Consider the following 57,671-nt stretch of genomic DNA (forward strand, 5'->3'; position numbering starts at 1 on the left):
AAGTGAAACGCCGTAGCGCCGATGGTAGTGTGGGGTCTCCCCATGCGAGAGTAGGGAACTGCCAGGCATCAAATAAAAGCCAAGGCCCCGTACGCAAGTACGGGGCTTTTGCTTTTTTGCCTTCTGGCGGTTCTATGCTGGATAATAAAGTAGGACAAGAGGCTTTTTCTTTTGAGTTCCCCCCAATAACGGCAAGTCTCCCTGTCCTCTCATCCCAATAGAACAAAATTAGCTAAACATATTACTTAAAGCTGAAGATTTCTCACCTTGAACATACCTCACTCGACTTTATTAGTGAAAACCGCTATTGTCGGGCATCTAGAAGTCTAAACGTATATACGGATGCAGTGGGGAAGTTGCTATGCCAATTCGGGTTCCTGATGAGTTACCAGCAGTGAATTTTTTACGAAATGAGAACGTCTTTGTTATGACCTCATCTCGTGCAAAAACTCAGGAGATTCGACCGCTTAAGGTTTTGATCTTGAACCTAATGCCGAAGAAAATTGAGACTGAAAATCAATTTTTGCGCCTCCTTTCTAACTCACCCCTACAAATCGACGTTCAGCTTCTGCGCATTGATAGCCGCGAGTCAAAAAACACGCCTGCTGAGCATTTGAATAATTTCTACTGCGATTTTGAGGATATTCAGCACGAAAATTACGATGGTTTGATTGTCACTGGAGCGCCACTTGGATTGGTGGATTTCTGCGATGTTGCCTATTGGCCGCAGATTGAACGAGTGGTTCACTGGGCGAAAGAACATGTGACTTCCACGCTGTTCGTGTGCTGGGCGGTGCAGGCCGCTTTGAATGTGCTCTATGGCACGCCGAAAATGACGCGTGAAACCAAATTATCTGGCGTTTACCATCATCAAACCTTACAGCCGCTGGCTTTACTCACGCGCGGGTTTGATGAGAGCTTTTTAGCGCCGCATTCTCGCTATGCGGACTTCCCAACGCACGAGCTGCGCCAATACACCGATCTCGATATCCTAGCCGAATCCGAAGAGGCCGGTGCTTATCTCTTTGCGACTAAAGATAAGCGTATGGCTTTTGTGACTGGCCACCCTGAATACGATGCGGGCACGTTAGCCGGTGAATACCTGCGAGACAGAGATGCAGGTTTATCTCCTGATATGCCATTTAACTACTTCCCGCAGGATAATCCTGCTTTATCGCCAAAGGCGACCTGGCGCAGTCATGGACATCTGTTGTTCACCAACTGGTTGAATTATTACGTTTACCAGATCACTCCGTTTGATCTTCGCCAGATGAATCCTACCCTCGAATAGTCACAGGCTTTCATAGGCGAGCGTCTTGCTCGCCTCAATTCTTAGTCTTCACTCCTCTTCCAGCTATCTTCCTATTAAATTCCAATCCTCTTTTTTGTGAAAGTTAATTCCTTTTTAGAGAAAATATTTTCTCTCATAACCTAATGATTAATGGCAATAAAAAATAAAAAGAAAAATAAAATGGAAATCGTTTTTGATTTTATGGATTTCCTGATTACGCTTAGATCTTACTGAGGCTGCGTTTCGGTTGAGATTGTTGAGGTCAAATGATCCTGATGTCCGAGCCCTAGATCCTCTGAAATTAACCGGCCGGACCTTACTATTCCTGGCTGAAAGATAAGAGATAAGTCAGGAGAATGCCGATGAATCAGCAGATAACCCATGCCCCTTTGCAATTTACTCGCAATTTAAACAGTAACGACGCATTAATCCTGACAGACGAAGCGATCGACTTTCTGACAGAGCTGGTGACGCGCTTTAGCGCCTCCCGTCACCATCTTTTGCAGAGTCGGATTGAGCAGCAGCGCAAAATCGATCAGGGCCAGCTTCCGGATTTCATTTCGGAAACAAATTCCATTCGTGAAGGTATTTGGCAGATTAAAGGTATTCCCGTTGATTTGCAGGATAGAAGAGTGGAGATCACCGGGCCAGTTGAACGGAAAATGGTCATTAACGCCCTGAATGCTAATGTAAAAGTCTTCATGGCAGACTTTGAGGATTCGTTAGCTCCTGACTGGAATAAAGTGATCGAAGGTCAGATCAATTTGCGCGATGCCGTCAACGGGACCATCAGCTACACCAATGAAGTAGGAAAGATTTATCAGTTAAAACCCGATCCGGCGGTATTAGTATGCCGCGTACGCGGGTTGCATCTGCCAGAAAAACACATTCATTGGGAAGGAGAGCCAATCCCCGGCGGCTTGTTTGATTTCGCCATGTACTTTTTCCATAACTATCGCGCATTGCTGGCTAAAGGCAGCGGCCCGTACTTTTACCTGCCTAAAACCCAGTCTTATCAAGAAGCTGCTTGGTGGAGCGACATCTTTAGTTTTGCGGAAGATTACGTCGACTTGCCGCGCGGAACCATTAAGGCGACCGTGCTGATTGAGACACTGCCCGCGGTCTTCCAAATGGATGAAATCCTCTACCACTTGCGCAGTCATATTGTGGGTCTTAACTGCGGGCGCTGGGACTATATCTTCAGCTATATCAAAACATTGAAAAATTATCCGGATCGCGTTTTGCCCGATCGTCAGGCTGTCACCATGACTCAGCCATTCCTCAGTGCCTATTCACGGCTGTTGATCAAAACCTGTCATCGTCGCGGTGCCTTTGCTATGGGGGGCATGGCCGCCTTCATTCCCAGCAAAGATACCCAGCGCAACGAGTGGGTGCTGAATAAAGTGAAGAGTGACAAAGAGTTAGAAGCCAAAAATGGCCATGACGGTACCTGGATTGCTCACCCTGGCCTGGCCGACACGGTCATGGCTATTTTTGACCGGGCACTGGGCGAACGTAAAAACCAGTTGGATATCTCTCGTGAAGAAGATGCCGCGATTTTAGCAAGTGAGTTGCTAGAACCTTGCGTGGGAGATCGAACCGAAGAGGGGATGCGCGCCAATATTCGCGTCGCCGTGCAATACATTGAAGCTTGGATCTCGGGCAACGGCTGCGTGCCGATTTACGGGCTGATGGAAGATGCCGCGACTGCCGAGATCTCCCGCACCTCCATTTGGCAGTGGATACATCATGGCAAAACCCTGAGTGACGGACAGCCTGTGACCAAGGCGCTGTTCCGCAAAATGCTTTGCGAAGAAATGCAGGTCATCCAGCAAGAGTTAGGTGAGCAGCGTTTCAGCGCCGGGCGATTTAGCGAGGCGGCGGCGCTGATGGAGCGCATCACAACTCAAGAAGAGCTGGTCGACTTCCTCACCTTGCCGGGCTATGCCCTGCTCGCTTAACGCACTTATCCCCTACATACCCATAAAACAAAGAACAGGAAACTTGCCATGAAAAACTCACGTACTCAGCAAATTCAGCAGCTTGAAGAAAATTGGTCACAACCGCGTTGGGAGGGGATCACCCGCCCGTACAGTGCTGCTGAGGTGATAAGCCTGCGTGGTTCGGTGAATCCAGAATGCACACTGGCGCAAAATGGCGCGAAACGCCTGTGGGGTTTATTGCACGGCGAGTCTCGTAAAGGCTATGTCAATTGCCTTGGGGCATTGACCGGCGGGCAGGCGTTGCAACAAGCGAAAGCCGGTCTGGAAGCGATTTATCTTTCCGGTTGGCAGGTCGCGGCTGACGCCAATACCGCGTCGAGCATGTACCCGGACCAGTCGCTCTATCCGGTGAACTCTGTCCCTGAAGTGGTTAATCGCATTAACAATACTTTCCGCCGGGCTGATCAAATCCAGTGGGCGAATAATATTGAGCCAGGGCAGGCGGGCTACACCGATTACTTCTTACCTATTGTTGCCGATGCTGAGGCCGGTTTTGGCGGCGTGCTCAACGCGTTTGAGCTGATGAAAGCGATGATTGAGGCGGGTGCGGCGGCCGTTCACTTTGAAGACCAACTTGCTGCGGTGAAGAAATGCGGCCACATGGGCGGAAAAGTCTTGGTGCCGACTCAAGAAGCCGTGCAGAAGCTGGTTTCCGCCCGTTTAGCGGCCGATGTCCTCGGCGTACCTACGCTGCTGGTTGCGCGAACCGACGCGGACGCGGCTGACTTATTAACCTCAGATTGCGACCCTTACGACAGCGAATTTATCACCGGTGAACGCACGCCGGAAGGCTTTTACCGCACCCACGCGGGGATTGAGCAGGCCATCAGCCGTGGCTTGGCCTATGCGCCTTATGCCGACATTGTTTGGTGTGAGACTTCCACCCCAGATTTGGAGCTGGCTCAGCGTTTTGCCGATGCTATCCATGCTCGTTTCCCAGGCAAGTTATTGGCCTACAACTGCTCGCCTTCTTTCAACTGGAAGAAGAATCTGGATGACAAAACCATCGCCAGCTTCCAGCAGCGGCTTGCCGACATGGGCTACCAGTACCAGTTCATCACGCTGGCGGGCATCCACAGCATGTGGTTCAACATGTTCGATTTAGCCCATGCCTACGCGCAGGGAGAGGGCATGAAACACTATGTGGAAAAAGTTCAGGAGCCAGAATTTGCTGCTGTGAATCGCGGTTACACCTTTGCCTCCCACCAGCAAGAGGTTGGCACCGGCTATTTCGACAAGGTGACCACCATCATTCAGGGCGGCCGCTCGTCAGTCACGGCGCTCACCGGCTCGACCGAAGAACAACAGTTCGGTACCTGATTTTATCGGCCCGGCTTGTCCGGGCCTGCTGACGTATGGCGGCAGGGGAGCAGATTATGCGGATAGAGTTGCTGATAGCACAGACGATATTGCAGGGTTTTGATGCTCAATATGGCCGATTTCTTGAGGTGACTGCTGGCGCCCAGCAGCGATTTGAACAGGCTGATTGGAAAGCCGTACAGGCGGCAATGAAGCAGCGTATTCATCTCTATGACCATCACGTTGGGCTGGTGGTGGCTCAGCTTAAATGCATCACCGGCGCTCATTTCTACGATGCCTCTTTCCTGAAAACCGTAAAGCAGTTTTATAGCCAGCTCTTACCGGAATACCCCCGCGCTGAGATCGCGGAGAGCTTCTTTAATTCAGTTTATTGCCGGATTTTCAAACACCGCGATTTAACCGAAGAAAGGCTGTTTGTGTTCACTGAGCAGCCTGATGCTCACCTGCGTAATGGTACTCGCCCGCTGTTTCGCCGCTATGAGTCGCAAAGCCATGTTCGCCAGATGCTGCTGTCGATACTGGCTGACTTACCCTTGCGTTTGGAATGGGAAGAGAGAGAGCGGGATGTCGATTATATCTTGGCAAGTTTGCAGAAAACCTATTCTCAACAGACATTGTCTACGGTTGTTATCGATGTCGCCACTGAGCTGTTCTATCGCAATAAAGCCGCATGGCTGATTGGCAAAATGCACATAGCCAGCCAGACTCTACCTTTTCTACTGCCGATTCACCGAAGTCTGAATGGCCAACTCTTTGTTGATACCTGCCTGACCAAAAATGACGATGCCAGTATTGTCTTTGGGTTCGCCCGCTCCTATTTCATGGTGTATGCCCCTCAGCCCGCTGCGCTGGTGGAATGGCTGCGTGAAATTTTACCCGGCAAAACCACCGCCGAGCTGTATAGCGCCATCGGCTGTCAGAAGCATGCCAAAACCGAATGCTATCGCGAACATTTGCGCTTCATGGCAAATACTCAGCAGCCGTTTATTATCGCGCCGGGCGTCAAAGGCATGGTGATGCTGGTCTTCACTTTGGCGGACAGTGACCGCGTTTTCAAAGTGATTAAAGATAATTTTGCTCCGCAAAAAGAGGTGACCGAGACGCAGGTGAAAGCCTGTTATCAATTGGTCAAAGAGCATGATCGCGTGGGGCGTATGGCGGATACGCAGGAGTTTGAGCATTTCGCCTTAGCCAAGAAAGATATCAGTCCTGAACTAATGGATGAGCTATTGCGCGAGGTGCCGAGCAAAATCGAGGATCTTGGCGACAGCATTCTGATACGCCATTTGTATATTGAACGGCGCATGACGCCGCTGAATATCTACCTCGAAACTGCCACTGACCCGCAATTGCACGATGTAATTGAAGAGTATGGCAACGCCATTAAGCAGCTGGCCGCGGCGAATATCTTCCCTGGCGATATGCTGTTTAAAAACTTCGGCGTCACCCGGCACGGTCGGGTGGTGTTTTATGATTACGATGAAATCTGTTACATGACGGACGTTAATTTCCGCGCCATTCCCGCCGCGCGCTACCCCGAAGATGAGCTAGCAAGTGAACCTTGGTACAGCACCTCGCCGCAAGACGTGTTTCCCGAAGAATTCCGCCATTTCCTGTGCAGCGACAAAAGAATAAAGCCGCTGTTTGAGATGTTACATGGCGACCTTTTTGACGTGGAGTATTGGCAGAAAGTGCAGCACCGCATCCTTGCTGGCGAAGTTGACGACGTCTACGCCTATCGCCGCCAACAACGCTTTAGTCAACGCCGAGATGAAAAAGTCTGGGCTGAGATACCGGCTATCACTTCCCTGTCATAGCCCGATAAGAATTAATGCTTACCGCCGCCGTAAGCCTGAGTGATCTCTTTGGCCGCGTGAATCACCAGCGCGCCCAGCTCCGTCACGCGGTCGTCAGTAATACGCGATATCGGCCCTGAAATCGAAATAGCCGCATAGGCGTCGTTATGCTCGTCGTAAATGCAGGTCGCCACACAACGCAGCCCCAGCGCATGTTCTTCATCATCAAAGGCATAGCCTCGTTTACGGGTATCCGCCAACTCCTGTTTTAAGTTGGCAGGAGAGGTGCGAGTCAGCGGCGTATAGCTGTGCAGTCCGATTTTATGCAGCAGCTTCACCAGCCTGTCTTCAGGCAAGGTGGAGAGGAAAGCTTTCCCCGCTCCCGAGGCGTGCATCGGCAGTTTGCCACCGATAGGCGCCGACATTCTCATCAGCGCGTTGCACTGCACCTGATCGATAATAATCGCCTGATAGTCGCTGTGATCCAGCACGGCCAGATTGACCGTCTCGCCCGATTCCTCCATTAATCGACGCAGCATTGGATGCACCATTGCCAGCAAATTACGGCTTTGCAGGAAGCTGCTGCCGACCACAAACGCGTGGGAGCCGATAGTCCACAGCCCTAAATCACCCACCTGACGAACAAAGCCCTGTTGTTGCATGGTGGTTAGCAACCGGTGGGTGGTTGAGTTCGGCAGACCGGCCTGCTGGGCTAAATCTGTGAGCGCCACGCTGCCCTGAGCTTCCGCGATATATTCTAATAATTTTAGGCCACGGGTTAATGACTGCACTTGTCCGGTGGCGGCGCTGCCCGATGCGGCAGCGGCTTTGGTTTTTTTCACTCGTTTGGCCGAGGTGGTCACTGGCGTTGCCATGGGCCTTTTCCTTGTAAGATGCGCTAATTAGCGAGGAATAAAAGTTATTTTGGAATTCATTTTCGTTTTTACAGTATGGATCGCAACCTGCATTTCCGCTCATCCGATGTGTTGCATTCGCCCTGCGAGATGCATTCCTAAATTGAAAAAGTCTCACCAAGTCCTGAGCTTTGGCCCTTGGAAGATATGCTAGGATGCTTTTCATGGTTTCCGGCGATTGCTAAGGGTTTGGCCGGTGGTGAACGACAGGTGATTGAGGTGAAAGTGACAAATCAAGTTGAGGCACTACGCAACCAGTTAGCGCAGCGCATTATGGTATTGGACGGCGGCATGGGGACGATGATCCAAAGTTATCGTCTGGAAGAAGCGGATTATCGCGGCGAGCGTTTTGCCAATTGGGAAAGCGATCTCAAAGGGAATAACGATCTTCTGGTGCTGACCAAACCAGAGGTGATCACCGCTATTCATTATGCCTATCTTGAGGCTGGCGCTGACATTCTCGAAACCAACACCTTCAACTCAACCACCATCGCCATGGCTGACTACCATATGGAGTCACTTTCAGCCGAAATTAACTACGAGGCCGCCCGCCTGGCGAGGATTTGTGCCGATGAATGGACGGCGCGCACTCCTGAAAAGCCGCGTTACGTCGCGGGCGTGCTTGGCCCGACTAACCGCACTGCGTCAATTTCACCTGATGTTAACGATCCGGCATTCCGTAATGTCACCTTTGATCAGCTGGTAGCGGCTTACCGAGAGTCGACTCGCGCCCTGATCGAAGGCGGTGCGGATCTGATCATGATTGAAACCGTGTTCGATACCTTGAATGCCAAAGCCGCTACCTTCGCCGTGGAAACGGAGTTCGAAGCGATGGGCGTCATTCTTCCCGTTATGATCTCAGGCACCATCACCGATGCCTCGGGGCGCACGCTCTCCGGGCAAACCACCGAAGCTTTCTATAACTCCCTGCGCCACGTTAAACCGCTAACCTTTGGCCTGAACTGCGCCCTTGGCCCTGACGAGTTGCGCCAATACGTGGCCGAGCTGTCCCGAATTTCAGAATGTTATGTCACAGCTCACCCCAACGCCGGTTTGCCGAATGCTTTTGGTGAATACGATCTTGGCGCAAAAGAGATGGCGGAGCATATCGGCGAATGGGCGCGCTCTGGCTTCTTGAATATCGTCGGCGGTTGCTGTGGCACCACCCCTGAGCACATTGCGGCGATAGCTAAAGTGGTTGAGGGCGTGCCGCCACGCCAACTGCCGGAGATCCCGGTGGCTTGCCGTCTGGCTGGGCTGGAGCCGTTAACCATTGATGCTCAAACCCTGTTTGTGAACGTCGGGGAGAGGACTAACGTTACCGGCTCGGCGCGTTTTAAACGTCTTATTAAAGAAGAAAAATATAATGAAGCCCTGGAAGTGGCTCTCCAGCAGGTGGAAAGCGGCGCGCAGATCATTGATATCAATATGGACGAAGGCATGTTGGATGCCGAAGCCGCTATGGTGCGTTTTCTGAATCTGATTGCCGGTGAGCCTGACATTGCCCGCGTGCCTATCATGATTGACTCATCCAAGTGGGACGTCATCGAAAAGGGGCTGAAGTGTATTCAGGGCAAAGGCATCGTGAACTCCATTTCGATGAAAGAGGGCGAAGAAGCCTTCCTGAATCATGCGCGTAAAGTGCGCCGCTATGGTGCCGCGATGGTGGTGATGGCATTTGACGAAGTGGGGCAGGCTGATACTCGCGCGCGCAAAATCGAGATCTGTCGCCGCGCCTATAAACTGTTGACCGAAGAGGTGGGTTTCCCACCGGAAGACATTATTTTCGACCCGAATATCTTCGCTGTGGCGACGGGTATTGAAGAGCATAACAACTACGCCGTGGACTTCATTGAGGCCTGCGCGGACATCAAAGAACAGCTGCCTCACGCGATGATCTCCGGCGGCGTGTCTAACGTCTCCTTCTCATTTCGTGGCAATGAGCCTGTGCGTGAAGCGATCCACGCCGTATTCCTATATCACGCCATCCGCAACGGCATGGACATGGGGATCGTCAACGCCGGCCAGCTGGCGATCTACGATGATCTCTCCACCGAATTACGCGATGCCGTTGAAGATGTGATCCTTAACCGTCGTGATGACGGCACTGAACGCTTGTTGGATCTGGCGGAAAAATATCGCGGCAATAAAGACGATGGCGAAGCCAATAAACAACAGGCTGAGTGGCGCAGTTGGGAAGTGCGTAAACGTCTGGAATATTCGCTGGTTAAAGGCATTACGGAGTTTATCGAAGTCGATACCGAAGAGGCGCGACAGCTGTCGGCTCGCCCAATAGAGGTGATTGAAGGGCCGCTGATGGACGGCATGAACGTGGTCGGGGACTTGTTTGGCGAAGGCAAAATGTTCCTGCCACAAGTGGTGAAATCGGCCCGCGTCATGAAACAGGCGGTGGCCTACCTCGAGCCTTATATTGAGGCCAGCAAAGAGAAGGGCCAGACCAACGGAAAAATCCTGCTGGCGACGGTGAAGGGCGATGTCCATGACATTGGTAAAAATATCGTCGGCGTGGTTTTACAGTGTAATAACTATGAAATCATAGACTTGGGTGTGATGGTGCCGACTGATAAAATCCTCAAAACGGCGATTGAAGAGAATGTCGATATCATCGGGCTGTCAGGGCTAATCACCCCATCGCTGGATGAAATGGTTAACGTTGCCAAAGAGATGGAGCGCCGTGGCTTCACCATTCCTCTGCTGATTGGCGGTGCAACGACCTCGAAAGCCCATACCGCCGTGAAAATTGAGCAGAACTACAGCGGCCCGACGACTTATGTACAGAATGCCTCGCGCTCGGTGGGGGTAGTCTCAGCGCTGCTTTCAAGCACCCAGCGCGATGATTTTGTTGCCCGTACTCGTAAAGAATACGAAACCGTGCGTATTCAGCACGGCCGCAAAAAGCCGCGTACGCCGCCAGTCAGTCTTGAAACCGCGCGCGACAACGCCACGGTGATCGATTGGGAAAGTTATACCCCACCGGTGGCCCATCGCCTTGGCGTGCAGAAGGTGGAAGCTAGCATAGAGACATTGAGAAACTACATCGACTGGACGCCTTTCTTTATGACCTGGGCGCTGGCGGGTAAATATCCGCGCATTCTGGAAGATGAAGTGGTGGGCGAAGAAGCCAAACGCTTATTCAAAGATGCCAATGACCTGCTCGATAAGCTCTCGAACGAGAAGTTACTGAATCCGCGTGGCGTGGTGGGGCTGTTCCCGGCTAACCGCGTAGGCGATGATATTGAAATTTATAGCGATGAGCGTCGCCAAGAGGTGCTGGTGGTCAGCCACCATCTGCGTCAGCAAACGGAGAAAACCGATTTCGCCAACTACTGCTTGGCCGACTTTGTGGCACCGAAATCCAGTGGCAAAAAAGACTATATGGGCGCCTTTGCGGTGACCGGCGGGCTGGAAGAAGATGCCTTGGCCGAGGCCTATGACAACCAGCACGACGACTACAACAAAATTATGGTCAAAGCTCTGGCAGACCGTCTGGCGGAGGCCTTTGCCGAATATCTGCATGAGCGCGTTCGTAAAGTCTATTGGGGGTTCGCGCCGAGCGAGAGCCTGAGCAACGAAGAGCTGATCCGTGAAAACTACCAAGGTATTCGCCCTGCGCCGGGCTATCCGGCTTGCCCTGAGCACACCGAGAAAGGTGAGATCTGGAAACTGCTGGATGTGGAAACTAACACCGGCATGCGGCTGACAGAATCCTTCGCCATGTGGCCTGGAGCGGCGGTATCAGGCTGGTACTTCAGCCACCCTGAAAGTAAGTATTTCGCCGTGGCCCAGATACAGCGCGATCAGGTGGAAGATTACGCGGCACGCAAAAATATGCCGATTGCCGAAGTCGAGCGTTGGCTGGCACCAAACCTTGGCTACGACGCCGACTAGTTAACCTTTACCCGTTATCCTTCGAACTGACTCTGCGTTAGCTGCCGAAATCCGTCCTGGTCACTTACTGGTGTAAGCCACTGGGGCGGATTTCGTTGCCGTATCAATTCACTTCCACATCAATATGTAATGCGTCATACCGCCAATACTCCAAGTCACAGTCAATCACCCGGTCGTGCTGATCGCGGTTGGTTCGGGTGATAAACAGCGCTGGGCTGCCGGGGGCGACTTTTAAGGCCGAAGAAGCATCTTCTGGCAGCCGAGTGGGGAGCATATCGAAACGCACTCGCCCATAGCTCATCCCATACTTTGATGCATAAAGGTCAGTCAGCGACTGGGTTAAGTCGACATTTAAAATCTGCGGGAAATACTTAGGATTGAGGTAGTGCTCGACATACAGCACCGGGCGGCCATCAATGTAGCGCAGGCGACGAATGCAATATACCGCGCTTTTCGCCGGTAACGACAGCTTTGAACATACCGCGTCACTGGCAATTAACTCTTTAGCATCAATCACTTCTGTTTTTGCACTGCGCCCTTGTTCTCTTGCCATGGCGTGGAAGTGGCTGCGCTGTAGCGGGTTATAAACAATCCGCGGCGGAGAAACAAACCAACCCCGCCGTACCTGACGGTAGATCAAACCCTGACCTTCAAGCTGGCTCAATGCTTCACGCAGGGTGATGCGGGTCGTTGCAAATTGTTCACTAAGCTGGCGTTCCGAAGGCAGGCGCCCCTCCGCCGCAAATAGGCCAGATGCGATGTTTTCACTCAGTCTCAGACAGATCGCAGCCACGGTGGTAAGCGATTCACTCATTGCAACAGGCCTCATTTAAGTGCGTTTTTGCACCAGCACGGCGAATTCGTGCTGAATTAATGTGCGCTCGATAACAGCCTGCGCCCTAAAAATGCTGGTTTTTCGCACTGTAATATAATTATCACAATTGATCGTTAGATTGGCTTGGTTCTTGCTGGACTAGACCAGCACTCACACACTACCATCCGGAGCATCCGTTATGAAACAGTTGTTCGCTTCAGTGTTAACCAGCGCCTTGGTTCTTTCCACTTCATCGGCCTTTGCCGCTGAGCCTCCAGCAGAACTGCTTAAAGCCGCGCAGGCCGAAGGGACTGTCAACAGCGTCGGGATGCCTGACTCTTGGGCAAACTGGAAAGACACGTGGGCCGCGTTGAGCAGCCAATATGGGTTGAAGCATAGCGATACCGATATGAGCTCGGCACAAGAAATCGCGAAATTCGCTGCTGAAAAAGATAACGCCAGCGCGGACATCGGCGACGTGGGTGCCGCATTCGGCCCGATTGCAGTGCAAAAGGGCGTGACTCAGCCATACAAACCGACAACCTGGAATGATGTTCCGGCGTGGGCGAAAGACAAAGATGGTATGTGGGCACTCGCTTACACTGGCACCATCGCTTTTATTATCGATAAGTCGCAGGTGAAAGATGAGCCGCACAGCTGGGCTGACCTGCTGAAAGGCAACTACAAAGTGACTATCGGTGACGTCGGTACCGCCGCTCAGGCAGCCAACGGCGTGCTGGCAGCGACTTACGCCATGGGCGGCAACGAGAAAAACCTCAAACCGGGTCTGGAATTCTTCGGCAAATTGGCCAAAGCGGGCCGTCTGGGCCTGAGCGACCCGAGCATCGCGTCATTGGAAAAAGGCGAAGTGCAGGTTGGCATTGTGTGGGACTTCAACGGCCTGAACTACCGCGACCAGATCGACAAAACGCGCTTCGACGTGCTGATCCCCTCTGACGGCACCATCACTTCCGGCTACACCACCATCATCAACAAATTCGCTAAACACCCGAACGCCGCAAAATTGGCGCGCGAATACATCTTCTCTGATGCTGGCCAAATCAACCTGGCTCGCGGTTATGCGCGTCCAATCCGTGCTGACAAAATCACTTTGCCAGACGACGTGAAGGCCAAACTGTTACCTGCCAGCGAATACAAAAATGCTCACCCAATTGCTGATCCAGAAGCTTGGGATAAGAGCGCGAAAACTCTGCCGCGCCTGTGGCAAGAGAACGTGATGATCAACATGCAGCAATAATAAAAACTCATCACTTCAAACGGTTAACTTTTTAAAACATCAGCAACAAGGCAACGATTCAATGAAAAGCATTCTGGTGGTACTTGACGGTCTGAATTATCAGGTCGCTCGTGATGCAATGGGATATTTACAGGCACAGTGCGCTGCTGGACGCGGCCGCTTGTATCAACTGGAATGCGAATTGCCTTCATTGTCACGGCCTTTGTACGAGTGCATTCTCACCGGCGTGACGCCGGTTGAGAGCGGCATCGTGCACAACCATGTTGATAGACTTTCGACACAGCGCAGTATTTTCCATTATGCCCGTGACGCCGGTTTAACCACCGCGGCGGCGGCCTACCACTGGGTGAGCGAGCTGTATAACCAGACGCCGTTTGACCCACCGCGTGACCGCCATACTAGCGACGAAAAACTGACTATCCAGCACGGGCATTTTTATTACGACGATGCTTACCCAGACTCCCATCTTTTCGACGACGCAGAAAGCCTGCGCCGCCGCTATGATCCTGATTTCCTGCTGATTCATCCGATGAATATCGACGATGCGGGGCACAAATTTGGCCTCTCCACGCCGCAATATCGCAACAAGGCGCGCAACGCTGACGGCATTCTCTCCCGCTTCTTGGGTGACTGGCTGGCCGCCGGGTATCAGGTGCTTGTCACCGCCGACCACGGTATGAATGACGACCGCAGCCACGGCGGTATCTTGCCGGAAGAGCGTCAGGTGCCGCTGTTTGTCTTCGGCTCAGCCTTTAGCTTGCAGGATGCCGCGCCGCTGCAAACTGAACTCTGTGGAACGGTGTGCCAGCTATTGAATATTGCCCACGACAAACCGCATTGCGCGGACTTGTTGGCTTAAACCCGTCACTGCTTGAGGAGTGCCGATGAAAGCCAAGTGGATAGCTGCGTTATTCATGTTGCCGTTTGCCGTGTTTTTTATCGCGTTTCAGCTGGCACCGCTGGTTTGGGTGGCGGTCAGTAGTTTTTACAGCGACACCTACGAGTCGTGGGGGTTTGGCAATTACTCCGATATCCTGACCTCGCCTTTCTACTTGCAGGCCATGCGCTTCTCGCTGGATATCTCAATCTGGTCCAGCGTGTTCGGTTTGTTGATTGCGTTGGTGAGTAGTTACTCACTTCGCCAGCTAGGCCGCACCAAGCTGCATGACTTTGTCATGTCGTTTACCAATATGACCAGCAACTTTGCCGGCGTGCCGCTAGCCTTTGCCTTTGTCATTTTGCTGGGTCTGAACGGCTGCCTGACTTTGCTGCTGAAGAAATACGGTCTGATGGAGAGCTTCAATCTCTATTCGCGCGACGGCCTGATTGTTCTTTATACCTATTTCCAAATCCCGCTCGGCGTTCTGCTGCTCTATCCGGCCTTTGACGCCCTGCGCGAAGACTGGCGCGAGTCCGCCGCGCTGCTCGGCGCGGGGCGCTGGCGCTATTGGCGTCATATCGGCTTGCCGGTGATGTTCCCTGCGCTGATGGGCACTTTCGTCATTCTGCTGGCCAACGCGCTGGGGGCTTATGCCACGGTCTACGCGCTGACTAACGGCAACTTCAACGTGGTGCCGGTACGCATTGCCGCGCTGGTGTCAGGTGATATCTCCCTCGACCCGAATATGGGCAGTGCTCTGGCGATGTTGCTGGTGGTGCTGATGGTGTTTATCACCTTGATTCATCAATGGTTATTGCGCAGGGGCTATCTGAATGTGCGCTAAAAATGGGGTTGATTGCCGGGAGGAATGCCATGTCTCGCATTGAAGGGGCTTACCACCGCCTGATTGTTTGGATTTTGATGGTGATCCTGCTGTTGCCGCTGGCCGCGACGCTGATTTATGCCTTAGTCAGCGAGTGGGGCGCGACCATCTTACCGAGCGGTTTCACCTTGAAATGGATGGTGGCGCTGTGGAGCGATCCGCGTTTCCTGATAGCGCTAGGGCATTCGCTGCTGATCTGTTTTGGCACGCTGCTGCTATCGCTGGTGCTCATCTTGCCGCTGATGTTTGTAATTGCTTACTATTTCCCTAAGCTCGACACGCTAATGAACATCTTGATTCTGCTGCCGTTTGCGGTGCCGCCGGTGGTCTCCTCGGTTGGGCTGATGTCGCTCTACTCGTCTGGGCCTTTTGCCATGACCGGCACGCCGTGGATCCTGATTGGCTGCTACTTCACTATCGCCTTGCCATTTATCTATCGGGCGATTTCCAACAACATGCAGGCGATAAACCTGCGTGACCTGATGGACGCCGCGCACCTGCTGGGCGCCAGCACCTGGAAAGCCGCGCTGCTGGTTATTCTGCCCAACCTGCGCAAAGGCGGCATGATCGCCGTGCTGCTGTCGTTCTCCTTCTTAATCGGCGAGTTCGTCTTCGCCAACCTGTTGGCCGGAAGCCGCTACGAAACGCTACAGGTTTATTTGTTCAACATGCGCAATGGCAGCGGCCACTTCACCAGCGCATTGGTTATCTCCTATTTCGTGGTAGTCCTGATTTTCACCTGGATTGCTAACGTGCTGAACAAGGAAAAGAGCTGAAAATGTCATATTTACAGGTCACTAAACTCAATAAGCATTACGGCCAGACGCAGATTTTCAACGACATTGATTTCAGTGCGAAAGAGGGCGAATTCGTCACCTTACTGGGGCCGAGCGGCTGCGGGAAATCCACGCTGCTGCGCTGCCTCGCGGGGCTGACCTCGGTAGACAGCGGGCAGATTATTTTGCAGGGACAGGACATTGTGCCCCTCAGCCCGCAAGAGCGCGGCATCGGCATGGTTTTCCAGAGCTACGCGCTGTTCCCGAATATGACTGTCGAAGGCAACGTGGCTTTTGGCCTCAAGATGCAGAAATTGTCTGCCAATGAAATTCATCGCCGGGTGGGTGAGGTGCTGGCACTGGTGGAAATGAACGATTACGCCAAGCGTTACCCGCACCAGCTGTCGGGCGGCCAGTGCCAGCGCGTGGCGTTGGCGCGCTCTTTGGTGACGCAGCCGCGCCTGCTGCTGCTCGACGAACCTCTCTCCGCGCTGGATGCCCGTATTCGCAAACACCTGCGCGAGCAGATCCGCCGCATTCAGCGCGAATTGAACCTGACGGCCATTTTCGTCACTCACGATCAGGAAGAAGCCCTGACCATGTCCGACCGAATCGTGCTGATGAACAAAGGTCAGATTGTGCAAAACGCCGATGCTGAAACCCTATATACCGAGCCGGTGAATGCCTTTGCCGCCGGGTTTATCGGCAGTTATAACTTACTGACTGCGCAACAGGCGCAGGCGCTGACCGGCCAGCAGTATGGCGGTCAGGTGGCAATTCGCCCTGAATCGATTGTATTATGTGCACCTGAACAGGGCATTTCAGCCCGAATTTTGAATCATAGCCTGTTGGGAAGCGTGGTGCGTTATCGCGTTTTGGCGAACAATGTCGAGCTTTCCGTGGATGTGTTGAACCGTTCTGTGGCCTCTCTCCTCGCCGATGGCATTGAAATTGGTCTACAGTTAGATCTTGTTACGTTACGGGAAGTTGCATGAGTCTGGCGCTGTTTGATCTCGATGAAACCCTGATTAGCGGCGACTGTTCCAGCCTGTGGTCAGCCTTTATGGTGCAGCAGGGATGGGTGGAAAATGAGCAGGCATTCCTGCAACGCGATGCCTACCTGATGCAGCAATACGCCGTGGGTCAGATGGATATGCAGGAGTACATGAATTGTACCCTTGAGCCACTGCAAGGTCGCACTCAGCAAGATGTTGCGCAGATGGTACAACGTTATATTCATGAAGTGATTGCTCCACGCGTATACAATGATGCTCGTGAATGTTTGGCCCGTCACCGTGCGAACGGTGATCGCACGGTGGTGATTTCCGCCTCGGGCGAACATTTGGTTGCGCCAATAGCCCGCTTCCTTGGCGTTGACGAAACATTGGCGATTGGTGTCGGCATCGAAAATGGGATTTTCACCGGCACGACGCAAGGCGTGATGACCTACCGCGAAGGTAAGGTGACGCGGCTGATGGCGCTGATTAATCAGGATGCTGCCCAGCTGCAACATGCCAGTTTTTACTCGGACTCACATAATGACTTGCCGCTGCTTACCAGGGTGGGTCATCCGAATGTGGTGAATCCGGACGCTATCCTGCACCAACACGCCCGGCAGGCAGGATGGCCTGTTTTTGCCTGGCGTTAACGGAGCTGTTCTTTAGTGTTAACTCTTCTGCATTTGTTGTCTGCTGTTTCACTTTTAGTTTGGGGTACGCACATTGTGCGTACTGGCATCATGCGCGTTTTTGGTGCCAATCTGCGGCGAGTCCTCAGCAATAGCGTGGAGAAAAAACCTCTGGCCTTTGTGGCGGGGATTGGTGTTACCGCGCTGGTACAGAGCAGTAATGCCACGGCATTGCTGGTGACCTCCTTCGTTTCACAGGGGCTGGTGGCCCTTTCCCCTGCGCTGGTGATTATCCTCGGCGCGGACGTCGGCACTGCGCTGATGGCGCGCGTACTGACCTTTGACCTGTCGTGGCTCTCGCCGCTGCTGATTTTTGTCGGCGTCTCCTTCTTCCTCAGCCGTAAACAGACCCGCGCCGGGCAGATGGGCCGCGTGGGGATTGGCCTTGGGCTGATCCTGCTGGCACTGGAGCTGATTGTCTCGGCCGCGACGCCGATCACCCAAGCGTCCGGCGTCAAAGTGCTGTTCTCGTCGTTGACCGGCGATGTGATTCTTGATGCCCTGACCGGCGCGGTTTTCGCCATTGTCAGCTACTCCAGTCTGGCGGCGGTGCTGCTGACGGCCACGCTGGCGGCCACCGGCGTGATTTCGCTGAAAGTCGCACTCTGTCTGGTGATTGGCGCCAACCTCGGCAGTGGGTTGCTGGCGATGATTAACGCCAGCAAGCAGAATGCCGCCGGTCGCCGCGTGGCGCTCGGCAGCGTGCTGTTTAAGCTGATTGGCTGCGTCATTGTGCTGCCCTTTATTGGCCCGCTCTCGCAACAGCTGGCGCGTTTGGGTATTCCTGACGAAGAGCTGGTGATCTATTTCCACATGTTCTACAACCTGATCCGCTGTCTGGCGATGGTGCCGCTTTCCAGCCCCATGGCCCGGGTGTGCGAACTGATGATTGCCGACGTGCCGGAAGACGATCCGCGCCTGCGCCCGCGCCACTTGGATGTCAGTGCGCTGGATACTCCGGCACTGGCGCTGGCCAATGCCGCCCGCGAGACGTTGCGTATGGGCGACGTGGTGGAGCATATGCTGATCCTCAACCATGAAGTGATGCACGGCAAACTGGCGCAAGACCGCGAAGTGCGCCGTTTGGATGATGACGTGGATGTACTTTACACCGCCATCAAGCTCTATCTGGCGCAGATCCACAAAGAGGATTTGGGCGAAGATGACTCGCGCCGCTGGGCGGAAATCATCGAAATGGCGATGAACCTCGAACAGGCTGGCGACATCATTGAGCGCATGACGGCGGACATTGCGGCGAAATCCCATGCGGCGCGCCGGGCCTTCTCGCCGGAAGGGCTGACCGAGCTGGATTCCCTGCACGAAAAGCTAGTGGATAACCTCCGTTTGAGCCTGTCGGTGTTCCTGTCGAATGATTTGACCAGCGCCCGCCGCCTGCGCCGTTCCAAGCATCGCTTCCGCCTGCTGGACCGCCGCTACGCCCACGCGCACGTTGACCGTCTGCATCAGCATAATGTGCAGAGCATCGAAACCAGCTCGCTCCACTTGGGCCTGCTAGGCGACATGAAGCGTCTTAACTCGCTGTTCTGCGCCGTGGCCTATAACGTGCTGGACAAAGACGCGCAGGAAGACGATGAGCGCGACTCCGATGACGCCGTAACTCTGATGAAATAAGCCTCTTCAAGCCGCGCGAAGCTCAGCTTTCGCGTGGCTTTCTTCCCACTTCCCCCTGTATTTCCTCTCAAACCTTAAGCTGCTTTTTATCCTATTGCGCAATAAATGTGCGAATGATCGCTGTTATGGAAAATATTTCCAATAATATGTTTAAGCACACTCACGCGCGGTGAAGCGCAGGTTTTGGCCCGTGGAAAGTCCCGATGGATGGACCCCCTCTCGCAAAAGGAAATGTATGGAACTGAAAGTCAGCAGGCTCACAAGCGAAGCGTTTTCGCCCTACGGTGAGGTTATCAAAGTGGAGGGAAATGATTTCTTCCACATCAATGATGGCCAGACCGAGCGATATCACGACCTGATTGATATTGAAATTATTGACGGCAAGCCGGTACTGATGAGTATTAATCGCTCTCAGCCCGCGCCGCTGCCGATCCAGATTTCCGTGCTGGAGAAGCACCCGCTGGGCAGTCAGGCCTTTATGCCGCTGAAGGGGGAACCTTTTGTGGTGATTGTGGCGGAGGCGGGGGAACATGTGCGGCTCGAAACGCTGAAAGCCTTTATTACCAATGGCTCAGAGGGGGTGAACTATCGCCGGGGGGTTTGGCATCACCCGCTGTTTGCTTATCAAACCGTGACTGATTTCCTGACCATAGATCGCGGCGGTACGGACAATTGTTTAGTGGAGGAGTTACCGGAGCTTTGTACGTTAGTTTTTGAATAGCTTTTCATACTGACCAGCAGCCCGCCTGACTATTAGCGGCGGGCTGCTCGCTCTTACTTGCTCACTTTGTGAGTGCGCTTCGCGTCATCCACCGGTTTTCCGGACCAGTAGCCCGCCAGCAGGGAACCCGACAGATTGTGCCAAACCGAGAACAGTGCGCCCGGCAAGGCGGCCAGCGGGGTGAAGTAGATTTTACCCAGCGTGGCGGCCAGGCCTGAGTTCTGCATGCCGACTTCCATCGCCAGAGTGCGGCAGGTGGTTTCGTCAAAGCCAAACAGCTTGCCGCCCCAGTAGCCGCTCAACAGGCCGATGGCGTTATGCAGGATAACCGCCACGATAACCACCAGACCGACCGAGCCGATAAAGCCCTGACTGCCCGCCACCACGGCGCTGATGATGGCGACGATGCACACCATCGAGAAGACCGGCAGCAGCGGTTCGATGCGTTTGACGGTTTTGGTAAACAAGTGATGAATAACTAAACCGGCGAAAATAGGGATAACCACAATCTGCAAGATGCTCAACAACATGCCGACCACGTCCACTTTGATATGGGTATCGACATACAGGCGGGTGAGCAGCGGGGTGGCAAACACGCCAATCAGCGTCGAGACGGCGGAAATGGTCACTGACAGCGCGACATCACCTTTCGCCAGATAAATCATCACGTTGGATGCGGTGCCCGAAGCAACACTCCCTACCAAAATCATCCCTGCCGACAGGTCAGCGGGCATATGGAACAGCTTCGCCAGAACCCACGCCGCCAGAGGCATGATCAGATAGTGCAGGAAAGTCGCGGCGGCCACCGGCGCCGGGCGAGACAGCACGCGCTTAAAGTCGCCGAATTCCAGCGTTACGCCCATAGCAAACATAATCAGCATCAGGAGGGTGGTGACGTGCGGCCCGATGGGCGTGAAAGTGCTGGGAGAGTAGTAGGCAGCGACGGACAGCAGCACTGCCCACAGCGGGAACAGGCGAGTTATTTTGGCTAACATGTGGAGGATCCTTGTTTTCTAGTTATGTGATGTTGTGGGTCAAAATTTGCCATAGCGTTTTGGTTGTAGCACAGAACGATGTGCATAAAAAAGCCGGGCGCAGGGCCCGGCTGATCAGCACACCGCGCCGAAGATTATTCGAATAGGTTGCGGTGTAGAGTAGTAATGACTTGGTCGGCGTCGTTGCCCGGCACCAGGAAGCACAGGTTGTAGCTGCTTGCGCCGTAGCAAATCATGCGGATGTTGAACGGATCGAGCACCCCAAACACCTCTTTGCCAACGCCGCTTGCCTGAGACAATTTATTGCCAATCAGGGCGATCAGCGCCAGATTTTCTTCTACTTCCACGCGGCACAGTGAAGACAGCTCGGTCAGCAGCGAGGTGGTCAGCAGGCTGGCACCGGATGACGTTGAACCCGTGGTGTCCAACGTCAAGGCCACGCTAACTTCAGAGGTGGTGATCAGGTCAACCGACACATTGTGGCGCGCCAGAATGCCAAACACTTCGGCGAGGAAACCGTGTGAATGCAGCATGCTCAGGCTGTGCAGAGTGACCAGCGTCTGTTTGCGGCGCAGGGCCAGCGCGCGGAACAGCGGCGGATTCACCGTGGTGTTACACACCAATGTGCCGCCCGCAGCCGGGTCTTTGCTCGAACCAACAAATACCGGAATACCGCGACGCACCGCTGGAAGCAGCGTTGCCGGGTGTAAGACTTTCGCGCCGAAGGTCGCCATTTCAGCGGCTTCTTCGAAAGTAATGCGATCAATGCGTTTAGCCGCCGGAACCACGCGGGGGTCAGTGGTGTAGATGCCCGGCACGTCTGTCCAGATATCCACGCGAGCGACGCTCAAAGCCTCACCCAACAGAGCTGCCGTATAGTCGCTGCCGCCGCGGCCTAGCGTAGTGGTGCGGCCTTTGGCTTCCGCGCCGATAAAGCCCTGAGTTACCACTAAGGCTTCCTGAATGCGCGGTTGCAGTTGTTGCAACGCCAGCTCAGACAGGGCGTCAGTATCCGGCTCGGCTTTGCCGAAATGCTCATTGGTTCGCATGACTTTACGCACGTCGAACCATTCTGCGGCGACATTGCGCTCACGCAGAATTTCCACAAACAGCAGGGTGGACATCAGTTCGCCGTGGCTAACCAGTTCATCGGTCAGTGCCGTCGAGGTCGCAAGGCTTGTCGCTTCTGACAGCATGCTGATGTTTTCCAGCATGCGGCCAATCTCTTCGCGGATCACGTCAGGTTTATTCAGGCGATCGATGATGGCGGACTGAATCCGGCGAATTTCATCCAGCAGAAATACCCGGCGTTCGGCGTCTTTACCCTGCGCGAGTTCAACCAACAGGTTAGTGATCCCCGCCGAGGCTGATAGGACGACCAGACGGACATTTGGGTTGGAGAGAACCACATCGGCGCTGCGATTCATGGCGTCGTAATCCGCTACGCTGGTGCCGCCGAATTTGGCGACAACGGTGTTGCCCAAGGGCTGGGGATTCGCGTTGCGGGATACTGCGTAATTCATGGTAAACCTCGTGTCACGGACGTTGGACCTTCAACATCCACTTAATTCCATAAGAATTGGCACAAGAGGGAGAGCGGGAGAGGGGGCAGACGTAGAAATGCTACGATACACCCAGAAGCGCCCCACCTTGCCAATACCCTTGTTACGGGTATATCTCGGTGACAACCCAGAGGATTCAGCCCCTGTGGTCGATCCGCAGCTTGCCGTAAGCTTTAGACCTCGGCGTCGCACCCCCTGATGTACCCTCGTTGGATTTCGGCTCCTCCGATACACTTCCTGGGCGACGCGCCTCTTCTGGCTCAAATGGCGCATTTAACGCGCGCATAGGAGTTAGGCGCTTAGGAATAACGGGTTATTGCCTCCCTGTCAACGGTAAGCAGCCTTACATCGGTACATTTTGAGCAATTGCCATCTAATATTGTTTTCTGTCATGGTTAAACGACAGTTATGACCTATCGCAAGAAAAGGCATCTCATCTCAGGTATAACGGGATACAATCATGTTAGTTACGTCACATTTATTCTCAGCCTAAGAGCATTGCTATGAAAAATATCAATCCAACTCAAACCGCTGCCTGGCAAGCGCTGCAGCAGCATTTCGATACGATGAAAGATGTGCAGATTAGTCATCTGTTTGCTGAAGATGGCGACCGTTTCACCAAGTTCTCTGCGACCTTCGAAGACCAAATGCTGGTCGACTTCTCTAAAAACCGCATTACCGCCGAGACGTTGGACAAGCTGCAAGCCCTGGCCAAAGAGACCCAGCTGCAAGATGCAATCAAATCGATGTTCTCCGGTGAGAAGATCAACCGTACTGAAGACCGCGCCGTGCTGCACGTCGCTCTGCGTAACCGCAGCAACACCCCAATCGTGGTGGATGGCAAAGACGTCATGCCTGAAGTCAACGCGGTGCTGGCGAAAATCAAAGGCTTCACCGAGCGCGTGATTGGCGGCGAGTGGAAGGGTTACACCGGTAAAGCCATTACTGACGTGGTCAACATCGGTATCGGTGGTTCTGACCTCGGCCCGTTCATGGTGACCGAAGCGCTGCGCCCGTACAAAAACCACCTGAACATGCATTTCGTCTCCAACGTTGACGGCACCCACATCGCCGAAGCGCTGAAAGACCTCTCCCCAGAAACCACCCTGTTCCTGGTCGCTTCAAAAACCTTCACCACGCAAGAAACCATGACCAACGCCCACAGCGCGCGCGACTGGTTCCTGAAAACTGCCGGTGATGACAAGCACGTAGCGAAACACTTCGCCGCCCTGTCTACCAATGGCAAAGCGGTGAGCGAGTTTGGTATCGACACTGACAACATGTTCGAGTTCTGGGACTGGGTTGGCGGTCGTTACTCACTGTGGTCTGCTATCGGCCTGTCGATTGCCCTGTCCGTTGGTTTCGAAAACTTCGAACAACTGCTCAGCGGCGCACACGCTATGGACAAACACTTTGCAGAAACCCCAGCAGAGAAAAACCTGCCGATTCTGCTGGCGCTGATTGGTATTTGGTACAACGATTTCTATGGCACCGAAACCGAAGCTATCCTGCCATACGACCAGTACATGCATCGCTTTGCGGCTTACTTCCAGCAGGGCAACATGGAGTCCAACGGTAAGTATGTTGACCGTAATGGCAACCCAGTGGATTACCAGACTGGCCCAATCATCTGGGGTGAGCCAGGTACCAACGGCCAGCATGCCTTCTACCAACTGATTCACCAAGGCACCAAAATTGTTCCTTGTGACTTCATCGCGCCAGCCATCAGCCATAACCCGCTGAGTGACCACCATGCCAAACTGCTGTCTAACTTCTTTGCACAGACTGAAGCACTGGCATTTGGTAAATCACTGGACGTGGTAGAGCAAGAGTTCGCGGAACAAGGCAAAAAGCCGGAAGACGTGAAACACGTTGCGCCATTCAAAGTATTTGAAGGTAACCGCCCAACGAACTCAATCCTGTTACGCGAAATTACGCCATACAGCCTGGGTGCGTTGATCGCGATGTATGAGCACAAAATCTTCACTCAGGGCGCAATCCTCAATATCTACACCTTCGACCAATGGGGCGTGGAATTGGGCAAACAGCTGGCAAACCGTATCCTGCCAGAACTGAGCGGCAATGAAGAAGTTAAGGGCCACGATAGCTCGACTAATGGTCTGATTAATCGCTTCAAAAACTGGCGTTAATATTTAGCCATCTTTCGCATTTTCTTGGCGGAAGTTGCATTAAATTGAAAGGGTCGGCCATGAGTGGCTGGCCCTTTTTTTATCGCGCTTTGCTATGGCTGGCGCTGTGGTATTCTGCTCGGACAATTAACAAAAGTGGGACATAGATCACATGGCTGGCTCAAAACGCGCGATGATGATATCCGTCATTATGCAACGAATTATGAACGTCTTTTTATTGGGGCTGGCAGCGATTTTGACGCTGTTCCTTGGCCGTGAAACCTATCATTTGGCGCTGGTGTTGTTCGTCAATAATGACGAATCCTCCTCCTATTTGCTGATTGAAGGTATCGTCATTTACTTCCTGTACTTCGAGTTTATCGCTTTGATTGTGAAGTACTTCTCCTCGGGATATCACTTCCCGCTGCGCTATTTTATCTACATCGGCATCACGGCCATTATTCGTCTGATTATTGTGGATCACAAAAGTCCGTACGATACGCTGGTCTACGCCTGTGCGATCTTGGTGCTGGTTGTCACGCTGTTCCTGGCTAACAGCGAGCGGCTGCGTCGCGAGTAGTCGAGAGCAAAGGATTCGTCCGCAAGTCGATTACTGCTGGAACATTCTGCGTTAGAATGCGAGGCTGATGATTAATAGGGGCGCGTAATGCGTCCCTGCTACGGAGTCCATTCATGTCTGAGTCCCATTCCCCTGCACAACCCCCAATTCACTGGTTTGACGACACGCAAGATGTCCCCGCCGACGTTGCCGACTGGCTGATGGAAATGGGCTCGATGACCCGTCGCTTTGAGCAGCAGGGCGTTACCGTGACGGTACAGCCAAAACGCGAATGCTTTGTCACGCGTGAAGAGCTGGGCGAAAGCGAAGCCGACCAACTGCCGGTGAGCGCGCGATATTGGATCCGCGAGGTTGTACTGTTTGGTGATGACGAGGCGTGGCTGCTCGGGCGCACCGTGATCCCTGAAGAAACCCTGACCGGCCCTGATTTAGCGCTGGTGGACTTAGGCACCGTGCCGCTGGGCCGCTATCTGTTCGGCGGCAACAATATGACGCGCGATTATATTCATCTCGGCCAATTGCCGCTGGAAGAGGGTGACCTGTGGGCTCGGCGTTCTCGCCTGCGTCTCTCGGATAAGCCGCTGTTGCTGACCGAAATTTTCCTGCCGAACTCTCCTGTTCACCGTCCTGAAAACAAGGTGCAGGGCTAATGGCTCAGTTAAATCAACAAGAGGGAACCAAGGTGTCTGCTAGCCTGCCACAGGGCACTTGGCGCGATTATTGCCGCCTGATGCGCATTGATAAACCTATTGGCTCGCTGCTGCTGCTCTGGCCAACGCTGTGGGCGTTATGGCTGGCCGGCGGCGGCATGCCGTCGATGAAGATCTTGCTGGTCTTCGTGCTGGGCGTGTTCTTCATGCGCGCTGCGGGTTGCGTTGTAAATGACTACGCCGACCGTAAGTTCGACGGCCACGTGAAACGCACGGCTAACCGCCCGCTGCCAAGTGGCGTCATTAGCGGCAAACAGGCCAAGATGCTGTTTGTTGGGCTGGTGCTGGCGTCCTTTCTGCTGGTGCTTACCCTTAATCGCATGACGATTTTGCTGTCCTTGGCCGGGCTGGCGCTGGCGTGGATCTACCCCTTTGTTAAGCGCGTCAGCAATTTGCCGCAGGTGGTATTGGGCGCAGCGTTCGGCTGGTCCATCCCGATGGCCTATGCCGCAGTGAGTGAAGCCGTTCCGCTGAGCTGCTGGCTGCTGTTCGCCGCCAATATTTGTTGGACGGTGGCTTACGACACCCAATACGCGATGGTCGATAGAGACGATGATTTGAAGATTGGCGTGAAGTCCACGGCGATACTTTTTGGCCGTTTCGACAACCTGATCAACGGCATTTTGCAGCTCGTCATGCTGGCACTGCTGGCGGTAGTCGGGCATTTAACCCAGCTGGGCGCGCCATTCTATTGGTCTTTGCTGCTTGCTGCGGCGTTGTTTGCCCATCAGCACAAACTGACCGCAAAACGCGACCGCGACGCCTGCTTCTTGGCTTTCCGCCAAAACAACTATGTCGGTTTGGTGCTGTTCCTCGGCATTCTGATGAGCTTATCCCAGTTTAGCTTCTAAGCCTTCGCGCTTCGGAAAGTGCCATAAAAAACGCCCGGTTCTTGTTAAGAGAACCGGGCGTTTTGTTTGTGATTTACTGCACTTAGCGAGGCTTAGTGGTCGGTGTCGCGCACGTCGACCTTCGGCTCCGCCGGTGGCTCGGAAGGCTGCGGAAGCTCGGACGGCATGCCCGCGCTTTCGATAGTCAGCTTGATTTCCGGTGTCATTAAATCACTCAGAATGGTGTAAATCTCACGCGTGTGTTCCGGGATAGCATCGCCGATGTCGTTGATGAAGCCCTCGGCACGCAGAGTGCCAACCAGCGTGGTAAAGACGGCTTTATCGAAGAACTCCGGCGCATTGATACCGTGCAGAACCGACAGGCGCTGAGCCATAATCCGACTCTCTTTTTCCAAGGCTCCACGGCTGATGCTCGGGTTATTGGTCAACAGAGAGAGGGTGATGGCGTAGCGTTGCAGCGTTTCACGCACACCGGCGGCAAGCAGTTGCAGCGGGCGAATGCGCGCCGGGTTCAGCGATAGCGTTTCGCCATCGAGCTTAATCAAGCCCTGACGGGCCAGTTCGGCGCTGAGCACTTCCAGCAGTGCTGGCAACTGTTCTTTGCTGTAGTGCATGAACAGTTCGGCTTTCATCATTGGGAAAATCAATTCAACCTGACGCAGAAGTTCTTGGCTGCTCACCGAACGGTGATGCATGACAATGCTGGCAATCAGCGACGGCAACACCAGCATGTGGTGAATGTTGTTGCGGTAGTAAGTCATCAGCACGGCCTGCTCGCGCGGCAGTACAATGATGTCGCCAATGTTGTCTTTCTCGACTTCGAACTTGTTCATGTTCAAGGCGTGATCGAGCAGCTGGGCAGCCGTCAAATCTGGCACGGTAGAATCTTCAGCATAAGGCACGTTGCGCAGCAATTGCAGGTAGCAATCGAGTTGCTCGGTTAACTGCTCACGGGTGAGTGAACGTTGACGCGACGCCAGCAGCGCGGTACAGCACAAGTTCATCGCGTTAGCTGCCGCGGAATTGTTGATCCGTACCATGATTTTGTCAGCCAGATCCTGCACCGTCGGGGTCAGCCAGCTTGGGCGCTGCGCTTCGATTGGGTCGATAGCATCACGCCAGGTTGGGACATTCTGGTTCAGGTAAGTGGTGAGATGCAGCGGCTCGCCGAAGTTAACGTAGCCCTGACCCAGGTTACGCAGTTTACGTAACCCGTTGATCATCTGCATAAAGCTTTCTTTCTCTTTGGTCGCGCCGCGCAGCTCTTTGGCGTAAGTCCCCACTTCCATCACGTGCTCATAACCGATGTAAATCGGTACCAGCGTGATAGGGCGAGATCCGCCGCGCAGCATGGCCTGAATGGTCATCGCCAGCGTACCAGTCTTAGGCTCAAGCAGGCGCCCGGTGCGCGAACGGCCACCTTCGACAAAGTATTCAACCGAATAGCCACGGGTAAACAGCTCGCCGAGATATTCGCGGAATACCGTGGAGTAGAGCTTGTTACCTTTGAAGGTACGGCGAATAAAGAAGGCACCCAAACGGCGGAAAATCGGGCCAGCGGGCCAGAAATTCAGGTTGATCCCGGCAGCGATGTGCGGCGGCACCAGACCTTGATGGTAAAGCACGTAAGAGAGCAGCAGGTAGTCCATGTGGCTGCGGTGGCAGGGAACATACACAATCTCCTGACCATCGAGTGCCAACTGGCGAACGCGCTCGGCGTTATGCACGTTGATGCCTTTATAGAGGCGGTTCCACGTCCAGCTCAGCACGCGGTCAGACAGGCGCACGGCTTCATATGAGAAGTTCGCCGCAATCTCTTCCATCAGCTCAATGGCGTTCTGCTGGGCTTTCTCGTGAGAAATCTTCTTGCTACGCGCTTCGTCTTCCACCGCTTTTTCGATGGCTTTCGAGGCTAATAGCTTGTTGAACAACTCCTGACGCACGGGCAGACGCGGGCCGACGGCGGCCAGACGCTGACGTGAGAAGTGCATACGCGCCACGCGAGCCAGCTTCTGTGCGATGGTTTTGTCCGTGCCGTGTTCAGTGGCCATGTAGCGCAGAGAAACGGTATTGGAGAAACGCACAAAGCTATCGCGGCCCAGCCACAGCACGGCGAAGAACTTCTGTATGCCGTTCAACACGCGCAGGTGCGGAGTCTGCTGTCCTTCACGCCCCGGCGCACGGCCAAACATCACCGATACTGGCAACATTTGGATGTCGAGATCGGGATTATTGCGATGCAAATCGAGATAGTCGTGGAACAGTTTTATCGACTCAATTTTCGGCGTGTAATAAGTGAAAACGCGAGGGCCTTCAGCGATAAAAACGTGGCTCGGCAGTTGAACGCCGTCGATTTCCAAAGGAATAAGGGGATCAGGCAGATTCTGCGCCAGGCACTGGGTGCGTAACGTCAGTAAATCCGCTTTCGAATGGTAAGGTAAAACATACAAGATCGGGCGCGTCGGATCTAAGCGCAACTCGGTAACCGGATCTGTAGGGATAACCTTGCTCTTTACCAGCAATTTTAGTGGTAAATTCAATAAGGTATAATAAAGTCTACGCCAACCTGACATAAAAAATGTGAAGCCTCTTGTTAGCAAATCGCCGCAAGGATACCAGAAACCAGAATCGAGTTCTGTTTGTTGCGTTAACGGCGATATTTGTCACCCTGAATGGTTTTGAGTATAAAATGCTGCCAATACTCTGTCCGCCAAAACTCTGTTAAGACGCATAACACATGAAAAATGAATCAACGGGCCTAATTCGTATCGTTAAGGCCGCCGGCTATTCCCTCAAGGGATTGAGTGCTGCCTGGAAAAACGAGGCGGCCTTCCGTCAGGAAGTGATAGCCGTTCTGCCCTTCATCATACTGTCATTTTTCCTCGATGTGACTAGCGTCGAGCGTATTTTATTAGTGGGCGTCTTGGTACTGGTGGTGATTGTCGAATTATTAAATAGCGCCGTCGAAAGCGCGATTGACCGCATCGGCCCTGAATTCCATGTCCTGTCCGGGCGCGCCAAAGATTTTGGATCGGCCGCGGTACTTTTGAGCATCATACTGGCGATTTTCACCTGGGTCAGCGTCTTTTGGCCGCGCTGGTTCTAAAGCGGAATACAGATTCCAGATTTCACTTTAGCACTGGTTTTTATGCACTCTTAGGTTTTCATTCCCTAGTTACCTGTATATACTCACAGCAATACTGTATAAACAATCAGGGGGCGGAATGAAAGCTTTAACAGCCAGACAACAAGAGGTTTACGACCTCATTCGCGAACATATATCCACCACGGGTATGCCGCCGACTCGTGCAGAAATTGCCACTCGTCTGGGGTTCCGCTCGCCAAATGCCGCGGAAGAACACCTCAAAGCCCTGCAGCGCAAAGGCGTGATTGAAATCGTCTCTGGCGCGTCGCGCGGCATTCGCTTGCTAATGGAAGAAGAGGAAGGTTTACCACTGATTGGCCGCGTCGCCGCCGGTGAGCCTCTTTTAGCTCAGCAACATATCGAAGGCCACTATCAGGTCGATCCTGCCATGTTCAAGCCTAGCGCCGACTTCTTGCTGCGCGTTAGCGGGATGTCTATGCGGGATATCGGTATTCTCGACGGCGATCTGTTGGCGGTTCACAAAACGCAGGATGTACGTAATGGGCAAGTTGTCGTTGCGCGCATTGATGATGAAGTGACGGTTAAACGCTTGAAAAAGCAGGGTAGCGTCGTGCAACTGCTGCCAGAGAACAGCGACTTCGAGCCGATCGTGGTTGACCTGCGCGAGCAGAGTTTCAGCATTGAAGGCTTGGCTGTTGGCGTTATCCGTAACGGCGACTGGATCTAATCCTTTCTGCTGGCAAGGCTCGGTACTCGCCCTTCCTGAACGTACTGCCGGGCTTTTGCTATAGACATTTGCCACAAAGCTAGCTGTCGCCTTACGGTGATCTCACGCCGTGACACTGCGCCCCTTGATTGGGGCGTTGTTGTTTAAGCAGATCGCTGTTTTTATAAAAAGCGTTGATGCCGACACGCCGAATTACGCCAGGTTGACCTCTTGTTCAATATCCTCAGCATGGGACCTCTATGCCTCAGCATCCCTTTCGACAAGTATTAAGCCGCACCTTCCTCAGCCGCGAGGACAAAGCCTTATGGAAACTGGCTTTGCCAATGATTTTCTCCAACATTACCGTCCCACTATTAGGTTTGGTGGATACCGCTGTTATCGGCCATCTCGACAGCGCGGATTATCTCGGCGGCGTAGCGGTCGGCGCGATGGTGACGACCTTCCTCTTCATGATGCTGCTGTTCTTGCGCATGAGCACCACCGGCCTGACTGCTCAGGCGTTGGGTGCCAAAGATAACCTGCTGCTGGCCCGTGCTTTTGTTCAACCTTTCCTGTTAGCGCTGCTGGCGGGCATTTTAATCATGTTGCTGCGCACGCCGCTGATGGATCTGGCCTTTCAGGTGGTCGGCGGCAGTCAGGCCGTGCTGGAGCAGGCGCGGCTGTTTATTGAAATACGCTGGTTGAGCGCCCCGGCTTCTCTGGCAAATTTGGTGATCCTCGGCTGGCTGCTGGGCATCCAGTATGTGCGTGGCCCGGTTCTGCTGCTGATTGTCGGCAACGTGCTGAATATTGTTCTGGATATCTGGCTGGTGATGGGGCTGGGCTTGAACGTGCGCGGTGCGGCCATTGCTACGGCTTGCTCGGAGTACGTCACATTGGCGCTAGGGTTGTGGCTGGTATGGCGGATGATGGCGCAAAAAGGCATTGATTTAGCCCTGCTACAGCAGGCGTGGCGGGGCAACCTGCGGCGCTTACTCAGCCTCAATCGTGACATCATGCTGCGCTCGCTGCTGCTGCAAGTCTGCTTTGCCTCCCTGACGGTAATTGGTGCCCGACTGGGCGGGCATATCGTGGCGGTGAACGCCGTGTTGATGAATTTGCTGACCTTCACCGCCTTCGCCCTCGATGGCTTTGCCTATGCTGTGGAAGCCCACTCGGGGGAAGCCTTTGGCGAGCGCAACCGTGAGAAATTGTTACGCGTTTGGCACGCGGCGTGTCGTCAGGCAGGGGCCGTGGCGCTTGGCTTTGCGCTGTTCTATGGCCTGACCGGGCAGCAGATTGTCAGCATGCTGACCTCTTTACCTGACATCCGCCAGCTGGCTGATCAATACCTGGGCTGGCAGGTGGTTCTGCCGCTCATCGGCGTCTGGTGTTATCTGCTGGATGGCATGTTCGTCGGCGCAACGCGGGGCCGCGAGATGCGCAATAGCATGGCCGTGGCAGCTCTGGGTTATGGCCTGACGCTGTTCACTCTGCCTTGGTTCGGCAACCATGCTTTGTGGTTGGCGTTGGCCGTGTTTCTCGCGTTAAGAGGTTTGTCGTTAGGCTGGGTGTGGCGCAGATATTGGCAAGGCGATCGCTGGTTTATTAAGGCGGAGTAAAATAAATCGCCGATAAATTTATTAGTGTTTATCGCTATTTAACACTTTGGATTATTCCTAATATTGTGATTTAACGCTGTCGCTTGACCCAAATGCCAAATTCTCTACTACTCTTAATTATGTGATAAGCACTTAGTGTGTTGAACAAAACACAGAAACCTAAACCACGGTAGTAGGAGAATTGATTATGAATAAGGACCAAACCGAAGGTAACTGGAAGCAGTTCAAAGGCAAAGTGAAAGAGAAATGGGGCAAGCTGACGGACGATGATCTTACTGTTGTAGAAGGTAAGCGCGATCAGCTGGTCGGTAAGATCCAAGAGCGCTACGGTTACAAGAAAGAAGAAGCTGAGAAAGAGCTGAAAGCGTGGGAAACGGATAACAAGTATCACTGGTAAATCGTAACTTCCCCGTGCGTAACGGTGATAATGCATCCTGAAAAAATGCTGCTCCTACCCGGATAGCTTTCAGGATGCAGGGTACAAGGACGTACCGCCTTTATTATTTACTGATCTAAATCTATTTTCTAAACTCATTTATCTAAATCGGTATTAGCGCTTTTTAGTCACAATACTGTGGTCATGCTCGCAATGTTCATGGCTGTCGCAAAGCTCTACCACTTTACAATCCCCGCACAAACCATGCGCTTCCACCACGGAATGCCGCAATTCAAACCCTGATTCTACTGCCAATTTTGCCAATCTCTCTTCGATGCCGTCCGTGGTCTTCTCTGTGACCAATCCGCAGCGATCGCAGATAAACAGCGCAGAGGTGTGGCTCGGCTCTTCGAAATGATGGCACAGCACGTAGCTGTTGGCCGATTCAACGCGGTGAATAAAGCCTTGTTCCAGCAGGAAATCCAGCGCGCGGTAAACGGTGGGTGGCTTGGCCTGTGGCTCGCTAATTCTCAGTAAATCCAGCAGATCGTAAGCACTAATGGCACCGGGTTGCTGCGTCATCAGGCGCAACACTTCCAGACGCTGTGGCGTTAAACGCACATTACGCTTCTGGCAAAGTTTTTCGGCCTGTGAAAGAAGTTGATCCGGATTGTTCAGGGTCATAAGAAGTTTCTCTGAGTACGATGCTGGGTTGAACGCTTACGAGCAAGCGAACGATGATTTTACCATGCTTCGCGTAAATCGCCGAATTATGCGCCATTGCAGTAAACATCCTGCAGTTATTCAGACGCGATTTTCTAGCGCTTGTTCCACATACAAATAACCAATTCCCATGATTTGCTGCTCACGGCTGAGCGTCCCCAGGCCAATATGCGTGGCCTGAGTCTTCACGCTGTCGGTTTTATCGAAGGGGTTTAAGCCACTCTGTTCCAATACCGTGCTCAGCCATGCCTCGCCAAAGCCACAGCTGCGGCCATAGAGATGGATTTGGTTAATATTGAGAATATTCAGGAAGTTATACAAGCTCAGCCCCAAGGCGCGCGCCGCCGCAAACACCATGACGCGGAGGTTTTCATCCCCCTGATGGTAGCCTTCGATAATTTCCTGAGTGGTCGGGGTGCGCAGGGCGGATTTATCAGCCGCCGCCGCACCATTTTTCAGCAGCATCCGCGCTTTTTTCTTCATGGCAGAGAGCGAGGCGATAGTCTCCAGGCAGCCATATCGCCCGCAAGAGCAGAGGCTGCCGTCGGGGTCGATAATGGTGTGGCCGATTTGGCCGCTGCCAAACAGATTGCCACGATAAATCTGCTGGTTTATAACAAATGAGGAGCCAATGCCGTAATCTACATTGATAACGCAAAAATCACGCTGAATTTCAGTGTGTTGCCATTTCTCTGCTAAAGCTAGCATGATGCAGTCGTTATCCATCAAAATTTCAGTATTGAGCTTCTCCTCCAGTAAATATTTAATCTCTATTGCACAGTCCCACGGGGCCTGCGGCATGTTCTGCGAGACGCCGGTGGTGGGATTAACCTGCCCGTGAATCGACAGCGCAAGGCTGAGATTTCTTCCCCGATATTGTTTGCGATAGTCATGAAACAGGCGTTCTATCTCATTAAGCAGCTCACTGGGTGTTTTCACTGCGATTTCACTCAGGCGAAATTCGCTTTTTGCCGTGATAAGCCGATCAACTAGAATACTTTCAATGCGATAGGGTGAGACATTCATGCACAGAATATCGCTGTCTTCCACCGCCACTTGATAGCTGCCACCGCCTAATCCTCGCGAATGCAGATTCACGTCGCTGTGAACCACTCGCCCCTCTTCCTGCAACTCATTAAGGATCTTGCCGACGGCCGGAATCGACAGGTTAGACAACCGCGCCAGCGTCGATTTGCTCGCCGTTTTCTCGCGATAGAGCAGGGTCATCAGCACCTTTTTATTGAATTCCCTGACCCGAAGATTGTTCAAACCCTTAAGTTGCATTCACTAAACTCCGCTTACTGAATTGCGTGACGGTAGCGCATTAATTAGCCGCTTTCGCTGCGTAGACTCACGAAATTGAACTTTTCAGTATTCATTGGTGAGAGGAACGCATGAGCGGAAATGTAAAAGTCTGGCAGGAACAGGTCGAATTACCGACGTATCTCACGGGAAAACAGGATACCCATCCGATGTTTTTAGCCCATCGGGTCTACCAAGGTTCTTCGGGCAATGTCTATCCGTACGGCGTGACTGACCAACTGACGGGCGAGAAGCAGATGCAGCCCTATCAGGCGCTCTATCTGGAAAATGATTATTTGAAAATCATGCTGTTACCCGAGCTTGGCGGGCGCGTTCACCGCGCCTGGGACAAGATCAAACAGCGTGATTTTGTCTATCACAACGAAGTGATCAAACCGGCCTTGGTGGGCCTGCTTGGGCCGTGGATCTCCGGCGGAATTGAATTCAACTGGCCGCAGCACCATCGCCCAACCACCTTTATGCCGGTGGATTTCACCTTGCAGCAGCATGAAAACGGCGCGCAAACCGTTTGGATGGGGGAAGTGGAGCCGATGCGCGGCTTGCAGGTGATGACCGGCTTTACGCTCTATCCAGACAAGGCGCTGCTGGAAATCAGCGCCAAAATCTATAACGCCAACCCAACCCCGCGCCACTTCCTGTGGTGGGCTAACCCGGCGGTGAAGGGAGGGGATGATCATCAGAGCGTTTTCCCGCCGGATGTCACCGCCGTGTTCGACCACGGCAAACGGGATGTGTCCTCTTTCCCCATCGCCACCGGCACCTATTATAAAGTTGATTACTCGCGCGGCGTGGATATCTCGCGCTACAAGAATATTCCGGTACCGACTTCCTACATGGCGGATAAATCGGCCTATGATTTTGTCGGTGCTTACAGCCACGACGATCGCGGCGGCTTGCTGCACGTGGCGGATCACCATGTCTCGCCGGGCAAAAAGCAGTGGACCTGGGGCAACTGCGCCTTCGGCCTGGCCTGGGACCGCAATCTTACCGACCGCAACGGCCCGTACATCGAGCTAATGACCGGCGTCTTCACCGACAACCAGCCGGACTTTACGTGGCTCGACGCCTATGAAGAGAAGTGCTTCGTGCAGAATTTCATGCCCTACAGCGAGCTGGGCATGGTGCAAAACGCCAATACCGACGCCGTGCTCAAATTGCAGCGCGACGGGCAAAAGGTGGAGTGGGGCATCTACGCCGTGGCGCCGCTGCACCAAGCGCGGGTGCTGATCGCCGAGGCCGATGGTGAACAAGTCTTGGTGGATAAAGTCATTAGTCTGCAACCGGGCGAAGTGCTGCATGCCAGCCTGCAAGGGGAGTTCGGCGGGCGGCTTAAAATCAGCCTGCTGGCGGAAAACGGTCGGGAAATTCTGCATTATCTCGAGCATCAGCCGAAGGAAACGCCGCTGCCCGAAGCCGCCAAAGCGCCACTTCCCGCTGACCAAATCCAAACTGCCGAGGAAGCCTGGTTTATCGGCCAGCACCTTGAACAGTACAACCACGCCAGCCATGGCGCGCCAACCTACTATCAGCGCGGGCTGGAACTCGATCCATTGGACTACCGCTGTAACCTGGCGCTGGCGACTCGCGACTATAACCGCAGCAACTTCGCCAGCAGCATTGCCTTTGCCGATAATGCCCTAAGCCGCGCCCATCGCTGGAATAAGAACCCGCAGTGCGGCTTCGCCAGTCTGATCCGCGCCTGTGCTTATGAGCAAACCGACAATCTTGATGCCGCCTATGAAGACTTCTTCCGCGCCATCTGGAGCGGCAACGCCAAGTCTGGCGGCTACTTTGGTTTGGCTCGAATCGCCACCCGCCGTGAGAAATTTGCTGATGCGCTGCAATTTTGCGAGCAGGGTCTGGAAAGCCACGCCAGCCATTACGGCCTGATTGGCCTGAAAGCATTGCTGCTACAACGGGTGGGCGATGCGACCTCTGCCGGGCGCTATCGCCAGCAGCAGTTGCAGCGCTATCCGTTGCACTATCTGCTGCATTTCCTGAACTACCAGCAGCAGCCGAACAGCGAATCTCTGCACGCGCTGCGTAAAGTCACCGGGCAGCGTGGGGAAAGCGCGCTGAATATCGCCACCCAGCTGCTCTCTTTCGGCTTTAACACGCTGGCGCTGGAGGCGCTGGAGTCCGTCGACAGCCGCGAAACTCTGCCGCTCTATTTGCAAGCAAGCCTTGACCCGCACAACCGCCCGTCGCTGATAAGTCAGGCTCGTCAGGCCTTCCCGAACCATGTCCGCTTCCCTAATAGCATTGCCGAAGTGCAGATGCTCAACACCTTCACCGACGATGCCTTTGCCCATCATTTGCTGGCCTGCTTCCACTACAGCAAGGGCAATTTGCAGCCAGCGGTTGCCCATTGGCAGCGCTGCCTTGAGCTTGAACCTGACTTCACCGACGCGTGGCGCGGCTTGGGGATTTATGCGTGGAATATCGACCATGACGCCGAGGCGGCGGCTCACTGCTTTGACCAAGCTTACGCGCTGGCTCCGCACGATGCCCGCCTGCTGTTTGAGCAGGACCTGTTGAAGAAACTCACTGCGACCCCTACACAAACCCGACTCGCGCTGCTCGAAAAGCATCTTGATGTGGCGACCCGGCGCGATGACCTGACGGCCGAGCTGCTGGGACTTTATCACCAAAATGGCAAGTTGCAGCAGGCGGCAACGCTGCTATCTGAGCGCCAGTTCCATCCGTGGGAAGGGGGCGAAGGGCGCATCACCGGGCAGTTCTTGCTGAATGCGCAACTGCGGGCGCTTGAATTGCTCAAAAACGACAAACCGGCAGAGGCGCAGGAGATTTTACTGGCAGCTCAAACTTACCCGCTGAATCTTGCCGAGGGGCGGCTGGTCGGCCAAACCGACAACGATCTTTACTACTGGCTCGGCGTCACGGCCAAACGGTTGGGCCAGCACGCACAGGCTAAGCAGTGGTTCGAGCGCGCCGCGCAGGGGGATAAAGGCATCAGCGAGCGCCGTTATTACAACGACCAGCCAGTGGATTATCTGTTCTATCAGGGCATGGCGCTGCGCCAGTTAGACCAGCAAGCCGAGGCGAATCAGCTATTTAGCCAGATGCTCGACTGGGCAGAACAGGCCAGCGGCGATGCTGTGACCGCCGACTTCTTTGCCGTCTCCCTGCCGGACCTGCTGGTGCTCAATAGCGACCGCCAGCTTCAGCATCGCGAACATCTTTTATTGGTCAAAGGCTTAGCCCTACTGGGAGCCGGAGAAAACAGCGCGGCGGCGAGCACGCTACAACAGGCGCTGGCGCTTAATCCTGCTAACAACAAGGCGCAGCTTTTCCTGAGCCTCGCCGGGCAGGCGGAGGGTTTACTAAACGCTGTTTAGTTTAATCCGTGATCGTGATGAATAACTGCACGGCGGGGATGATTTACTTTATCCCCTCTGTGTTAACGCAGTGAAAACATTTACTTCACAACTACAACAATAAATCAGGCATCACCCTTAACAGAACATCACGCCAACCCAGGAATACCGGAGGAATCATGCCGTTCAACTATAAAAGAATTGCTCTGACTACCGCCCTACTGACCGGTTTATTCACCCTCACTCATGCGCAGGCCGAATCGGCAAAAGCGCTGACCGTCGGGGCCATCTATCTCGACACCCAAGGCTATTACGCCGGCGTGAAAGCCGGGGTTCAGCAAAGCGCCAACGCTTCGGGCGACAAGGTCAATTTGATTGAAACCAACGCGCAGGGCGATATCTCGAAAGAGAGTACCTTCATCGACACGCTGATTGCCCGCAAGGTGGACGCCATCGTGCTGTCTGCTGTGTCTGAGCAGGGCAGTCGACGGGCGATCCAGCGAGCCAGCGAGGCCGGAATTCCGGTGGTTTGCTACAACACCTGCATCAGCGAAAAAGGCGTGCAGAAATATGTCGCTGCCTATCTGGTGGGCGATCCGGTGGAGTTCGGCCGCAAAGCGGGGAATGCCGCCGCCGACTACTTTATCGCTAACAACATTACTGCTCCAAAAATCGCGGTGATTAACTGCGAAGCCTTCGAGGTTTGCGTTCAGCGCCGTAAGGGGTTTGAGGCTGCCCTGAAACAGCGCGTGCCGGGCATGAGTATCGTGGCAAATCAGGAAGGGACCGCCATCGACAAAGCCATTTCCGTGGGCGAAAAGCTGCTGATTTCCCAGCCCGATCTGGACGCCATTTTTGGTGAGTCGGGCGGGGCTAGCCTTGGCGCCGTGAAAGCCGTGCGCAATCAGAGTCGGGTAGGGAAAACCGTGGTGTTTGGCTCTGACATGACCACAGAAATCGCCCAGGAATTAAATAAAAATCAGGTGCTTAAGGCCGTGGTGGATATTTCAGGTAAGAAAATGGGCGAGCAGGTATTTGCTAAAACGCTGCAAGCCATCAACAAAACCCTGCCAGCGGACAAAGTCATTCAGGTACCGATTGACCTCTACACCACCTCAGCGCAGGGACAGGGCTGGCTGGACACCCATCAGGATGGCCTACCTTAATCTGAGGTTCGACTATGTCAGCACTTGCAACGGCAGCAGACACCATGACCACCCCTGAGGATGACAAGGATTGTGTTGCCTCGGTGCGTGGCGGCTACAAAGAGTATCCGGGCGTGATTGCTCTGGAGAATGTGGATTTCACACTAAAGCGCGGCGAGATCCGCGCCCTGCTGGGTAAAAACGGTGCCGGGAAATCGACACTGATTCGCCTGCTCACCGGCAGTGAAAAGCCGGATCGGGGAACCGTCACCTTAGGGGGGCAAACCCTCTCAGGCAGTGACGCCCAGCTCACTCGCCGCGCGGCGGAGTTAGGCGTGCGCGCGGTGTATCAGGAGCTGAGTCTGGTGGATGGCCTCAGCGTGGCGGAAAACCTCTATCTCGGCGAATGGCCGCGCAGCGGCGGCATGCTCGACACGCGGAAAATGTTGGAACAGGCGCGGCACTGCCTTGGGCACCTCGGCGTGGATATCGATCCGCTCCAGCGCGTTGAAAACCTCAGCCCGGCGCAGAAGCAACTAGTTGAAATCGCACGCGTTATGAAGGGGCATCCGCAGGTGGTTATCCTCGACGAGCCCACCAGTTCTCTGGCTTCCAACGAAGTCGAACTGGTGATTGCCGCCGTTCAGGCAATGGCGGAAGTCGGCATCGCGGTTATTTACGTCAGCCACCGAATGAATGAAATCCGCCGTCTGGCCTCCAGCGCCACCATCATGCGTGACGGCAAAGTCGCGGGGAATGTGCGTTTGGCCGATGCCACCACCGAAGAGATTGTCGCCCTGATGCTGGGGCACAGCGGGCATCGCGATAACCAAGTCACCCAGCCACAAGGGGGCAAAACGGTGCTTTCTGTTCGCGGTCTGAATCTGCCACCCAAGCTTCACGACATTAATTTCGACCTGCTGCAAGGCGAGGTGTTGGGCATTGCCGGGCTTCTGGGATCGGGCAGAACAGAGCTGCTCAAAGCCTTGGCGGGTCTGGAGAGTTACAGCGACGGCGAGGTGGAAATCGACGGGGCGCGGATACACAAACCGACCTATGCCCACATGCTGGCCCACGGATTGGGCTATACGCCGGAGAACCGCAAAGACGCTGGCATCATGCCGCTGCTCGGGGTGGATGAAAATACCGTGATGACCAACCGCCACCGCGTCAGCCGGTTCGGGGTGTTGCAGTGGGCCGACATTCGCCAATACACCCAGGACATTATCGCCAGGATGCGGGTGAAGGCCCCCAGCACCACGACGCCAATTGGCACGCTTTCCGGCGGCAATCAGCAGAAGGTGGTGATTGGCCGCTGGGTCTACGCCGAAAGCCGCGTACTGCTGCTCGACGAACCGACGCGCGGAGTGGACGTTGAGGCGAAAAACCAGATTTATCAAATCGTTCGCCAACTGGCCGCCGAAGGGAAAAGCATCATCTTTGTCTCCAGCGAGGTGGAGGAATTGCCGCTGGTGTGCGACCGAATTTTACTGCTGCAACAGGGCACGCTAACCCGAACCCTGAGGTCGCCAGTGAGTACAGAAGAATTAATGGCGGAAATATTAGCGTCACATTAAATAGCCGCAGTGAATAAAACCTGCGGTGAAAAATATCAATCAGGGCAGCGCTGAGTGGCTCAACAACATACTGCAATGTAAGAGCCTCTAGGTTGCCGGTAAATGATGATTTTATTTCCCAGCTTGTTATTTCGACGCTGGGGAATAGTGTGGAGTGATGAAATGACCATGACGACATTATCTTATCAACAGGAAAAGGGTGAGTCCCGCCGCGCCTTTATTTCGGCGAATATTAATGCCATTGGCCTATTAGTGGTTATCGCGCTGCTCTATCTGGTGTTTTCATTTTACGCGCCCGGCTTTATTTCCCTTAGTAACCAAATGAACGTGCTGCGCGATGCAGCGACTATCGGCATCGCGGCGTGGGCCATGACGCTGGTGATCATCGCCGGTGAAATCGATGTCAGCGTCGGGCCGACGGTGGCTTTTGTCTCAGTCTGTCTGGCCTATCTGATGCAGGCGCAGGTGCCGCTGGCGGCGTCGCTGGTTCTGGTGCTGATCCTTGGCGCGGCCTTTGGGACCTTGGCGGGCTTCTTGCGCGGTTGGTTTAACGTGCCGAGCTTTGTGGCCACGCTCGGCCTATGGAGTGCGCTGCGCGGTCTTGGCCTGTTTATGACCGACGCCCTGCCCGTGCCGATTGACGAAAACGACGTGCTCGACTGGCTGGGCGGACAGGTGGCGGGCATTCCGGTTTCCGCCCTTATCATGCTGATTTTATTTGCCGTATTCCTGTTTGTCAGCCGCAAAACGGCCTTCGGTCGCTCAGTATATGCCGTGGGCGGCAACGCCTCGGCGGCGCAGCTTTGTGGCATTAATGTCAAACGCGTGCGGGTGCTGATCTTCACGCTCTCCGGCCTGCTGGCCGCCGTCACCGGGATTCTTCTCGCGGCGCGTCTGGGTTCAGGTAACGCCGGTGCGGCAAACGGCCTGGAGTTTGATGTTATCGCGGCGGTGGTGGTGGGCGGCACGGCGCTGTCCGGCGGCCGAGGCTCGCTGCTCGGCACCCTGCTTGGGGTTCTGGTTATCACGCTAATTGGCAATGGACTGGTGCTGCTGGGGATTAACTCCTTCTTCCAGCAAGTGGTGCGCGGCGTAATTATCGTCGTCGCCGTGCTAGCAAATATTCTCCTGACTCAGCGAAATAGTCGAGTTCGCTCGAAAAAATAATCTGCACCCTTGCGCCTTGCAAAAATATTCGCGAGGCGTGATGGCAAAAAGAAAATGAACAATGTTCAAATTTATGGAGAGGAATAATATGAAAACCATGTTGGCGGCTTATTTACCGGGAAATTCCACTGCCGAATTAAGAGAGGTTGCTATTCCACAGCCAGGTATCGGGCAGGTATTAATTAAAATGAAATCGTCGGGAATTTGCGGCAGCGACGTTCATTATATTTACCACCAACATCGGGCGACCGCCGCCGCGCCGGATAAACCTCTTTATCAGGGCTTTATTAATGGCCACGAACCCTGTGGCCAAATTGTCAGCCTGGGGGCCGGGTGTCGCCACTTCAAAGAAGCTGACCGCGTGCTGGTGTACCACATTTCCGGCTGTGGATTCTGCCCCAACTGCCGCAAAGGGTTTCCTATATCCTGCACCGGCGCGGGCAAAGCGGCCTACGGCTGGCAGCGCGATGGCGGGCATGCTGAATATTTGCTGGCGGAAGAGAAGGATCTGATTCATCTGCCGGAGTCTCTGAGCTATGAAGACGGCGCGTTTATCTCCTGCGGCGTGGGGACGGCCTATGAAGGCATCCTGCGCGGCAATGTATCAGGCAGCGACAACGTGTTAGTGGTCGGGCTTGGGCCGGTGGGCATGATGGCGATGATGCTGGCGAAAGGCCGGGGGGCGAAGCGCGTCATTGGCGTTGATGTTCAGCCTGAGCGTCTGGCAACCGCCAAAAAGCTCGGCTTGATGGATCACGGCTTTTTAGCCAGCGGGGACAGCCTGATCCCTTCTATTGTCGAGCTGACGCGGGGCGGGGCGGATGTCGCGCTGGACTGCTCCGGCAATGCCCAAGGCCGCTTGCTGGCCTTGCAAGCGACCGCCGACTGGGGGCGCGTGGTCTATATCGGCGAAACCGGCAAAGTCGAATTTGAAGTCAGCGCGGACCTAATGCACCACCAGCGGCAGATCATCGGCTCGTGGGTCACCAGCCTCTACAACATGGAGAAATGCTGTGGCGATTTACACGACTGGAAGATGCGGCCGCAAAGCGCCATTACCCACCGTTTCACGCTGGAACAGGCGGGCGAGGCCTATGCGCTAATGGCCAGTGGCAAATGCGGCAAAGTTGTCATCAACTTCGCCGATTAACCCTTCGAGGAGCGCGCTATGTCTCTGTTTACGCTAACCAATCCACAGCTTTCCCTTAAGGTGTCTACTCATGGCGGCAGCATCATCCAGCTGGTGGCACATCGCAACGGAGCCGACCTGCCATTGTTGCGACCAGCAAAAGTCTCCCCCGATACGCCGCCGCTGCAATCCGGCTGTTTTCCGCTGGTGCCTTTTGGTAATCGGGTTAACGGCAACCAGTTTGACTTTGACGGCACGCGCTATCCGTTAAAACCCAACACCGACTGGGATGCCCACTATTTGCACGGTGATGGTTGGTTACAGGAGTGGCGCTGCGCCGAACATGATGATTGGCACCTGCTGTTGGAGTTTAGCCATCATCACGGAGCTTATCAGTATCGCGCTTTGCAGCGATTTGAGCTGGTGGATAATCAGCTTGAGGTGACGCTCAGTGTCACCAATCTGGGCAAAGTGGCGATGCCATTTGGCCTTGGCTGGCACCCCTATTTCCCTCTTGATGAGGACACCCAGCTTCAGGCCAATGCTGCAGGATATTGGCTGGAAGAGGCTCAGTGGCTGGCGGGTGAACATCAGGCCGACTTACCCGAGGATGTGCAGTTCTCGACGGCAAAAACCTTGCCGCGCCGCTGGGTGAACAACGGGTTTTCGGGGTGGGATGGGCAGGCGAAAATTATCTGGCCGAGTCATCAACAGCAGCTAAGTCTGTCTACGGAGCCAGCCTGTCCGGTCTATTTCGTTTTCGTCTCGGACCCTAAGTTCGACCGCGGCTATGATTTTGATTTCTTCTGTTTCGAGCCGATGAGTCACGCCGCCAATGGCCACAACATGGCCGATTTAGGGGGCCTCAAGGTGTTGGAACCCCATGAAACGCTTACTCAAACCATGACGCTTACTTCGGAAAGCACCCTAACTCCTACGACGACGGGCGAGGAGCAGCAATGATGAAAAATCCTACAACACTGAACATGCCCTATGTCTGGATGATCTGTCTGGTTGCCGCCTGTGGCGGGCTGCTGTTTGGTTACGACTGGGTGGTAATTGGTGGCGCGAAGCCGTTCTACGAGGCCTATTTCCATATTACCGACCCCGCCACCTCCGGCTGGGCCATGAGCTCGGCGCTGGTGGGCTGTATCCTTGGGGCCATGGTATCGGGCTGGCTGTCAGACCGTTTTGGCCGCCGCCTGTCGCTGATTATCGCGGCGATTGCCTTTACGCTCTCGGCCGTGGGAACTGCACTGGCTAACGACTTCGACTGGTTTGTGTTTTGGCGCATTGTCGGCGGGGTCGGTATTGGTCTGGCTTCGGCCCTCGCGCCGGTTTACATCGCCGAGATCAGCCCAGCCGAGAAGCGCGGGCGCTTTGTGGCCGTCAATCAGTTGACCATTGTTATCGGTGTGCTTGCCGCGCAGCTGGTCAACCTGATGATTGCCGAACCCGTAGCTTCCGCGGCGACGCAGGCCGAAATCCTGCAAACCTGGAATGCGCAGGTTGGCTGGCGCTACATGTTCGGCGCGGAAGGCATTCCGGCAGTGTTGTTCCTGCTACTGATGTTCGTGGTGCCGGAATCACCGCGCTGGCTGGCGAAAGCAAACCGCTATCCGCAGGCTGAAAAAGTGCTGCGCCGTATTGGCTCGGTGGAGTACGCGCAGCAGACGCTCTCTGATATCCGCCACTCGCTGGGGTCGGAAAACCAGCAAGTGCCTCTCTCCGCCCTATGGCAGCCGAAAGTTAGACCTATCGTGGTGATGGGCGTGGTGCTGGCGGTATTTCAGCAGTGGTGCGGGATTAACGTCATCTTCAACTACGCGCAGGAGATTTTCGCCTCGGCGGGCTTCGACATCAACGACACGCTGAAATCCATCGTCGCCACCGGCCTGATCAACCTGATCTTTACACTTCTGGCGCTGCCTCTGGTGGACCGCATTGGGCGTCGCCGCCTGATGCAGTACGGCGCGGCGGGCCTGACCATCATCTACGTGCTGATTGGTATGGCCTATTCCTTTGGCATTATGGGGTTGCCGGTCCTGCTGTTGGTGCTGGTCGCCATTGCGATTTACGCGGTAACGCTGGCTCCGGTGACGTGGGTTTTGCTGTCAGAAATCTTCCCCAATCGGGTGCGAGGCACGGCAATGGCGACCTGTACGCTGGCGCTGTGGGTCGCCTGTTTTGTCCTGACTTACACCTTCCCGCTGCTCAACGTGGCGCTGGGCGCGGCGGGGAGTTTCTTCCTGTATGGCGCGATTTGCCTGGCGGGATGGGCCTTCGTGCAACTCAAGGTGCCTGAAACTAAAGGTGTTTCACTGGAAGTGTTGGAGCAACAGCTGGGGCAGACCAAGGCCGAGCGGGCTTCAACCAAGGCGATCGTCTAAACCGCGTTGCTGAAAAAGTGATTGTTGAAATGGCTCACGAGGGTTTTGCCTTTAGCGGCAGAGCACCCCGTGAGATGCCGAATCGCCGTTCTGTGGTATAATCTGCGATTCCATTCCTTCGGCCAATGATGCTCGAGGGAGCGCCCGAACACCTTCAGCGAATCTCAGGTCGATGTCAGAAACTCAAAACGCCACATCTCAAGCCAGCACCAAACCCTATTCGGCCCAACGTTTTTCCGTCGCGCCGATGCTCGACTGGACCGATCGTCATTGCCGCCATTTCCATCGTTTAATGACCGGCCAAACGCTGCTGTACACCGAAATGGTTACCACCGGCGCGATCATTCACGGCAAAGGCGACTACCTTGGATTTGGTGACGCGGAGCACCCTGTGGCGCTGCAACTGGGTGGCAGCAATCCTGCGGATTTGGCGACCTGCGCCAAGCTTGCGGAACAGCGCGGCTATGATGAAATCAACCTGAACGTCGGCTGCCCGTCTGACCGCGTGCAAAACGGCATGTTTGGTGCTTGCCTGATGGCGCAAGCTTCGCTGGTGGCAGACTGCATCAAGGCCATGCGCGATGTGGTGTCCATTCCCGTGACGGTAAAAACGCGTATTGGCATCGACGAACAAGACAGCTACGAGTTCCTTTGCGACTTCGTTCAGCAAGTCTCTGAGAAGGGCGGCTGCGACACCTTTATCATCCATGCCCGCAAAGCCTGGTTGTCTGGCCTCAGCCCGAAAGAGAACCGCGAGATCCCGCCGCTGGATTACCCGCGCGTATATCAGCTGAAAAAAGACTTCCCGCACCTGACGATGGCGATTAACGGCGGCATCAAAACCCTGGAAGAAGCCAAGGCGCATTTGCAACATATGGATGGCGTGATGGTGGGGCGCGAAGCCTATCAAAACCCTGGCATGTTGCTGAACGTGGACCGCGAGCTTTTTGGCTCAGATGGCCCGCTGCGCACGGCGCCGGAGGTTATTCGTGGCATGTATCCGTACATTGAGGCGGAGTTGGCGAAGGGCACTTATCTGGGGCACATGACGCGGCACATTCTGGGAATTTTCCAGAGCGTGCCCGGCGCGCGCCAATGGCGTCGTCACCTGAGCGAAAACGCCCATAAGCCGGGTTCAGGTATTGAGGTGGTTGAGCAGGCGCTACAACTGGTCACTCAGCCGCACGCGGCAATCAGCCAGGCATAAATCTGTTAGTTAAATCCGCTAAAAGTTAGCCTTTCTTACTATTTCGCCATTGGCCTTTTTAGCTGGTGGCGAAATATTTCTCGTAAATTCAATCAAATAAATAATCCGCCGTTCTGGCATGTTTCTTGTAATAGCTAGGGGAGTCAGATGACATTCGTCAGGCTGTTCCGTGTTTTCGCTGTTTATTAAGGAGCATGCGATGTTGGAAATTCTCTTTGTGCTTGGCTTTTTCTTTATGTTGTTACTGACAGGTGTTTCGCTGCTGGGCGTGATTGCAGCTCTGGTGGTGGCCTTTGCGGTAATGATGCTGGGAGGCTTTCTGGCTATTGTTATAAAAATGTTGCCGTGGCTGCTACTCGCCGTTGCCGTCGTGTGGATTTATCGCGCGTTTAAAAAGCCTGACACGCCGCGCTATCGTTCGCGTCGTTTGCCATAAGCCATAATGGATAATTAATTCCTCGAATTATCAGCTATCTGAGCTCTGACCTGTTCAGATTGCACTGCAACATTTGTCGAGATAACTTTTACTTATGTGGCATCGATCACAGCTTACACTTTTAAGTCCGCAGATTTTTTATTAACCATACTTTTTAACATTGAGGACTGCTAGGATGCATTTCTCGCGCTGCGAATGTCAGCTCGAACGAAATTCATCAAATCCGTGAGATATAAAATAGAGGCTTAAGCCTCATCGTCCGCGGATTTACCTTGCAGTACCCCTACAAGCAGTACCCGTCTTTATCAGCAGTCGTCTGAGCAAGACAGTAAAAGGGCTTCCACACGGAAGCCCTTTTGCATTTCAGGAATAGCCGATCATTTGCCGGGGATCAGCAGGCTAGAGCCTTGCGTCGCGCGGCTTTCCAGCGTTTCATGGGCACGCTTCGCTTCGGACAGCGGGAATTTTTGCGCCTCGCTGACATCCACTTTGATAGCGCCGCTGGCGATCAGCGAGAACAGCTCGTCGCTGGCGGTTTTCAGCTCTTCGCGGTTGGTGATGTAACTGCCGAGGCTCGGACGAGTGACGAACAGCGAGCCTTTCTGCGACAGAATCCCTAAATTGACCCCTGACACCGGGCCGGAAGCATTACCGAAGCTGACCAGCAGGCCGCGCGGCTTCAGGCTATCGAGGGAGCGCTCAAAGGTATCTTTACCCACCGAGTCATAAACCACGCCGACTTTTTCGTTATTGGTCAGCGCTTTAACACGGGCAACAATGTCTTCCGTCTGGTAGTTAATCGTCGCCCATGCCCCGGCTTCTTTCGCCCGCTGGGCTTTCTCTTCTGAGCCGACGGTACCAATCAGGTTCGCACCCAGCGCTTTCGCCCACTGGCAGGCGATCAGGCCTACACCACCGGCGGCAGCGTGGAACAGGAAGGTTTCACCAGCCTGAATTTTATGGGTTTGGCGCAGCAAATAGTGGACGGTCAAACCTTTGAGGAACGACGCGGCGGCCACTTCAAAACTAATAGCATCGGGCAGCAGGGCGATTTTTTCTTGCGAAACGTTATGCACTTCGCTGTAGGCACCCAAAGGAGCCTGCGCGTAAACCACGCGGTCGCCGACCTTAATGCCCGTCACATTGCTGCCAACTTTGCTCACCACGCCCGCCGCTTCGGTACCCAGTCCGGAAGGCAAGGGGGCTGGGTACAAGCCACCGCGAATATAGGTATCAATGTAGTTGATCCCTATCGCTTTATTCTCGACCTGCACTTCGCCCGCGGCCGGGTCTTGTGGTTGAAAATCGACATATTGCAGAACATCGGGGCCGCCTGTTGCGGCAAATTGAATGCGCTTAGCCATGTTTTAATCTCGTGTTAGGGTCTGTTTTCAACCCTAGGCTAAATGTTTGCGACAATCCAGATTTTAGGCACAGCGGGTTAATACCCTTTTGAAATGAGACAGCACAACCTATACTAAGCAGCGAAAAAACTTCCTAAATTACTGGGAAGTCGATGCTCACAAAACAGGCGCTTACCGCAGGAATTTCCCACACATGGCAGCAAAAAAACCGACCAATCAACAGAACGAAAACCGCGATCGTCAGATGGAAGGATTGAAGCTTCCTCCGCACTCGCTGGAAGCTGAACAATCCGTTCTGGGCGGGCTAATGCTGGATAACGAGCGCTGGGACAACGTGGCGGAACGCGTGGTCAGCAATGACTTCTTCAGCCGCCCGCATCGCCTGATTTTTACCGAAATGCAGCGCTTGCTGGAAATGAGCAAGCCTATCGACTTGATAACCCTCTCTGAATCGCTGGAGCAAAAAGGCGATTTGGACTCAGTGGGCGGCTTTGCCTATTTAGCCGAGTTGTCGAAAAATACCCCAAGTGCGGCCAACATCGGCGCTTATGCCGATATCGTCCGTGAACGTGCGGTCGTCCGCGAAATGATTTCCGTCGCTAATGAAATTGCCGACGCCGGTTATGACCCGCAGGGCCGCAGTAGTGAAGACCTGCTGGATCTGGCGGAATCTCGCGTATTTCAAATTGCCGAAAGCCGCGCCAACAAAGATGAAGGCCCGAAAAGCATCGACCGCATTTTGGAAAGCACGGTGTCGCGCATCGAAGAACTCTTCCAGCGCCCGCACGACGGCGTCACTGGGGTGTCCACCGGCTATGCCGATTTGGATAAGAAAACTGCCGGTTTGCAGAAATCAGATTTGATTATCGTGGCGGCGCGTCCTTCGATGGGTAAAACCACCTTTGCGATGAACCTCGCCGAAAACGCCGCGATGATGCAGGAAAAACCGGTGCTTATCTTCAGTCTGGAGATGCCCGGCGACCAGATTATGATGCGTATGCTGGCGTCGCTTTCTCGCGTCGACCAAACCAAAATTCGTACCGGCCAGCTCGATGACGAGGATTGGGCACGCATCTCCAGCACCATGGGTATCCTGCTGGAAAAACGCAATATGTACATCGATGACTCCTCTGGCCTGACGCCAACTGAAGTGCGCTCCCGCGCGCGGCGTATTTTCCGCGAACACGGCGGCCTGAGCCTGATCATGATCGACTACTTACAGCTGATGCGCGTCCCTTCGCTGTCCGACAACCGTACGCTGGAAATCGCCGAAATCTCCCGCTCGCTCAAAGCCTTAGCCAAAGAGCTGCAAGTGCCAGTGGTGGCGCTGTCGCAGCTGAACCGCAGCCTGGAGCAGCGCGCGGATAAACGCCCGGTTAACTCCGACTTGCGTGAATCCGGCTCCATCGAGCAGGATGCCGACTTGATCATGTTCATCTATCGTGACGAGGTGTATCACGATAACAGTGAAGAGAAAGGCATCGCGCAGATCATCCTCGGTAAGCAGCGTAACGGTCCAATCGGTACAGTGCGACTGACCTTTAATGGGCAGTTTTCGCGGTTTGATAACTATGGCGGTCCTCAATACGACGAGGACTAGTGTGCGAGGCTATTTTGCTTGCCATTTTTCGTCCGGGCAGTGCTCAAAATCCTCGTGTACTACGTGTACACTCCGGTTTTTCCGCGCTGGCCGAACGCAAACTGACTGCGCCAATAACGCCCCTTAGCTTTCGTGTTAATTCCCTATGAAGCTAGGTGTGTCATTTTTAAATTAAGAATTTATAAAGGAATCAAGATGAAAGCGGCTACGGCTGTCATTGATTGCCGCGCTCTGCGACATAATCTGCAACGGGTGCGGCATATGGCGCCGCAAAGTCGTGTGGTGGCGGTGGTGAAGGCTAACGCCTACGGACACGGTTTGCTGGAAGCCGCGCAGGCTTTGCAGGATGCAGATTGTTACGGCGTGGCCCGCCTGAGCGAAGCATTAACGCTGCGAGCTGGCGGGATCATTAAACCTATTTTGCTGCTGGAAGGTTTTTTCAGCGCCGATGAGCTGCCCGTAGTGGCCGCGCATGGGCTGGAAACGGCGGTTCACAGCCTCGAGCAGCTGCAAGCTCTGGAGCAGGCGAAGCTCGAACGGCCGCTCACGGTGTGGATGAAGCTCGACACCGGCATGCACCGTCTTGGGGTTCACCCAGCCGAAGCCGAGGCGTTTTATCAGCGTCTCAGCGCCTGCCCGAATGTTCGCCAGCCGGTCAATATTATGAGCCACTTCGCCCGTGCAGACGAACCCGATGTTGAAGCCACACCTGACCAGATTCGCTGCTTCCAGCAGTTCACTCAGGACAAGCCGGGGCTGAAATCTCTCGCCGCTTCGAGCGGAATTCTCCACTGGCCCGAAGCCCATCACGACTTAGTGCGCGCTGGCCTGATCCTCTACGGCGTTTCGCCGATGAGCTTCGCCGATGCCGCCCATTTTGGCTTAAAACCCGCGATGACCCTGACCTCCAGCCTGATCGCCGTGCGCGACCATGCGGCGGGTGAGCCTGTGGGCTATGGCGGCGTTTGGCGCAGCATGCGAGATACGCGCCTTGGCGTGGTGGCGATGGGCTATGGCGACGGCTATCCAAGAAGCGCGCCGAGCGGCACGCCGGTGCTGGTCAATGGCCGCATCGTGCCTATCGTCGGACGCGTTTCGATGGATATGATTTCCGTCGATCTCGGCCCGGATGCCACCGACCGGGTGGGGGATGAAGTGATTTTCTGGGGAGAAGGGATGCCGGTCGAACAGATCGCCGCCGCGACCGGCATCAGCCAGTACGAGCTGGTCACTCAGTTGACCGCCCGCACTGCCCGCGTTTATATCGGTAATGACGCCTGAGTGCTATTAGGCGCCAAAACCACCGTCGATAGTCAGGCTGGCTCCGCTGATATAACCCGCCTCGGGGCCAGAGAGGAAAGCCACAAAGGCAGCGATTTCGCTGTCTTTGCCATAACGGTTTACCGCAATCAGCTTCGTTAACTCTTCTGCCATCGCGCCTTCTGCCGGATTCATATCGGTATCAACCGGGCCGGGCTGAACGTTATTCACCGTGATCCCCCGTGGCCCTAAATCTCGCGCCAATCCTTTGGTAAGGCCAACTATGGCTGATTTACTCATGGCGTACACCGCGCCACCGGCGAAGGGCATGCGATCAGCGTTGGTGCTGCCGATATTGATAATGCGCCCGCCTTCCGGCATGTGGCGCGCCGCTTCCTGACTGGCAACAAACACGCTGCGTACATTGATGGCCAGCGTGCGATCGAAGTCTTCCATGCTGAATTCGTCGAGCGGCGCGACGGCCAAAACCCCGGCGTTGTTGACCAGAATATCGACACGGCCGAAATGCTTGGCGGCCTGCGTGATGGCCAGACGAACGGCCTGCTCATTTGCGCTGTCGGCCTGAATGGCTAAGGCTTTAACGCCGATTTTTTCAATCTCTGCCGCCAGCGCGTTGGCTTTCTCCGCCGAAGAAACGTAGGTAAAGGCCACGCTTGCGCCTTCCTGAGCTAAGCGACGAACGATAGCCGCGCCGATACCCCGCGCGCCGCCTTGGACGAAAGCGACTTTGCCAGCCAGTGAAGAAGAATGTGTTGTGGTAGTCATGGTATGTCTCCAAATCATTAGGAAGAGGGGTTGATGGAGACAAGTATCGACCCGAAATTAGGATAGGAATAGCCAGTAATCGCTATAATCATTTCAAACTAAAAGTTTGAAATGGGCCTAAGAGTATGATTAATCATCTGGAATGCTTTGTAGAGAGTGCCGATACGGGCAGTTTTTCGGCTGCCGGGCGGCGTCTGGCATTGACCTCGGCGGCGGTTGGCAAAAACGTCACTACGCTGGAAGCCCAGCTTGGGGTGCGGCTCTTCCAGCGCAGCACGCGAAAACTTACGCTAACCGAAGCGGGCGAGAGATTTTTACTCGAGGTTCGCGGTGGTTTGGCGTCGATTCAGATGGCGATGAACAGTCTGGACAGCAGCGCGCAGCATCCGTCAGGGCCGCTCAAGGTGAGCGTCGGCACCCACTTTGGTATTCACTATTTGCTGCCTTTGCTGGACGAGTTTTTGGGCCGCTATCCTCTTATTCGCCCCGATTGGGAATTTGATAATCGCAAAGTCGACCTGATTGGCGAGCGATTCGACGCAGCTATCGGCGGCGGATTTGAGCTGCCGCAGGGGATTGTGGCCCGCGAACTTGCGCCAGCGCACACCGTTTTGGCGGCGTCCCCCGCCTATCTCGCCAGCAAGCCGCCTTTTGTCGAACCCGAAGATTTAGCCTTTGGCGAGGGGATCCGCATTCGCTCTCCACAGACCGGGCGTGTGCGTAATTTTATCCTGCGCGACAGCCAGGACCGGCAGGCGGCCATTTCGTTGCCCGAGCGTATGACCTTCAACGAGCCAGAAGCTTGCTGCCAGGCGGCAGTGATGGGATTGGGCATCGCGGTGGCGAGCCTTCCCAATTTATTGCCCTATCTGGAGAGTGGTCGGCTGGTTCGCGTATTGCCGAATTGGTATGCCGAAAACGGTACGCTTTCGCTCTATTTTCCCACGCATAAAATGCTGCCCGCAAAGACCCGAGTTTTCGTGGATTTCGTGATGGAAAAGTTCCGCGAACAGCAGCTTTCACGCAGATTTGACGCGCGACTCATGTTTGTAAAATGACACCATATAGTTGTCATTTTTTTTAACGAACTTTGTTAGTCTGTGAAGCAAGCGAGTCCAATGATTGACCTTGGATCCCCCCGCCGGCGCGACTGAGCGGCGTGGGCAAGAGATCCGAGCGACGCGATCATTTGAAAATAAACCACCGAGGAGATGTATACCGTGTTCCAACATGTCGATGCCTATGCGGGTGACCCGATCCTGTCGTTGATGGACAGTTTCAAAAATGATCCAAGAGAGAAGAAGGTTAACCTGAGCATCGGTTTGTATTACGACGAGCAAGGTATTATTCCTCAACTGCCTTCCGTCGCGGCGGCGGAAGAATGGCTGAACGCCCAGCCTCAGGCGGCGTCAGTTTACTTGCCGATGGACGGCTTGCCGGCCTACCGCAGCGCGATTCAGACGCTGTTATTTGGTGCTGAACACCCGGCGCTGAAAGAGGGTCGCATTGCGACCATTCAGACCGTTGGCGGCTCGGGCGCGCTGAAAGTCGGCGCAGATTTTCTGAAAACCTACTTCCCGAATTCAGAAGTCTGGGTGAGCGACCCAACCTGGGATAACCACGTGGCTATCTTTAGCGGCGCGGGTTTCAAGGTTCACACTTACCCGTACTTTGATCCAAAAAGCCTCGGCGTCGACTTCGCCGGTATGCTCGAGACGCTGAAAAGCCTGCCTGCGCAGAGCATCGTTCTGCTGCACCCGTGCTGCCACAACCCAACGGGTTCTGACCTGACACCAGCGCAGTGGGACCAAGTGATTGAAATCGCTAAACAGCGCGACCTGATCCCCTTCCTCGATATCGCTTATCAGGGCTACGGCGCGGGTATCGACGAGGATGTTTATGCCATTCGCGAAATGGCGGCGGCGGGCGTGACCTGCTTCGTCAGCAACTCCTTCTCCAAGATTTTCTCGCTGTACGGCGAGCGCGTCGGCGGCCTGTCCGTGGTGTGTGAAAATGCCGAATCAGCCGGTCGCGTCCTGGGTCAGTTGAAAGCCACCGTGCGCCGTAACTACTCCAGCCCACCAAACTTTGGTGCGCAGGTGGTAGCCAAAGTCCTGAATGACACCCAGCTCAAGGCCCAATGGCTGAGCGAAGTGGAAAACATGCGCGCGCGTATTCTGGAAATGCGCCAGACGCTGGTTAACAGCCTGAAAGTCTCGCTGCCTAATCGCAACTTTGATTACCTGCTGCAACAGCGCGGCATGTTCAGCTACACCGGCTTCAGCGTGGCGCAGGTTGATCGCCTGCGCGAAGAGTTCGGCGTCTACCTGATTGCCAGCGGCCGCGTTTGCATGGCGGGCCTGAACCACCACAACGTGAAGCAGGTTGCCGAGGCATTCGCCGCCGTTCAGTAACTCTCGCCATCCCTCCTGCAATCCGAATTATTTTGCAGGAAGCGTTTTTAAGGGCCGACAGCAATGTCGGCCCTTTTTATTGGCTGCTATCCTTAACGAGCAACCGTTTTGATAGGAGACTCTATGTGGCATCAGCAGACCTTCACCCTTAGCGCGAAATCGCGAGGTTTTCATTTAGTGACCGACGAAGTGCTCAGTCATATTCAGCGTCTGCACGAAGTGCAAATCGGCCTGTTGCATCTGTTTATCCAGCACACCTCGGCCTCGCTGACCCTTAATGAAAACTGCGATCCCACCGTGCGAGTGGACATGGAGCAGCATTTCATGCGCAGCGTGCCGGAAAACGCGCCCTATGAGCACGATTACGAAGGGCGAGACGACATGCCGGGTCACATTAAATCATCACTATTGGGTGCATCATTAATGCTGCCCGTTTCGAAGGGCAAACTGGTGTTGGGCACCTGGCAAGGCATTTGGCTGGGCGAACACCGGATCGACGGCGGACAGCGCCGGATCGTCGCTACCTTGCAAGGGGAATGAGAAAAATGACCAATGAGGAATTACTCGATTATTGTCTGGGGAAGCCGGGCGCGGAGGCCACGCAGAATACCCAGCGCGGTGCTAACCAAATTAAAGTGGCGGACGTGATGTTTGCCATGTTCTGCGAATGCAACGGGCGGCAGGCTATTTCGCTCAAAACCAGTGCCGAATTGGCCGACGACTTGCGGGCCAAGCACGACTGCGTGATCCCCGGCGATAAGCTGAATAAGGCGCACTGGAACACCATTTATATCGATGGCGACTTGCCGGACTCGCAGTTTTACTACCTGATAGACGGCTCCTATCAGCTGGTGGTAGCTTCTCTGCCTGAATCAGCGCGCCACGGTTTAGGCGCGTAGCGCATTACCACTGCCCGGTGCCGAGCGAGGCGGGTGAATACTCCACGTTACGCCCGCGCCAAGGCAGTGCCTGACGGAAACGCCACGCCCGCTGGACATCGACACACCAATAACGCTGGGCTCCTTCGGGGCCTTTAATCGTTTCTGGCTGCCAGACAATCTCCGTGGTGCCCTGCAAGTGCAGAATATCGCCAGTGTCGAAGTCGGGGAACAGTAGGGCGGCGCGCGGTTTCGCCAGAAGATTACCCAGCGTATTCATAAAGTTATTGCCAACGAAGTCGGGGATCCACAGGCGATTGCCGTCTATCTTCACAAAGCACGGCTGCCCGCCGCGATGGGAGACATCCGCACCGCCCTGCGCCTTTTCACTGTAGGCGTGAGAAGCCACAAACAGAGTGTCGGCGCGGTGGATCAGCGCTCGCGCTTCATCATCTAACTGGGCTAAATCCTCTCTGGCGGCAGGCGGCGTTGCGCTGTCCACGGGGTAGATCTCGCGGATCTGAATGTATTTCGGGCAGTTGCCGAAGCTTTGATCGACAGCGATCTCAATACGGTTTTTATCCATCCGGCCGATCCGCCCGTTGGCTCGGTTACGGCGGCGGTTGGAGAAGTCGATGCCCAAAATGCCAATCTCTTTACCGGAAAACATAGCATTCAGCGCCGGGTCATCCTGCCGACGCGGGGCGTTAATCCGCAGATGCGTGTCGTCTGGCGAGCTGACAAAGCCCGGCGGGCCGGTGAAGAGCGTCGCCAGCGGCCAGCCTTCATCATCAATGGTGGAAGCCAGCAGATAGGGCAAACCGGCGAAAAACGTCCGGTGCTGCTCTGGCATGGCGGCGCGGATTGGCGCGCTGGTGATATCAAACTGCGCCAAGGCCTGCGCCCGGCGTTCATCAGGGTGAAAAACATCATTCACGGCTAAGGATTCGCTCATTTTCCACCCCGACTTTTCTTCTTATTGTGGCCGTTACATCACTTCAGCAGGCAGCGCCAGCTCTGGCTGTGGCTGGTAGCCGGGCAGCTTTTCAATGCGGGCTAGCCAGCGACGAATCGACGGATAGTTGACTAGAGAAATGCCGCCCTCTGGCGCGGTTTTGACATAGCAGGAGCACGCCAGATCCGCGATAGTCGCTTTATCGGTCGCCAGAAATTCATGCTGACTCAGGTGCTCTTCCAGCTGGGGCAAAAACTTGCGTGCAACGGCAATCGCCGCGTCGTAGTGCTCCGGCGCTTTGAACTGCGTCACCATGCGGGCAGACGCCACGCCGTAGCGGATCTCGCCCGCCGCTTTTGACAGCCACTGTTGCACCTGGGCGGCTTCGACCGCGTCTTCCGGCAGCCAGTGGCTGTTCGGTGCATAGCGTTTCACCAGATAGACCAGAATGGCGTTGCTGTCCGTCAGCACCACATCGCCATCGACCAGCACGGGAACTTGCGCCATCGGGCTGAGCTTTTTGAATTCGTCGGTTTGGCGCAACGCCGCCGGCGCATCGATGGATTCGAACGGCAGGCTGAGCATGTTGAGCAGTAACACCACGCGGTGGCAGTGACCAGACAGCGGGGTTCCGTAAAGTTTAATGTGGGGCATGGTGATTCTCCTTGTTCGGGTTAACTCCAGATTACTCTTGCAACAAACAAAGTGAATCCGCCAATATTGAAATATACCCTTGCAGTAAGTGGAATAATATATGGACCGTTTGGACGAGCTGGAAATTTTCGTGGCGGTGCTGCAACACGGCAGTCTGGCCGAGGCGGCGCGTAAAACGCGGCGCTCCGCTCCCGCCATCACCCGCGCCATCGCCTCACTTGAGCAGCGATTTGGTGCGCGATTGGTTGAACGCACCACGCGACGCCTCGCGCCGACCGAGGCCGGGGCGCGGCTGGCAGAAAAGGCCCAGTTGCTGATTGGGCACTACCAGGATGCCCTGCTCGACACCGCCGAAACCCAGCTCAGCGGCCTGCTGCGTATCACCGCGCCGGTGCAGTTTGGCCGTAAACACATTGCCCCGCTGGTGATGGAATTCCTCACGCTGCATCCCGATATGCAAATCGAAATGCTGCTCAATGACCGCAATGTGGACCTGATTGACGAAGGTCTGGATTTGGCGATTCGCATTGGGCATCTGGAGGATTCGGGCAAGGTGGCACGCAAGGTGGGAGAGGTGACTCGCATGCTAGTGGCGAGTCGTGAGTATGTGGCTAAGCACGGCCAGCCGCGTGAACCCGCCGAGTTAACCGAGCACCAAATCATTCTCAGCACTTTAAAATCCCCGCGCCGGGAATGGCGTTTTGGCCCGAGGGAGGATGGCCTGCGCGTTAAGCTTTCGCCCCGTTTGATGTTTAACGAAGTGGAGTCCCAGCTGCTGGCGGTACGCGCCGGGCACGGGATTGC

General features: G+C 54.6%; 48 protein-coding genes and 1 riboswitch (1 of these 49 running past the window's edge). Of the genes, 37 read left to right on the plus strand and 11 right to left on the minus strand.

Features of this window, described 5'->3' with window-relative positions; all coding sequences use genetic code 11:
- Positions 1-361: 361 nt before the first annotated feature.
- From metA to aceK, 4 genes are all read left to right on the plus strand, one after another.
- Positions 362-1,291: a homoserine O-acetyltransferase MetA gene (gene metA, locus SBO83_RS08795; protein ID WP_353503538.1), complete on the plus strand. Its 930-nt coding sequence runs from the start codon at positions 362-364 to the stop codon at positions 1,289-1,291.
- Positions 1,292-1,653: 362 nt separating this feature from the next.
- Positions 1,654-3,252: a malate synthase A gene (gene aceB, locus SBO83_RS08800; RefSeq protein WP_396131235.1), complete on the plus strand. Its 1,599-nt coding sequence runs from the start codon at positions 1,654-1,656 to the stop codon at positions 3,250-3,252.
- Positions 3,253-3,300: 48 nt separating this feature from the next.
- Entirely contained in the window at positions 3,301-4,614 is a 1,314-nt protein-coding gene (aceA, locus tag SBO83_RS08805; RefSeq protein ID WP_396131236.1) for an isocitrate lyase, read from the plus strand.
- 56 nt (positions 4,615-4,670) lie between these two features.
- The gene (gene aceK, locus SBO83_RS08810) at positions 4,671-6,431 is read left to right on the plus strand and encodes a bifunctional isocitrate dehydrogenase kinase/phosphatase (protein WP_396131237.1); all 1,761 of its coding nucleotides are present in this window, start codon (positions 4,671-4,673) and stop codon (positions 6,429-6,431) included.
- Positions 6,432-6,442: 11 nt separating this feature from the next.
- Here the strand turns inward: aceK and iclR are convergent, their stop codons facing one another.
- Complete coding sequence (iclR, locus tag SBO83_RS08815) at positions 6,443-7,285, minus strand: glyoxylate bypass operon transcriptional repressor IclR (RefSeq protein ID WP_100936367.1); 843 nt, start codon at positions 7,283-7,285, stop codon at positions 6,443-6,445.
- 264 nt (positions 7,286-7,549) lie between these two features.
- On the opposite strand from iclR, the gene metH reads away from it, so the two are divergent.
- Positions 7,550-11,233, plus strand: coding sequence for a methionine synthase (metH, locus tag SBO83_RS08820; protein WP_396131494.1), 3,684 nt, complete (start codon positions 7,550-7,552; stop codon positions 11,231-11,233).
- 103 nt (positions 11,234-11,336) lie between these two features.
- Here the strand turns inward: metH and SBO83_RS08825 are convergent, their stop codons facing one another.
- Positions 11,337-12,047, minus strand: coding sequence for a UTRA domain-containing protein (locus tag SBO83_RS08825; RefSeq protein WP_396131238.1), 711 nt, complete (start codon positions 12,045-12,047; stop codon positions 11,337-11,339).
- Positions 12,048-12,246: 199 nt separating this feature from the next.
- Between SBO83_RS08825 and SBO83_RS08830 the strand changes: the two genes are divergently transcribed.
- From SBO83_RS08830 to SBO83_RS08865, 8 genes are all read left to right on the plus strand, one after another.
- Positions 12,247-13,305 (plus strand): ABC transporter substrate-binding protein, encoded by a 1,059-nt coding sequence (locus SBO83_RS08830; RefSeq protein WP_396131239.1) that lies wholly within the window; start codon positions 12,247-12,249, stop codon positions 13,303-13,305.
- 61 nt (positions 13,306-13,366) lie between these two features.
- Positions 13,367-14,164 (plus strand): alkaline phosphatase family protein, encoded by a 798-nt coding sequence (locus tag SBO83_RS08835; protein WP_396131240.1) that lies wholly within the window; start codon positions 13,367-13,369, stop codon positions 14,162-14,164.
- 25 nt (positions 14,165-14,189) lie between these two features.
- Positions 14,190-15,029, plus strand: a complete 840-nt coding sequence (locus SBO83_RS08840; protein WP_396131241.1) for an ABC transporter permease subunit — start codon at positions 14,190-14,192, stop codon at positions 15,027-15,029.
- A gap of 29 nt (positions 15,030-15,058) precedes the next feature.
- Positions 15,059-15,844: an ABC transporter permease subunit gene (locus tag SBO83_RS08845; protein ID WP_396131242.1), complete on the plus strand. Its 786-nt coding sequence runs from the start codon at positions 15,059-15,061 to the stop codon at positions 15,842-15,844.
- Between the two features lie 2 nt (positions 15,845-15,846).
- Positions 15,847-16,839, plus strand: a complete 993-nt coding sequence (locus SBO83_RS08850) for an ATP-binding cassette domain-containing protein (RefSeq protein ID WP_396131243.1) — start codon at positions 15,847-15,849, stop codon at positions 16,837-16,839.
- Positions 16,836-17,492, plus strand: a complete 657-nt coding sequence (locus SBO83_RS08855) for an HAD family hydrolase (RefSeq protein ID WP_353503528.1) — start codon at positions 16,836-16,838, stop codon at positions 17,490-17,492. The genes SBO83_RS08850 and SBO83_RS08855 overlap by 4 nt, the downstream gene beginning before the upstream one ends.
- 15 nt (positions 17,493-17,507) lie before the next feature.
- Positions 17,508-19,163 carry a sodium-dependent inorganic phosphate transporter gene (locus tag SBO83_RS08860; RefSeq protein WP_396131244.1) on the plus strand — a complete coding sequence of 552 codons (1,656 nt, stop codon included), beginning with the start codon at positions 17,508-17,510 and terminating at the stop codon, positions 19,161-19,163.
- A gap of 235 nt (positions 19,164-19,398) precedes the next feature.
- The gene (locus SBO83_RS08865) at positions 19,399-19,884 is read left to right on the plus strand and encodes an ureidoglycolate lyase (RefSeq protein ID WP_353503526.1); all 486 of its coding nucleotides are present in this window, start codon (positions 19,399-19,401) and stop codon (positions 19,882-19,884) included.
- A 53-nt stretch (positions 19,885-19,937) separates the two neighbouring features.
- Here SBO83_RS08865 and panS read toward each other — a convergent pair whose 3' ends face one another.
- Positions 19,938-20,879, minus strand: coding sequence for a ketopantoate/pantoate/pantothenate transporter PanS (gene panS / locus SBO83_RS08870; RefSeq protein ID WP_353503525.1), 942 nt, complete (start codon positions 20,877-20,879; stop codon positions 19,938-19,940).
- 134 nt (positions 20,880-21,013) lie between these two features.
- Positions 21,014-22,402, minus strand: a complete 1,389-nt coding sequence (gene lysC, locus SBO83_RS08875; RefSeq protein WP_353503524.1) for a lysine-sensitive aspartokinase 3 — start codon at positions 22,400-22,402, stop codon at positions 21,014-21,016.
- A 107-nt stretch (positions 22,403-22,509) separates the two neighbouring features.
- Positions 22,510-22,704: riboswitch (Lysine riboswitch) on the minus strand.
- A 240-nt stretch (positions 22,705-22,944) separates the two neighbouring features.
- On the opposite strand from lysC, the gene pgi reads away from it, so the two are divergent.
- The 4 genes from pgi (at position 22,945) to ubiA (ending at position 26,711) form a co-directional block, all read left to right on the plus strand.
- Entirely contained in the window at positions 22,945-24,591 is a 1,647-nt protein-coding gene (pgi, locus tag SBO83_RS08880; RefSeq protein WP_353503523.1) for a glucose-6-phosphate isomerase, read from the plus strand.
- A gap of 151 nt (positions 24,592-24,742) precedes the next feature.
- Positions 24,743-25,150: a phosphate-starvation-inducible protein PsiE gene (gene psiE / locus SBO83_RS08885; protein ID WP_034793488.1), complete on the plus strand. Its 408-nt coding sequence runs from the start codon at positions 24,743-24,745 to the stop codon at positions 25,148-25,150.
- Positions 25,151-25,263: 113 nt separating this feature from the next.
- A complete protein-coding gene (gene ubiC / locus SBO83_RS08890) occupies positions 25,264-25,800 on the plus strand; it encodes a chorismate lyase (RefSeq protein ID WP_396131246.1) in 537 nt (178 codons plus the stop codon).
- Complete coding sequence (gene ubiA / locus SBO83_RS08895) at positions 25,800-26,711, plus strand: 4-hydroxybenzoate octaprenyltransferase (RefSeq protein ID WP_353503521.1); 912 nt, start codon at positions 25,800-25,802, stop codon at positions 26,709-26,711. Before ubiC ends, ubiA begins: the two co-directional genes overlap by 1 nt.
- 92 nt (positions 26,712-26,803) lie before the next feature.
- On the opposite strand, the gene plsB is transcribed toward ubiA, so the two are convergent.
- On the minus strand, positions 26,804-29,284 hold the full coding sequence (plsB, locus tag SBO83_RS08900) for a glycerol-3-phosphate 1-O-acyltransferase PlsB (protein ID WP_396131248.1): 2,481 nt from the start codon (positions 29,282-29,284) through the stop codon (positions 26,804-26,806).
- A 164-nt stretch (positions 29,285-29,448) separates the two neighbouring features.
- On the opposite strand from plsB, the gene SBO83_RS08905 reads away from it, so the two are divergent.
- From SBO83_RS08905 to SBO83_RS08920, 4 genes are all read left to right on the plus strand, one after another.
- Entirely contained in the window at positions 29,449-29,817 is a 369-nt protein-coding gene (locus tag SBO83_RS08905; protein ID WP_353503519.1) for a diacylglycerol kinase, read from the plus strand.
- 118 nt (positions 29,818-29,935) lie between these two features.
- Complete coding sequence (lexA, locus tag SBO83_RS08910) at positions 29,936-30,544, plus strand: transcriptional repressor LexA (protein ID WP_034793478.1); 609 nt, start codon at positions 29,936-29,938, stop codon at positions 30,542-30,544.
- Between the two features lie 239 nt (positions 30,545-30,783).
- The gene (gene dinF, locus SBO83_RS08915; protein ID WP_396131249.1) at positions 30,784-32,145 is read left to right on the plus strand and encodes an MATE family efflux transporter DinF; all 1,362 of its coding nucleotides are present in this window, start codon (positions 30,784-30,786) and stop codon (positions 32,143-32,145) included.
- Positions 32,146-32,332: 187 nt separating this feature from the next.
- On the plus strand, positions 32,333-32,542 hold the full coding sequence (locus tag SBO83_RS08920; RefSeq protein WP_034793474.1) for a CsbD family protein: 210 nt from the start codon (positions 32,333-32,335) through the stop codon (positions 32,540-32,542).
- Between the two features lie 153 nt (positions 32,543-32,695).
- On the opposite strand, the gene zur is transcribed toward SBO83_RS08920, so the two are convergent.
- Both zur and SBO83_RS08930 read right to left on the minus strand, forming a co-directional pair.
- Positions 32,696-33,205 carry a zinc uptake transcriptional repressor Zur gene (gene zur / locus SBO83_RS08925; RefSeq protein WP_353503517.1) on the minus strand — a complete coding sequence of 170 codons (510 nt, stop codon included), beginning with the start codon at positions 33,203-33,205 and terminating at the stop codon, positions 32,696-32,698.
- 120 nt (positions 33,206-33,325) lie between these two features.
- Positions 33,326-34,528, minus strand: coding sequence for an ROK family protein (locus SBO83_RS08930; protein ID WP_396131250.1), 1,203 nt, complete (start codon positions 34,526-34,528; stop codon positions 33,326-33,328).
- Between the two features lie 110 nt (positions 34,529-34,638).
- Here SBO83_RS08930 and SBO83_RS08935 point away from each other — a divergent pair, with 110 nt between their 5' ends.
- The 9 genes from SBO83_RS08935 to pspG all read left to right on the plus strand — a co-directional run bounded on the left by SBO83_RS08935 (position 34,639) and on the right by pspG (position 46,956).
- Entirely contained in the window at positions 34,639-37,926 is a 3,288-nt protein-coding gene (locus SBO83_RS08935; protein ID WP_396131251.1) for a DUF5107 domain-containing protein, read from the plus strand.
- 158 nt (positions 37,927-38,084) lie between these two features.
- Positions 38,085-39,071, plus strand: a complete 987-nt coding sequence (locus tag SBO83_RS08940) for a substrate-binding domain-containing protein (protein WP_396131252.1) — start codon at positions 38,085-38,087, stop codon at positions 39,069-39,071.
- Positions 39,072-39,115: 44 nt separating this feature from the next.
- Positions 39,116-40,627 carry an ATP-binding cassette domain-containing protein gene (locus SBO83_RS08945; protein ID WP_396131495.1) on the plus strand — a complete coding sequence of 504 codons (1,512 nt, stop codon included), beginning with the start codon at positions 39,116-39,118 and terminating at the stop codon, positions 40,625-40,627.
- Between the two features lie 168 nt (positions 40,628-40,795).
- Complete coding sequence (locus SBO83_RS08950; protein WP_396131253.1) at positions 40,796-41,794, plus strand: ABC transporter permease subunit; 999 nt, start codon at positions 40,796-40,798, stop codon at positions 41,792-41,794.
- A gap of 88 nt (positions 41,795-41,882) precedes the next feature.
- The gene (locus SBO83_RS08955) at positions 41,883-42,944 is read left to right on the plus strand and encodes a zinc-binding dehydrogenase (RefSeq protein ID WP_396131255.1); all 1,062 of its coding nucleotides are present in this window, start codon (positions 41,883-41,885) and stop codon (positions 42,942-42,944) included.
- An 18-nt stretch (positions 42,945-42,962) separates the two neighbouring features.
- Positions 42,963-43,886, plus strand: coding sequence for an aldose 1-epimerase (locus SBO83_RS08960; protein WP_396131256.1), 924 nt, complete (start codon positions 42,963-42,965; stop codon positions 43,884-43,886).
- Positions 43,886-45,313 (plus strand): sugar porter family MFS transporter, encoded by a 1,428-nt coding sequence (locus SBO83_RS08965; protein WP_396131496.1) that lies wholly within the window; start codon positions 43,886-43,888, stop codon positions 45,311-45,313. The genes SBO83_RS08960 and SBO83_RS08965 overlap by 1 nt, the downstream gene beginning before the upstream one ends.
- A gap of 172 nt (positions 45,314-45,485) precedes the next feature.
- The gene (gene dusA, locus SBO83_RS08970) at positions 45,486-46,520 is read left to right on the plus strand and encodes a tRNA dihydrouridine(20/20a) synthase DusA (RefSeq protein WP_396131257.1); all 1,035 of its coding nucleotides are present in this window, start codon (positions 45,486-45,488) and stop codon (positions 46,518-46,520) included.
- A gap of 199 nt (positions 46,521-46,719) precedes the next feature.
- Positions 46,720-46,956, plus strand: coding sequence for an envelope stress response protein PspG (gene pspG / locus SBO83_RS08975; protein ID WP_396131497.1), 237 nt, complete (start codon positions 46,720-46,722; stop codon positions 46,954-46,956).
- Positions 46,957-47,333: 377 nt separating this feature from the next.
- Here the strand turns inward: pspG and SBO83_RS08980 are convergent, their stop codons facing one another.
- Positions 47,334-48,320, minus strand: a complete 987-nt coding sequence (locus SBO83_RS08980; protein ID WP_396131258.1) for a quinone oxidoreductase — start codon at positions 48,318-48,320, stop codon at positions 47,334-47,336.
- 193 nt (positions 48,321-48,513) lie between these two features.
- Here SBO83_RS08980 and dnaB point away from each other — a divergent pair, with 193 nt between their 5' ends.
- Together dnaB and alr are read left to right on the plus strand one after the other, a co-directional pair.
- The gene (gene dnaB / locus SBO83_RS08985) at positions 48,514-49,920 is read left to right on the plus strand and encodes a replicative DNA helicase (protein ID WP_353503509.1); all 1,407 of its coding nucleotides are present in this window, start codon (positions 48,514-48,516) and stop codon (positions 49,918-49,920) included.
- Positions 49,921-50,115: 195 nt separating this feature from the next.
- Positions 50,116-51,201, plus strand: coding sequence for an alanine racemase (gene alr / locus SBO83_RS08990; RefSeq protein ID WP_396131259.1), 1,086 nt, complete (start codon positions 50,116-50,118; stop codon positions 51,199-51,201).
- Positions 51,202-51,207: 6 nt separating this feature from the next.
- Here the strand turns inward: alr and SBO83_RS08995 are convergent, their stop codons facing one another.
- On the minus strand, positions 51,208-51,966 hold the full coding sequence (locus SBO83_RS08995; protein ID WP_396131260.1) for an SDR family oxidoreductase: 759 nt from the start codon (positions 51,964-51,966) through the stop codon (positions 51,208-51,210).
- A 125-nt stretch (positions 51,967-52,091) separates the two neighbouring features.
- Here SBO83_RS08995 and SBO83_RS09000 point away from each other — a divergent pair, with 125 nt between their 5' ends.
- The 4 genes from SBO83_RS09000 (at position 52,092) to SBO83_RS09015 (ending at position 55,279) form a co-directional block, all read left to right on the plus strand.
- Positions 52,092-53,024 (plus strand): LysR substrate-binding domain-containing protein, encoded by a 933-nt coding sequence (locus SBO83_RS09000; protein ID WP_396131261.1) that lies wholly within the window; start codon positions 52,092-52,094, stop codon positions 53,022-53,024.
- Positions 53,025-53,186: 162 nt separating this feature from the next.
- Positions 53,187-54,380 (plus strand): aromatic amino acid transaminase, encoded by a 1,194-nt coding sequence (locus SBO83_RS09005; protein WP_396131262.1) that lies wholly within the window; start codon positions 53,187-53,189, stop codon positions 54,378-54,380.
- 123 nt (positions 54,381-54,503) lie between these two features.
- Complete coding sequence (locus SBO83_RS09010) at positions 54,504-54,920, plus strand: secondary thiamine-phosphate synthase enzyme YjbQ (protein ID WP_353503504.1); 417 nt, start codon at positions 54,504-54,506, stop codon at positions 54,918-54,920.
- A gap of 5 nt (positions 54,921-54,925) precedes the next feature.
- Positions 54,926-55,279 (plus strand): MmcQ/YjbR family DNA-binding protein, encoded by a 354-nt coding sequence (locus tag SBO83_RS09015; protein ID WP_396131263.1) that lies wholly within the window; start codon positions 54,926-54,928, stop codon positions 55,277-55,279.
- Between the two features lie 4 nt (positions 55,280-55,283).
- Here SBO83_RS09015 and SBO83_RS09020 read toward each other — a convergent pair whose 3' ends face one another.
- Both SBO83_RS09020 and SBO83_RS09025 read right to left on the minus strand, forming a co-directional pair.
- On the minus strand, positions 55,284-56,213 hold the full coding sequence (locus tag SBO83_RS09020; protein ID WP_396131264.1) for a pyridoxamine 5'-phosphate oxidase family protein: 930 nt from the start codon (positions 56,211-56,213) through the stop codon (positions 55,284-55,286).
- Between the two features lie 33 nt (positions 56,214-56,246).
- Positions 56,247-56,867, minus strand: a complete 621-nt coding sequence (locus SBO83_RS09025) for a glutathione S-transferase N-terminal domain-containing protein (RefSeq protein ID WP_396131265.1) — start codon at positions 56,865-56,867, stop codon at positions 56,247-56,249.
- A 100-nt stretch (positions 56,868-56,967) separates the two neighbouring features.
- Here SBO83_RS09025 and SBO83_RS09030 point away from each other — a divergent pair, with 100 nt between their 5' ends.
- Positions 56,968-57,671: the 5' portion of a LysR substrate-binding domain-containing protein gene (locus SBO83_RS09030; RefSeq protein ID WP_396131266.1), read on the plus strand. Its footprint extends 193 nt past the window's final position; only the first 704 of its 897 coding nucleotides appear in the window; it begins with the start codon at positions 56,968-56,970; its stop codon lies off the right edge, out of view.

Source organism: Ewingella allii, assembly GCF_044430645.1.
In the GTDB taxonomy this organism is placed as follows: Bacteria; Pseudomonadota; Gammaproteobacteria; order Enterobacterales; family Enterobacteriaceae; genus Ewingella; species Ewingella allii.

Coding starts and splice junctions, on each gene's coding strand:
- metA (WP_353503538.1), top strand. CDS start 362: ATGCCAATTCGGGTTCCTGATGAGTTACCAGCAGTGAATTTTTTACGA.
- aceB (WP_396131235.1), top strand. CDS start 1,654: ATGAATCAGCAGATAACCCATGCCCCTTTGCAATTTACTCGCAATTTA.
- aceA (WP_396131236.1), top strand. CDS start 3,301: ATGAAAAACTCACGTACTCAGCAAATTCAGCAGCTTGAAGAAAATTGG.
- aceK (WP_396131237.1), top strand. CDS start 4,671: ATGCGGATAGAGTTGCTGATAGCACAGACGATATTGCAGGGTTTTGAT.
- iclR (WP_100936367.1), bottom strand. CDS start 7,285: ATGGCAACGCCAGTGACCACCTCGGCCAAACGAGTGAAAAAAACCAAA.
- SBO83_RS08825 (WP_396131238.1), bottom strand. CDS start 12,047: ATGAGTGAATCGCTTACCACCGTGGCTGCGATCTGTCTGAGACTGAGT.
- SBO83_RS08830 (WP_396131239.1), top strand. CDS start 12,247: ATGAAACAGTTGTTCGCTTCAGTGTTAACCAGCGCCTTGGTTCTTTCC.
- SBO83_RS08835 (WP_396131240.1), top strand. CDS start 13,367: ATGAAAAGCATTCTGGTGGTACTTGACGGTCTGAATTATCAGGTCGCT.
- SBO83_RS08840 (WP_396131241.1), top strand. CDS start 14,190: ATGAAAGCCAAGTGGATAGCTGCGTTATTCATGTTGCCGTTTGCCGTG.
- SBO83_RS08845 (WP_396131242.1), top strand. CDS start 15,059: ATGTCTCGCATTGAAGGGGCTTACCACCGCCTGATTGTTTGGATTTTG.
- SBO83_RS08850 (WP_396131243.1), top strand. CDS start 15,847: ATGTCATATTTACAGGTCACTAAACTCAATAAGCATTACGGCCAGACG.
- SBO83_RS08855 (WP_353503528.1), top strand. CDS start 16,836: ATGAGTCTGGCGCTGTTTGATCTCGATGAAACCCTGATTAGCGGCGAC.
- SBO83_RS08865 (WP_353503526.1), top strand. CDS start 19,399: ATGGAACTGAAAGTCAGCAGGCTCACAAGCGAAGCGTTTTCGCCCTAC.
- panS (WP_353503525.1), bottom strand. CDS start 20,879: ATGTTAGCCAAAATAACTCGCCTGTTCCCGCTGTGGGCAGTGCTGCTG.
- lysC (WP_353503524.1), bottom strand. CDS start 22,402: ATGAATTACGCAGTATCCCGCAACGCGAATCCCCAGCCCTTGGGCAAC.
- pgi (WP_353503523.1), top strand. CDS start 22,945: ATGAAAAATATCAATCCAACTCAAACCGCTGCCTGGCAAGCGCTGCAG.
- psiE (WP_034793488.1), top strand. CDS start 24,743: ATGGCTGGCTCAAAACGCGCGATGATGATATCCGTCATTATGCAACGA.
- ubiC (WP_396131246.1), top strand. CDS start 25,264: ATGTCTGAGTCCCATTCCCCTGCACAACCCCCAATTCACTGGTTTGAC.
- ubiA (WP_353503521.1), top strand. CDS start 25,800: ATGGCTCAGTTAAATCAACAAGAGGGAACCAAGGTGTCTGCTAGCCTG.
- plsB (WP_396131248.1), bottom strand. CDS start 29,284: ATGTCAGGTTGGCGTAGACTTTATTATACCTTATTGAATTTACCACTA.
- SBO83_RS08905 (WP_353503519.1), top strand. CDS start 29,449: ATGAAAAATGAATCAACGGGCCTAATTCGTATCGTTAAGGCCGCCGGC.
- lexA (WP_034793478.1), top strand. CDS start 29,936: ATGAAAGCTTTAACAGCCAGACAACAAGAGGTTTACGACCTCATTCGC.
- dinF (WP_396131249.1), top strand. CDS start 30,784: ATGCCTCAGCATCCCTTTCGACAAGTATTAAGCCGCACCTTCCTCAGC.
- SBO83_RS08920 (WP_034793474.1), top strand. CDS start 32,333: ATGAATAAGGACCAAACCGAAGGTAACTGGAAGCAGTTCAAAGGCAAA.
- zur (WP_353503517.1), bottom strand. CDS start 33,205: ATGACCCTGAACAATCCGGATCAACTTCTTTCACAGGCCGAAAAACTT.
- SBO83_RS08930 (WP_396131250.1), bottom strand. CDS start 34,528: ATGCAACTTAAGGGTTTGAACAATCTTCGGGTCAGGGAATTCAATAAA.
- SBO83_RS08935 (WP_396131251.1), top strand. CDS start 34,639: ATGAGCGGAAATGTAAAAGTCTGGCAGGAACAGGTCGAATTACCGACG.
- SBO83_RS08940 (WP_396131252.1), top strand. CDS start 38,085: ATGCCGTTCAACTATAAAAGAATTGCTCTGACTACCGCCCTACTGACC.
- SBO83_RS08945 (WP_396131495.1), top strand. CDS start 39,116: ATGACCACCCCTGAGGATGACAAGGATTGTGTTGCCTCGGTGCGTGGC.
- SBO83_RS08950 (WP_396131253.1), top strand. CDS start 40,796: ATGACGACATTATCTTATCAACAGGAAAAGGGTGAGTCCCGCCGCGCC.
- SBO83_RS08955 (WP_396131255.1), top strand. CDS start 41,883: ATGAAAACCATGTTGGCGGCTTATTTACCGGGAAATTCCACTGCCGAA.
- SBO83_RS08960 (WP_396131256.1), top strand. CDS start 42,963: ATGTCTCTGTTTACGCTAACCAATCCACAGCTTTCCCTTAAGGTGTCT.
- SBO83_RS08965 (WP_396131496.1), top strand. CDS start 43,886: ATGAAAAATCCTACAACACTGAACATGCCCTATGTCTGGATGATCTGT.
- dusA (WP_396131257.1), top strand. CDS start 45,486: ATGTCAGAAACTCAAAACGCCACATCTCAAGCCAGCACCAAACCCTAT.
- pspG (WP_396131497.1), top strand. CDS start 46,720: ATGTTGGAAATTCTCTTTGTGCTTGGCTTTTTCTTTATGTTGTTACTG.
- SBO83_RS08980 (WP_396131258.1), bottom strand. CDS start 48,320: ATGGCTAAGCGCATTCAATTTGCCGCAACAGGCGGCCCCGATGTTCTG.
- dnaB (WP_353503509.1), top strand. CDS start 48,514: ATGGCAGCAAAAAAACCGACCAATCAACAGAACGAAAACCGCGATCGT.
- alr (WP_396131259.1), top strand. CDS start 50,116: ATGAAAGCGGCTACGGCTGTCATTGATTGCCGCGCTCTGCGACATAAT.
- SBO83_RS08995 (WP_396131260.1), bottom strand. CDS start 51,966: ATGACTACCACAACACATTCTTCTTCACTGGCTGGCAAAGTCGCTTTC.
- SBO83_RS09000 (WP_396131261.1), top strand. CDS start 52,092: ATGATTAATCATCTGGAATGCTTTGTAGAGAGTGCCGATACGGGCAGT.
- SBO83_RS09010 (WP_353503504.1), top strand. CDS start 54,504: ATGTGGCATCAGCAGACCTTCACCCTTAGCGCGAAATCGCGAGGTTTT.
- SBO83_RS09015 (WP_396131263.1), top strand. CDS start 54,926: ATGACCAATGAGGAATTACTCGATTATTGTCTGGGGAAGCCGGGCGCG.
- SBO83_RS09020 (WP_396131264.1), bottom strand. CDS start 56,213: ATGAGCGAATCCTTAGCCGTGAATGATGTTTTTCACCCTGATGAACGC.
- SBO83_RS09025 (WP_396131265.1), bottom strand. CDS start 56,867: ATGCCCCACATTAAACTTTACGGAACCCCGCTGTCTGGTCACTGCCAC.